The following is a 57,671-nucleotide window of genomic DNA, read 5'->3' as shown; positions in this document are numbered from 1 at the left end:
CATCATCAATTAATGAAAGAACAGAAGCGAGCAAAAAGCGCCAAAGAAATGGGTAAAAAATCCGTACAAAATCACAAATGGCCTACGATAGTATCTCATGCCAAAATGCATCGCGCTTCGATGACATCTGGCAAAAAAAGAAAGCAGGTTAAAGATAAGCGTGAAGATATCCTTGTGCAAATGAGTACATTGGATAGACCAGAAACCATTGAACCTAAATTCCATTTACTGTCGGGATTCATTTCTCATAAATCAGTGGTCATGATTAAAGACGGTATCGTGGGTTACCCGGAGAAAATGCTCAGTCATCGGATTAATATTCAATTGTGTGGTCAAGGACGTCTGGTGATTACTGGGGCAAATGGAAGCGGCAAGTCAACGCTGATTAAAGCCATAATGAATCAATCAGATGTGATTAGAAAAGGTGACTGGCAAGTACCTGAACCGCAGGATATTGGCTATTTAGATCAGCACTATCAACAACTTTCGCAATATGAGACAGTATTATCAACCCTCGAAACAACCCGGCCCGATTGGACGCACCAACAAATTCGCTCGCATTTAAATGATTTCCTCTTTAAATCAAATCATGTTGTCAATCAGTCTATTGATAGTTTGTCAGGCGGGGAAAAAGCGCGGTTATCTTTAGCTAAGATTGTTGCCAAGCCACCAAAATTACTCATTCTTGATGAGATGACGAATAATCTGGATGTAAGAACCCGAAATCATGTCATTCAATGCTTACAACAATATCCAGGTGCAATAATCGTCATTTCGCACGATGAAGATTTTCTTGAGCAAATTAATATTCAGGATTTTTTACATCTATGTACTCCCTGATGGCACAAAAAGTAGTGGCCTCCATGAATTTCCCTATAAAACTTATCGATAATATGAACTTGTGATGAGCTTAAAAGTTTTCTTTGTAAAAATATGAGTAGACTGCTCTATTCTCCAAAGGCTCTTCAAACCGAATTGATTCGAATGTTATAGGTTGATGAGAGGGAATTTTCCAGCCGACAAAGGCAAAAGGCGGGATAAGCATCTTCGTTTATGAAATTATTGTTGGGAAAGGTTTTTGTCAAAATAAAGTTGTATTTTGTTTATCAGCAAGACAGGATCTTCCTCAACCAACAACCTATCTTTGTAATTTGCATTTAAAAAACCCTCTTCAACGGCATGATCTAAAAATGTCAATAAAGGATTATAATAACCTTCTACATTAAATATAACCAAAGGCTTATTATGATATCCCAGATAAGCCCAGGTCATCATTTCAAAAAATTCATCCAGAGAGCCAATTCCTCCAGGCAGCAGGATAACCGCATCTGACAATTCTGCCATTAAAGCCTTACGCTCATGCATATTTTCTACTACATGTAATTTGGTCAATTTTTCATGAGCCAGTTCAACATTGACCAAAGAAATAGGCATCACTCCAATAACCTCACCGCCTGCTTTCAGATATGCATCAGCCAATATACCCATCAGCCCAACTTTAGCCCCCCCGTATACCAGGCCCAGCTTCGATTCTGCCAAAATGCCAGCTAATTTATGAACGGCCTTTGCATAACAATCTTTTTTACCCGCCCTTGAACCACAAAAAGCACTGATGTATCGCATTTTAAAATAAAATAGTTAAAAATATGATTATATACTAAATACACAGCTAAATTAAAAGTCCAATGGCAGGATGATTTAAAAATGAAAAAAAGCGCTATTCTTTTTCTACTTATTATTTTCGTTATCAGTGTAACTTTTTTCAGTTTACCTTACATGGGTATCAATGTTTCAATTGCTGAATTACTGGGAAGAACCGTTCCATTATTAAAAGCGGAAATCCCAAAAAATCTCCATCCACAAAGTGCCTTAAAACTGGAAAAATACATCCAGGGCCTCGATACACCAAGATTCATGTACATTACAAATGAGGGTGATTTGCTGGTTGCGGAACCGAATGAAGGTGAAATTTTATTTATCCCTTATAATCTACCTAAGCAACAGCAAACACTTGTCGATGGGTTGATAAAACCTCACAGCATGGATGTTCATCAAGGTTATCTGTATGTTGCAGAAGAAAATGCCATTGGACGAATTAAATTCAATGCACAGAGCAAATCAACAGAAGGTGCATATGAGAGAATAATAAAAAACCTCCCTGACGATGGAGGACACTGGACAAGAACGATTAAATTTGGGCCAGATGGTTTCGCCTATGTGTCCATTGGTTCTTCCTGCAATGCATGTCTTGAAAAAAATCCACTCAGAGCAACCATAAGCCGTTTTAAACCAGGTGATAAACAATTGACAATTTATGCAAAGGGACTGCGAAATTCCGTTGGTTTTGATTGGTCGCCAGAAAACGGTCAGCTGTATGCAACGGATAATGGGAGAGATTGGTTAGGTGATCATTTCCCTCCTGATGAACTTAATATCATTGAAAAAGATCAATTTTACGGTTGGCCTTATGCCAATGGCGATCGCGTGCCAGATCCTAAATTCGGCAAAGGGCATGAAGATTTAATCCAAAAATCTTTGCCTCCTGTGTTTAAGTTTGATGCTCACGTGGCGCCGCTGGGAATAACCTTTATCAAAAATCCAAAGTCCAGATTTTACAATAAAGCACTTGTCGCTTTGCATGGTTCATGGAACAGTTCTGTCAAGGTCGGTTATAAAGTGGTCGTTCTAGATTTTACCAATGGGCATATCAAGGAAGAAGATTTTATTACCGGTTTTCTGCAAAATGGCAAGGTTCGTGGTCGACCTGTTCATCTTGTGGAAGGAAAGAACAATGAGATTTATTTATCAGATGATTATAATGGTGTGATTTATCGTATTTTACCTCAGCAGTAAAGAATATAGGATGGCAAACCAGCTTTTAGATGTGGAGAGGCCTTAGGCATAAAGTGCTCATCTATGATCTGCTTCAATTTTTCAGCCGCACCGCTTTGAAAGATGCGACCGGTCTGTTCATAAAAAAAAGGTAGATATCTCCTGCGAAATTGATCACTTACAAATTCAGATCGTTCAGGAGTGATTAATTCTTGATAATCGACCATTGTTGAGTCTAGTTCCTGTGCAGCAGTTTCTAAAGCCTTGGCTTCAAACTGCTCCATGATGCTTACCCAGGTTGTTGTTGCTCCGTATTGGCCAAATGCTTTCATGAAGCCACCACGTTCTGATTTCAAGAATTTTTCATTGTTTTTAATGCTGTGGAATATTTTTTGCAGATCCTGATAATTTTTTACTTCTTCAAGGCGTTAAAGGCGACTATTTCATCGAGAGTTTTGCATTTGTCTATTTTTTTAATAACTTATCTTTTTCAGGATGTCCATTATTTTGCAAATTTGTTGCATTGGATAGAAACAAATCGAATTGTTGTTTCATAAACATCTTCTGGCGTTCGCACTTTATCACCGGGAACTCCCCAAACCTGCAGTAAACTAATCGCTGCCGCATAAATATCCATTCCCCTTTTATCTGCATCGTATTCTATCTTAGGATAGGTATATTGAGGTGTTTTCTCCATTAAAACGCCTTTATTTTCCATAGCAGCGGTATCAAGATCGATGATCTTCAGAGATTTTACCGTGTGCGTTTGAAAGTCCAGATCAACAATGATATTTTGCGATTTGATGTCTGTGTGAATAATGCCGCGATCATGCAGTTCCTTAGTGGCTTCCAGCAATTTTCTTGAAATAGCAAAGCGCATCGCTGTTGTGAGTTTCTTTTTATCCTTTATGACATCAGCCAGCGTTTTGCCTGCAATTAAGTGCATGATATTGTTGTAAAAATAATCTTTACTATTTGAGAGCTGTTCATAGACAACGCTTCCTTTAGTGTGTAAGGGATTATAAACAGCGCTAATCTCAGCAATGCTCTTAAATTTACTTTCCGCAGTATTTTCTGTGGCTTTTTCTATTGTTTCACCGAGGGTAAGTATATATTCTGGTCGGTGAATCTTAACCACGCGCTGATGTTGCGAATCTTCTTTGAAAATCGCTTTTTCTTCGTTAAGAATAACGGTTTCAGCCAGATAAACCTTCCCTTCGCCACCGCTGCCAATTTCCTTGATTAAAATTCGGCTGTTTTTTTCATTTTCTTTATAAATGGGATATTTCAGCTTAACCTGATATTCAATCTCATCAATGATCACAGGATAAGCATTGGACGTGGAAAAGTATTGTTCTTTCTCGGCTTTGCTTAGCAATTTGCCGAGAAGGATTGAATGTTCTTCAGATAATTTGGTAGGGTCTATCTTTATATTAGGCATAAGTAATTTTTTTAATTAAATATGCCCAATTATAGATCATTTTTATTAATTTAATATGATGTCAGTTTATTTTTAGACATCAATGTTTTCAGCTTCCAAAGCATTGCTTTCGATAAAATCCCTTCGTGGTTCGACGTGATCGCCCATTAGGGTAGTAAAAATTTCATCGGCGGCAACAGCATCCTCAATGCTGACTTGTAACATTCTTCTTGTTTCAGGGTCCATGGTGGTTTCCCATAATTGCTCAGGATTCATCTCACCCAAACCTTTATACCGCTGAATGCTCTGTCCACGTTTGGCTTCTTCCATCAACCAATCCAGCGCCTCTTCAAAGGCTTCTACTGACTGACTTTTCCCCCCACGTTTAACAACTGCACCTTCATCAACAAGATGAATCAATTTAACACCAAGATTAACCATTTCCTTGTAATCTTTAGACAAGAAGAATTCAGCATTAAATTTAATGATGTTTTCTGTCCCGTGTTGAGTCAGCGTTATCTGTGGTAAATAATGATTGTTTTCCTGATGATGATACACTTCCACACTGTATTTTTTTGACTTATGGCCTAATTGTTGCAAACTCTGATGAAGTTGATTAACCCAGTTAGCCATTTTTTCCTTATCATTGATGTCATCATTATACACTCCTGGCAAATAGCTTATCCTTTTAAGGACTTCTGCTGGGTATTTTCTTTTATATTTGCTAATGATTTTTTCAACGCGTCTGTATTGCATAACCAATTCTTCCAAAGCAGAAGAAGCAATAGGTGGGGCATCCGCAGCCGGATAAAACTCGGCACCTTCAATGGCATTTTTTGATAAATAATCATAAAGTGCTTCATCGTCTTTGATGTAATGCTCCTGCTTGCCTCGTTTTATCTTATAAAGTGGCGGTTGAGCTATATAAATATAACCTCGTTCAATTAGTTCAGGCATCTGACGGTAAAAGAAAGTCAATAATAAGGTTCGAATATGTGAGCCGTCGACGTCAGCATCGGTCATAATGATAATTCGATGATAGCGTGTTTTATCCGGATCATATTCATCGGGACCGATGCCACAACCAAGAGCAGTAATTAACGTAGCCACTTCCTGAGATGAGAGCATTTTGTCAAAGCGTGCTTTTTCCACATTCAGTATTTTTCCCTTAAGGGGCAAAATAGCTTGAAACTTGCGATCACGTCCTTGCTTGGCAGAACCGCCAGCCGAATCTCCCTCGACCAGATATAATTCGGATAATGCCGGATCTTTTTCCTGACAGTCTGCAAGCTTTCCAGGTAGACCAGCAACATCAAGCGCTCCCTTTCGTCGAGTCATCTCACGTGCTCGCCGCGCAGCTTCGCGAGCTCTGGCCGCTTCAATGATTTTACTGACAATGGCTTTGGCAATGGCAGGATTTTCCAAAAGAAAATCATTAAATTTTTCTGCCACAAGCGATTCAACCACTGATTTAACTTCGGATGAAACCAGTTTATCCTTTGTCTGGGAAGAAAATTTTGGATCAGGTACTTTGACGGATAAAACTGCTGTGAGCCCTTCCCGAGCATCATCTCCAGTCGTTGCTACCTTGGCTTTTTTGGCAAAGCCTTCCTTTTCAATGTAATTATTCAATGTGCGAGTCAAAGCCGCTCTGAAACCGGCCAAATGTGTTCCACCATCTTTTTGCGGGATGTTATTGGTAAAACAGAAAATGGTTTCCTGATAAGAATCATTCCATTGCATGGATAATTCAACAACAATATTATCCTTTTCACTGGACATTGCAAACACCATAGGCATAATGGCGTTTTTTTTGCGGTTGAGGTGTTCAACAAAAGCCCTGATCCCTCCTTCATAGCGAAAAGTATCCTGTTTTTCTGATCTTTCATCATGCAAATGAACACAAACCCCGGAATTTAAAAAGGACAATTCCCGCAGCCTTTTAGCAAGGATATCGTAATGAAATTCGATATTGGAAAAAGTTACAGGACTGGGCTTAAACCAAATCTGTGTGCCGGTGGTTTTAGATTCGCCAGTGATGGATAAAGGCGATTCAGGTATGCCATTATGATAATGTTGCTCATAGACATTGCCGTGTCGTCGTATAAGCAAATGTAGCTCTTCAGACAGGGCATTCACCACTGAAACCCCAACACCATGCAGACCGCCTGAAACTTTATAGGAGTTGTCATCAAATTTTCCGCCAGCATGAAGAACAGTCATGATCACTTCCGCAGCAGAGCGTCCTTCTTCTTTATGGATATCCACTGGTATGCCACGACCGTCATCTTTAACAGTTATCGATTCATCCGCGTGAATGGTGACAAATATCTCCTTACAATAACCTGCAAGTGCTTCATCAATGGAATTATCAACGACTTCAAAGACCATATGATGTAGCCCTGTACCATCGTCAGTATCGCCGATGTACATTCCCGGACGTTTTCGAACAGCGTCCAATCCTTTAAGAACTTTAATATTGGATGAATCATAACTGGCATCAACGCTCATTACCATTTTTCCCCGCTGCATAATATCCAGATAAACACCACATTCAACTTTTCCGCCCCATCTCGGACTCTTGAGACTGAATTAAGACGGGCTCACAATGTAGACCAAAAATAGATATTGTGGTCAATCACGATTTAAGAAAAGTCGGACGTTTAGTTTATACGATTTAAACCTATATTATATCATGATTTAGTTGGCTTTAATATTGAAAACAAACAAAGAACAAGAATTCTGATGATATATAATCCATTGATTTTCTTCTAACTGAAATCCATGACCACGGTATTTTTTAGATTAAAATCAAGTTACGCAGCTTCATCTTTTTTGCCTCTTTGGACGCATTTTGCAATTTCAAATGCTCATTTACTCTATGTAAACTGCGCTGTTAAATTCCAAAATGCGTCCAAATGTTCTAAAAATACAGCTATGTAAGATGAGTTAAAAATTGAGTAAATTGCAGAGGAAAACACAGTTTACAGGCAAGCGAGGTTCATTCAATTTGTTTCACGTGAAACATTTACTTTTTATTTTTCCTGACTCCATGTAAAAAGAGGAACATTTTGTGTTTAAACGCCCTTTAACTGAACTCAGCGAATCGATGGAGGTTAATATGACTTGTGCATCTAATGAAATCAGATAATCTATTATACCTTGTTGATGCTGCACGTCTAATTCAGCAGAAAAATCATCAAACAGATATAAACAGGATTTATTAATCAATTCAGCTTGAGACAATTTAAGAGCAATTAAGATCATTTTTTGCTGTCCTCTGGACAGAACCTGTTTTGCCGTATGTTCATTTATTTCAAAATAAATTTCCGCTTGATGTGCCCCATATTGGGTATACAAGCGTTGTTTATCACTGATAAAGTTTTTCTCTAACACCGTTTGCAAATCTGTCCCAGCTTCTTTTTTATCCCAGCCTTTATAATATCTGATCTCACAATGCACATTGGTTAAGCAGGACAAAACATCTATAAATCTGGCCTGCCATTTTTCAAAAAAGGATAAACGTCTGCTATGAAGCTGTTCAGCAAGCTCAGATAATTGTTTATCCCAAACCATAAAATCGCGATAGGAAGTGCTTGATTGCTTCAATAAAGCATTACGTTGTTTTAACACACGTTTATATTGATTCAGCAAATGAAGATAACTTTGTTTCACGTGAAACAGTCCCCAATCCAGTAAACGGCGACGAATAGATGGACCCGTGTCTATAATTTGAAAAATATCCTGATAAAAAACCTGGATAGGCAAGACATAGGCCAATTGGCTGCTTGAAGAGCAATAAGTATTATTAAATTTAACTAAAGTGGGCTTGGACAAGTTTTTCTGCACACTGATGGTATCGTTTTGAGTGGAGCGTGCAAATACTGTCAATGATTGTTCACCATAACGAATGATGGAAGAAATATCCTTGGAGCGAAAGGAATGCCCTGTTCCCAAGGTATATAATGCTTCAAGAAAGCTTGTCTTACCACTTCCATTGATTCCCTCTATAAAATTAATTTTTGGGTTTAAATGCATTCGCTGAGAGGAAATATTTCGCAAATTATGAATATGCAGCTCTGCAAGAATCATATTTTCATGGGCATTAGGATATATTGATAATGTTCATTATCAACAGACTCAATAAGAATACTGCTTTCAGTTGACAACATGGACAAACGAATTTGTCCTTCACCAAAATGATTCAATACGTCAAGAACATAACTGGCATTAAAACCAATCTTAATTTCATCTCCCTCGGTAAAGGCTTCCAGAGACTCAACAGCTTCTTCCTGCTCCTGGTTATTGGCAATTAAAGTTAACAATGAAGGTTGTAAATGAAGCATGACGGCTTTTGATTTTTCATGAGCAAGAATTACGATGCGAGACAAGGCTTTTTTAAAGCTCACACAATCAAGAACGATGCATTTGTCGTTGTTTTTAGGTACAGCTTTATTGTATGGAGGAAAACGGGCATCAATAAGCTTGGTTACAAAGGTAAATTGTTCAGTTTCAACACTAAAATGAGATTTTCCAGCAGAAATGGAAATACTTTCATCCGGGATAGAATGAAGCAAGCGCAGAAGCTCCTGAACCCCCTTGCGAGGGAGCAAAAAACGTTGATAGCTGTTATTTTCACAAATATATCTATTAATGGCCATTCGATGGCCGTCAGTGGCTACAGCGGAAATCATTTTTGCTTCAAATTCCAATAACAAGCCATTTAAAAAGATCCTGACATCCTGTTGAGACATGGCAAAATGGGTAGATTGTAATAATTGAAGCATGTTCTGCCGAGGAAGCGATAACTTTATGTCATTACACTCGTTTTCATTGGCAGGATAGTTGTCGGCAGGCAAAGTCGTCAGACGAAAACTACTACGACCTTCTTTAATGGTTAAAATATTATTATGTAAAGATAATATTGGTGTAGCATGCTCATCTAAAGAACGGATGATATCAATGAATTTTTTTGCCGGCACAGTAATGGTGCCGGAAGTTTGAGTAGATTCACAACAAACAGCGGCGCATATTTCAATTTCAAGATCGGTCGCTGTGATAAAAAGTTGCTTATCTTTAAGCTTCAGTAAAAAATGAGTCAATATGGTGAGGGATTGCTTTTTATCAACGGCACCTGCAACGGTCAAAAGTGGAGCAAGAAGATCAGCTTTTTTTATTGACAACTCAAACACGATTCTTTCTCACTAAGATGATAGTATTCTCATTAAATTTTTATAATCTTCTGCAAAATCATTTTCATCTTGAACCAGTTCCTTGACTTTACGACAGGCATGAATCACTGTCGTGTGATCCCTTCCACCAAAATGATCACCAATCTCAGGCAGGCTGTGATTGGTTAATTCTTTTGCCAGAGCCATTGCCATTTGTCTTGGTCTGGCAATGGAACGACTGCGTCGTTTGGATAAAATATCTGCGACTTTGACTTTATAATATTCTGCAACGGTTTTTTGAATATTTTCAATGGTCACTAATTTATCTTGAAGCGCCAGTAAATCCCGTAAGGCTTCATGGACAAATTCAATGGTAATAAGTTTACCTGTAAAATGAGCATTGGCAATCACCCTTCTTAATGCCCCTTCAAGCTCCCGCACATTAGACCTTATCCGTTTCGCTATAAAAAAAGCCACTTCATAAGGGAGCTCAATTCCTGATTGTTCTGCTTTGGAAATAAGAATGGCCACTCTCGTTTCCAGTTCAGGAGGTTCTACAGCAACCGTCAATCCCCAACCAAAACGTGATTTCAAGCGTTCTTCCATTCCCTCAATTTCTTTGGGATAGCGATCACTGGTTAATATAATTTGCTGCTGTCCTTCCAGCAATGCATTGAAAGTATGGAAAAATTCTTCCTGAGAGCGATCTTTTCCGGCAAAAAACTGAATATCATCAATCAGCAAGGCATTAAGTGAACGATAATAGCGTTTGAATTCATTGATAGCATTGGTTTGTAAGGCTTTAACCATATCAGCCACGAAACGCTCCGAATGCAAATAAAGAACTTTCGCTTCAGGATTATTCTTTAAAATGGCATTGCCAATCGCATGCATTAAATGTGTCTTACCTAATCCAACCCCCCCATAAATAAACAAAGGGTTGTAAGCATCACCCGGTCGCTCGGCAACCTGCATGGAAGCAGCCCGAGCCAGCTGATTGGAGTTGCCTTCAACAAAGCTTTCAAAAACAAATTTACGATTTAAATGAGAACTCTTATAGTCAGATGCCTTTTTAATCAACGGCTTAGCGGCAGAATCAGAACTTAAAGGTTCAGTTTTATCTTTAATCGTTTCAGATATTTTTGTGCTACCAATTTCAATGGCAACGGTTTTAATATTCTCACCACTGATTTGGTAAATGATTTCCTCAATCCGGGGGAAAAAGTTTTTTTTAACCCAGTCAACAACAAATCGATTTGGTGCAAGCAGAAGTAAACGCTGCTCTTCTGTTTGAGCCTGCAGTGGGCGTAACCAGGTATTAAATTGTTGTGCAGGATACTCTTCTTGCAACAGACTCAAGCACTTCTGCCAAACATTCGCAGACACAAAAAAGCTCCTCAATAAAAAGCGGAAAATCAAAAATACTAATTCATTATTTTATAGATAATGCCACCGAAGAACACTTCCGGCAAGTCATGTTTAAAATGGATTACCCATAATCTTATAAAACATCCATTAGAACATGTCATCCATTTCAGGCAGCTTATTCGTTTAATTTGTACAAATATCAGACTGAACTTATTAAATAAGGTCGGTTATTCATCTCAGAAATGGTATGGATAACACATCCTAATGTTAAAGATAAAATCATCAATATTTTCCCAAAAGCGATCATTCCATATGAAGCAAATGTTAAATCATTGCTGATAAGAACAATAATAAAGTTCCTTTGAGATCCATTAATAATTTAAGTGGAAAATAAATCGTGGATAACTATGAAATAATATAAAGGATAACCTGCGTTTAACTCAAGCAATAAATAAGAATAAAAAAATCATTAAGAATTTAACCTTAGGATACCAAGGGATTACACACAAAATTCATTCTAAGTTAACCGCCATGAAATTCATTAAAAAAATAAAATTATCCACAAGGATAAACGACCTAATAATAAACGTGAATTCGATATAACTGGTCAAACGACAGCCACGAATGTTTTTTCAATATTCAAGGAAGGTTTCTTTGGCTTAAGTGCATAAGCTGCCAAACCAGCCAAGATATTGACCATAAAATTAAAGACAGAACGATGCCTTGAGTGTTCGATATTTGAAATATTTTTTAATTGGTCAATAACAGATTCAACAATGACTCTTTTTCTCAGCAGGACTTTGTCAAAGGCATCGAGCACTTTTTGCTTCATATTTTTTCTGACTTTGGTCAGTAGTTGCAAGCCTCTTTCAGCAAGTTTCTCGGTCAGATTTTGGGAAATATATCCCTTATCTCCAATCATTTTACCCAACAGATTTTTACTTAAATCGGGCACAACCGTTCGGTCATCTGTTCGGCTTGAGGTTATTTTAAAAGCCATTAGCTCACCTTTATCATTGGCCACCAAATGAAGTTTAAAACCAAAATACCATCCCATAGTTGATTTGGACTTCTCCGCTAACCCCTTAAATGTTTTATTCTGTTGCGCTCTTTTAACGTGGCAGACCTCAATAGGGGTTGAGTCTACGAAATAAATGCCAGTTAGAGTCTTTGATTGATTGTGGCAAAATGCCGTTAATGGCACTATACAAGATGGCATCAGCTCAGTCATTCTGCTATAGCTGACCAGTTTTGGGAAATAGGGACGTAAATCTTTCTGCAAAACATAAGAATAATAGCTTTTGAAGTTTCGATAATTGGATTGGTGGTAGTGTATCACTATCGTCATTATTTCGGACATAGACAGGCTACAGGGTTTCTTCCTGACTTTGCCTGAAATATTTATAAGTTGCTGCTCAAAGATTGGTAAAAACTTTTGACAAAAATCATCGACAATACAGAATAATTCGACTAACTTATCCATTCCAGGCCTCTTGTATCCTATTACTGTTCTTAGAAAAAACAAATAAGATCACAAAAGGTCTGGGTTTTCAATATATTTTCTCTTTGCAGGATAATCCTTAAACAGTTACATCGAATTCACGTTAATAATAAATAAAATATAAATTAATAAGTTTATATTTATGATAAGCGAATGATAATGCCATGGGTAACCTACATATTTAATTTTAGAGATTGAAATATAAATATGCATAGCTGAAATCTTTTATGATTGAGCAAAATCAAAGCGAGAGTTAAGTTTGCTGAGCCTTTCTTATTCACAACAAGGATGGATAAATCGTGAATAAGCTAAATAAATCATTGCTTGGAATAAGCCTAGGAACATTATCCACAATAACTAAGACAAAACATACAGTACTTGTTGACAACTTTGTTTTTAATATAAGTAATTGATAATTATTAAAAAAAACAACTTATCCCATTAAGTTTCATTGCTTATAATAAACATAAAGTTATTTAATTTATTTTATTATAATTACAGCACGAAGAACTTGAAAAACATCCGTTTTCCAGGAAGCCATTTGTATGTTTCTATTTGACAGCTTTAACAAAGTTAACTATCATTCCCTGCTTCTAAAATTTTTTACAGGTTTATCATGAAACGTACTTTTCAACCCAGTAATTTGAAACGCAAACGCGATCATGGATTTCGTCAGCGCATGTCTACTCGCGGCGGCCGCTTGGTTTTAAAGCGTCGACGAGCAAAAGGACGAAAGCGTCTGTCAGCCTAAGTGTACGAATTTAAAAAATCCGACCGGTTGTTAAAAAAATCGCAATACGATTATGTTTTTGCAAATGCAAAAAAAATAGTGACCTCAAATTTTATTGTTCTTTACAGAGAAAATACAATTGGTCATGCAAGGCTGGGACTCGCCTTATCTAAAAAAGCGGTCCCGAAAGCGCATGACAGGAACAGAATTAAACGATTGTTAAGAGAAGCTTTTCGCAAGACAGATTTACCGGCAGTAGATATGATTTTTTTAGCGAAGCCTAGGGTTTCCAAAGTTAGCAACTCAGAGGTTCTGAGCAATTTAGGTAAGATATGGCCTCAATTAATACAATGTTAAGACGAGTTATTTGCTTGCCCATTCGATTATACCGTTATTTTTTCAGTCCTTTCGTTGCAGCCAGCTGTCGTTTCTACCCCAGTTGTTCGGAATATGCATTAACTGCTATTCAGAGGTATGGCGTACTTCGAGGCGGATGGAAAACCATTCAACGTCTGGCAAGATGTCATCCCTGGTCAAAAGGCGGTTACGATCCTGTTTTACCCAATGATGAGAGTTATTAATGGATATACGACGCGTTATTTTATATGCTGCACTAGCCATTACCGTGTATTCACTATGGAATGCCTGGCAAATAGATTATCCTAAGGCTCCAACCCCTGAAGTAAAGCCTGAAGTGAATATCAGTTCTGATGGTCATCTGCTGCCGCAGGAAACCACTGGCGAACATCAGCATCTTCTTTCTGATGTTCCTGTGAAAACGTCTGAAAAAAGTACAGAGGAGATGAGTGGGAGACAGGTGGTTTCAGTTGAAACAGATGTACTGAATTTAAAAATAAACCTGACTCACGGTGATATTGTCTTTGCTCAGCTGTTGGATTATCCGGTCAGTGTTGAGGAGAAAGACAAGCCCATTACTTTATTAAAAGACAAGGCGCAAGAACGTTATGTGGCGAATAGCGGGCTTCTGGTTTCTCAAAACCAGACGATTAAAACGGTTAAAATTAACTATAATACGGCTAAAGAGGAATATCGCCTGTCTCCGGGACAAAAACAACTGACCGTGATCTTGCAGGGAACAACTGAGAATGGATTGCAGGTTAAAAAGGAATTTATCTTAACTCGTGGCAGTTATCTCATAAAAGTCAGATACACTATCGCTAATGAGGGTGAGGAAACATGGAAAGGATACATGAACACTCAGCTTCTGAGAAGCTCACCTAAAGAAGATAAATCAAGTATTTTTCATATCGGTTCATACACAGGAGCCTCTTACTCCAACCCAGGGGAACAGAGATACCAGAAGGTCAGTTTCAGTGAAATGAGCAAAAAGAATCTGAATGTGGATGCTAAAGGCGGTTGGATTGCCATGCAGCAACATTATTTTCTCAGTGCCTGGGTCCCTGAGCCTAATCAGAAAAATAAATTTTATACACGCTCTGTGGATGATGACTATACCATTGGTGCCGTAACTCAACCGATTTCTGTTAAGCCTGGTGATGAGAAGGAAATTGCCTCGAGGCTCTATATTGGACCGGAAATTACCAGTGTATTAAATCAAATATCACCTACCCTGGATATGACCGTGGATTATGGCATTTTATGGTTTCTCTCATCGATATTATTTTCATTAATGAAAATGATTTATAACCTAGTGGGTAACTGGGGATGGTCCATTGTTCTTGTGACGGTTTTAATTAAACTGGCTTTTTATCGCCTGTCTGCCACGAGTTATCGTTCAATGGCCGGTATGCGTAAGTTGCAACCTAAACTTCAGTCCATTCGTGAGCGTTATGGTGATGATAAGGCTAAAATCAGCCAGGCTACCATGGAACTCTATCGCCAGGAGAAGGTGAATCCCTTGGGTGGATGTTTGCCTATTCTTATTCAAATACCTGTTTTCATTGCTCTATACTGGGTATTACTGGAAAGTGTGGAACTGCGCCAGGCACCTTTCATTTTATGGATAAATGATTTAGCAAGCCCTGATCCTTATCATGTCTTACCGATTATCATGGGCGCGACCATGCTTATTCAGCAAAAGCTTAATCCTGCACCGCCAGATCCCATGCAAGCAAAGGTCATGATGTTCCTGCCTATTCTTTTTACGGCATTGTTCTGGAATTTTCCTTCGGGTCTGGTGCTGTACTGGATCGTGAATAATACCTTATCCATTCTGCAGCAGTGGTACATTACCCGTAAATACAGCGATGACAAGCCACGGAAGAAGAAGCTGGTCGCTGCCAATAAATGATGGAAACGACCATTGTTGCAGTTGCTACACCGCCAGGGCGCGGTGGTGTGAGCATCCTTCGAATCTCCGGGCCTCAGGCGTTGGCTATCGCTGGTCAGATCTGTCAATTGAATAACATCCAACCAAGAACGGCTTATTTTACCGGTTTTTATCAACAGAACAGGCAGTTGATTGATCAAGGCATCGCTCTTTATTTTAAAGCCCCCCATTCTTTTACAGGTGAAGATGTTATTGAATTGCAGGCTCATGGTTCTCCTGTCATTATGGATATGTTGCTTAAGGAGTGTGTTCAGTTAGGCGCAGAATTGGCAAAGCCTGGTGAATTTTCCGAGCGTGCTTTTTTAAACGATAAAATGGATTTATCACAAGCCGAAGCCATTGCCGATTTGATTCATGCCAGCTCCGAAACAGCGGCAAGAATGGCACTGCGTTCCCTACAAGGTGATTTTTCCAAAAAAATTCATGCCTTAAATGAACAGCTTGTTCATCTTAGAATGTATGTAGAAGCCGCCATTGACTTTCCTGAAGAGGAAATTGATTTTTTAAACGATGGTAGAATCTCTTTAATGCTAGAGACTGTTTTAACTGAGCTGCAATCCATACGTGCCCAGGCACATCAAGGGACTCTTCTTAGAGAAGGTTTATCGGTCGTGATAGCCGGCCGCCCCAATGCAGGTAAATCGACCTTGATTAATCATCTTGCAGGAAAAGAGGTGGCGATTGTTACCGATGTGGCTGGTACCACTCGTGATGTGATGCGCGAGCACATTTTACTTGATGATATTCCCATACATATCATTGACACAGCCGGTATCCATGACAGTGCGGATCAAGTGGAAAAAGAAGGTATTCGGCGTGCCTGGCAGGAAGTCTCACGTGCCGATTGCGTTTTGCTGGTGATTGATCTTGCAGCTGATGAACCCTATGCCTTATTGACTAAAGAGGTAAAAGCAGCTTTACCTGAACATGTTCCTGTCATTACCGTTTTTAACAAAATTGATAAAATGAAACTTAATGCAAAAGTAGAAAGGAATCAGATTTATCTCAGCGCCAAATCCGGTGAAGGTTTAAATGCTTTAAAACAGAAAATAAAAGACATTGCCGGATATCAGCCAGAAGAAGGCCAGTTTTTGGCAAGGCGGCGTCACCTGCAGGCTTTGGATGAAGCTAAACAGTTGCTGATGAATGGACAAAGGCAGCTTAGTGAGCATAAGGCCGGCGAATTGCTGGCAGAAGATTTACGCCTGGCTCACCAGGCATTGGGAGAAATTACCGGAGAATTCACTTCGGATGATTTATTAGGAAAAATATTTTCCAGTTTTTGCATTGGAAAATAAAAAATTTAAAGAGTGCTGAGTTTATACTAATTTCTCCATCGTCTGATCAAATCCAATCAACCTGAAAAAAATAGAAACAAAAAGTATTGTGCTTTATTTTCTTTCATGTTAGTTTTAAATTTGACTTTATGCGCTATTTGTGGGTTTGATTATGGGAAATTATAAAGCTACTGACTTTGTAAGGCATAGATCAGAATTTTTTCAAGCCTATCGTAAACCTGTCAAGCCAGAGTTAGACAGCCATCAAGAAGATATTCATATCGATTGGGAGCAAACTGTTGAAACTTGGGCGAGCAGAAGAGATTATTCTTATTTACATAAACATCGTCATCAAATTATCCAGGAATTCAACGATCTTTATGCCAGCCTTGAAAAAAAGAAAAATGCAGGCTTAGCATTTTGGTATTATTGTATTTATTGTTCCCATCTTCTGGAAAACTATTACTTAGCCTATGGTCAAAAAGGAAAAGCAGAGGATCAAAAAAAATTAAGAGCACAAATTCTTGCTCGTCTTCATCCAAGCGAGGAGTCAGGCAGTGAAAAGGAAGGTTTCTTCCATTCTTTGCGCAAGCAATTTACTTCTGGTTTCCGTGATTTAGTGAGCACCCCGGTTCATGCTTCCAAAATAAGAGACAAGGCCGGAGAGGCGAACATTTGGAGGATATACTGGGTTTTTTGCCGTTTTATGCTTAAAACCGGTTTAACCATGAGTCGTGATGCCCAGTTACTGGATAAACTCGATGAACTTTTAGGCTCTCACACCGATCTTGACGGTATCTTTGCTGCATTTGATAAACCGGCGATGGTATTAAATGTCTTAAGTGTCGGGTTTTTTGCCGCCCGCTTTATGATCAACGCGGCTCAAATTGTCAAACATACTTTTTTCCCTTCAAAAGAAGAAAAAAAAACCAGTGCATGGAGACGTTTTAAGGCCGAACTGGATAAAAGACATGCCGATATGGTAAACCATGGGGTTTGGGCTGCGGTAAATTTTGTAACCAATTTCAATACCCTTTGTCATATCTCAGCACCTGTGGCAGGTTGGATCACAGCCGGCTTTCTAGTGTTTGATATTGCCACCTTACTTTATGTTCGAGAACGTGCCAAAAAACAATATTTACAGAAACGTGCTGATTATAATCATTTAATTAAAGATTATAATGTTAAAATTATAGAGCTTGAGAACATCGATAAAGAGACTTTGAGTAAAGAAGAGCTAAAAAGAACACTTGATTCACTCAATTACTATCATTCACAAAAAAAGATGCTGGAACAGCAAATTGAAGCGTTGGACATCAGCTGGAAAACAAAAAGTGCCACTTTACATTTCTTGGCTGTGGCAACGGTCCTTTTAGCGACAGGATTTGCCTTATCGATGCTGCTCAGTCCACCGGCTGCGGTCCTTGCCTGTTATTTTGTATGCATAGTGGGTATTGCCATGTACCTTTCGGAAAAATCTTATTCCGCTTATAAGGAAAAAAGCCTTGCTCTGGAATATGCTAAAAAACGAGGCGATCCGGAGATCAAAGAACTGGAAAAAGCCTGTAAGGCTGCAAGAAATGAGTTTATCTTCTCCTTGGTGAAAAATACCGTTGTACCTTCTTTACTGATTGCCACTTATGCCGTTTGCTGGCCTGCTGCTGTGGCATTGACGGTCTTATTTGTCGGCTATGAACTCTTTCAGGCTTATCGAAGGCATCGTCAGTCACAAAATAAAGCCATGGAAAAGCCTCTTTTAGAGGATACTGATAATAAAATGCTGGAAAACAGCGAAAAAGGAAAGGAAATAGAGGATGAAGACTTGGATAATCAATGGCGAGTTGTGTAGGCATAAAGAATGAATGTTATTTTGCGAAAAATAAATCCATTCTGATAGATGCTATTTTAAAATGGTTTTATATTGATCATTATTTGTCAGGCCATTATAATCTGCACCTTCTTAAAAAATAGAGATGCAGAACCATGAAATTAGAACGCATGATTGAATTAATTGAAAAGAATGGATTTGAGGAAGTAATAAAAAGTAAAAAAGGAATGGGTATATTTGAAGGCAGAGAGGTTCTTCATTTTCAAAAAAACTCAAGCCGATACCTTTCACCGGAAGTCATACAGCTAGGTGTATCTCCAGCAGATAAAGAGGATGTCCTTCCTGTTTTCACAAAGAATGTGTCGCAAAAACTGCGTGACGATATATATAACCTCATGAAAAATCCAAGTGCAGAACTGGAGCATTCCGCTTTAAACCCTGCTTGTTTATAAAAAGACCTAACAACCCCGGCTTATTATTCACTGTGCTGCGTAACATGAGTTATCCAACAAATATCCTTGTGGAATAATAAGCCCAATTTTACGCTTGCATTTTCAAGGCTGTTTTATAGATCTCATTTTTATTGACTAGTGTAATTTGGCTGGTGAGGTCAACGGCTTTTCTAAGCGGTAACTCGTTCATTAAACGTCGTAAGATCGTTTCATATTCCCTGGCTTTCTCTTCCCGGGGAGCGATGATGATGACAAATTCACCTTTTTGATGAGCTGGATCAGCTTCTAACCAGCAAAGGATATCTTTACTTTGACCATCCACAAACCGCTCATGGGTTTTAGTTAATTCTTTAGCCAATACCATTTCACAATTTTCACCAAACACCTCGCCCATGTCTTTGACAGAAGCTTTGATCCGATGGCTGGACTCATAAAATATCAGGGTGTGGTTGATGGAACTTAACTGTTTAAGTTTTTCTATCCTTGCTGTCTGCTTTGCCGGCAAGAAACCGGTGAAGGTAAAGCTGTCACAAGGAATGCCTGCAGCAGATAAGGCGCTAATCAAAGCACAAGGACCAGGTATAGGTGTAACCAGGATATGGTGTTTTTTTGCCAATCTAACCAAAGGAAACCCTGGGTCGGAAATTAAGGGAGTTCCGGCATCGCTGATAAGGGCAGCGGACTGGCCTTTTTCCAGTGAAATTAAAAGTTGCTGGCTTTTCTGTGTTTCATTAAAAGCGTGCAACGAGGTTAATGGTTTTTTGATGCCGAAATGTTGGAGCAGTGTTTGTGAATGGCGGGTATCTTCGGCAATAATAAAATCCACCGACTTTAAAACGCTTAATGCACGCAGGCTGATGTCATCAAGATTGCCAATCGGTGTTGCAACAATGTAGAGCGAACCTGAATTTATTGATTGAAGGTTTGTCATGGTTTATCCTCTTTCGTTGTTGCCTTAGTGAGCGTGCCTTCATGTTAACTGATTTTTTCAATTATCGTTTTTTGCTTTTATTATTTTTGTTTGCCCTTTGTCAATGTACAAAGGTTTCGGAAAGCCATTTGCAGGTGAACCAACAGTTAGCTTCACCGTATACCTTATCGGCGGTAACTTACCTGGATATGGCCAACCAACAGGAAGGTAACGATAAACAAAGCAGTTTAATCATGGCTGCCGGTCGCATGATCCATGATGGTCATTGGCGTAAGGGCCTGGATATTTTAACACAAACATCTTCCTTAACGATGGAGCAGACTAACGAAAAATATCTTTTGCAGGCAAAGGTGGATCTAATGCGTGAACGCCCGCAGGCAGCGATTCTTAAATTAGCCAGCATTCACAAACATCATCAACTTCCTCTATATCACCAAATTCAATACCATGAAATGCTTGCTCAAGCTTATCAGTCCTCAGGTAAGGAAATTGAATCAGTCAGCGAACGCATCAAGCTGGAACGTTTGCTGCCAGATGAAGCGAGTCGCGAAAATAATCGCAGAGCTTTATGGTTATCACTGAGCAGATTACCGATTGGTGAATTAAATGCGCTTGCTGCGGAAACCGTTGAGGATAATGAGCTTCAAGGATGGATACAGCTTGCTGTTATACCGCGACAATACAAGGATGATTCTGCATCGATGATGCGTGTTGTGCAGGAATGGCTGGAAGAACATCCCCAACATCCTGCCCATCAGATATTACCCGGTTCATTAAGCCAGCTCGCTCGCAGAATGTATACAAAACCCAAACAGGTGGCTTTATTGCTACCTCTGAGTAGCACTTTAGCAGGTCCTGGTAAAGCGGTAAATGATGGTTTTATGGCTGCTCGTAAAGCCAGTGATGATCCGATGAATGTTCGGCTATATGACACAGACAAAGCGCCGGTAGACCAAATTTATCAGCAAGCCTTAATGGAAGGTGCAGATTATGTGGTTGGGCCTTTAAGCAAATCAGACGTGGCCATCATTGCCGCTTTGAATCATCCAGTTCCCACTTTGTTGTTAAATGATCCGGATTCTTTTGTTAAGGAAAATGCTTATGTTTTTGGTTTATCACCTGTTAATGAGGCAAAACAGGTAGCTGCCAAAGCACGTCAGAACGGCAATACACAAGCTTTGATCATCTCACCATCCGGTCATTGGGGTAAGGAGGTTACCTCAGCTTTTACCCGTCAATGGGAAATGAATGGCGGGCGGATTGCTGATACCTTGTATTATGAGCAAAACGAGGATATGAACATTCCCATTCGCAATTTTTTACAGATTACTCAAAGCCAGGCACGTGGAAAGCAGTTAAAAAAATTATTCGGCAAGCGTTTGGAAATCGTTCCAAGACGCAGACAGGATTTTGATATGATTTTCCTGCTGGCTTATCCTGGAAAAGCCCGTCAAATTGTGCCTTTGCTTAAATATTACTATGCGGGTGATGTGCCTATATATGCTACTTCAAGTGTCTTTGCCGGTACTGCGGATACCATGAAAGATCGTGATTTAAACGGTGTGATTTTCTGTGATATGCCCTGGGTGTTTACACATCAGGCAGGACACAGAAACTGGCCTGAACAATTGAACAGTTATAATCGGCTCTATGCTTTGGGGATGGACAGTTATGCTTTGGCAACTCAGTTAAATCAGCTCATGCTCTTTCCGACAATGGGAGCCAGTGATAGCAGTGGTATATTGTATTTAAAAGGACCGCAACAGATTGCACGTATTCTTGAATGGGGGCAAATCAGACAAGGTTTAGCTGTGCCCTTGGAAAAAACAGCTTAAGGGAATTTACCTGGTGAAGAAAAACATAATAGCAAATACTAAAAAAGAAGGTGAAAGGGCAGAACGTCTGGCAGAACATTTTTTAACCACTAAAGGGCTCAGAAAGCTTGCACGCAATTACAGCTGTCGATTTGGGGAAATTGATCTGATTATGCAAGATGGAGACTCTATTGTATTTATTGAAGTCAGAGCCAGGAAGTCTTGTCAATATGGTGGGGCCATTGCGAGCATTACCTATGGCAAACAACAGAAAATTATCCATGCTGCCCGCCATTTTTTAATGGTAAAAAACATAGCTGAAAAGTATCCTTTACGTTTTGATGTCGTCAGTTTTGATGGCGAGCCACCGAAATTAAACTGGATTAAGGACGCATTTTCTGTGAATTAAATAACTGACTCGCAGCTTCGTCTTTTTTGCATTTTTGGACGCATTTTGAAATTTTAAATGCTCATTTACTCCATGTAAACTGCGCTTTAAAATTTCAAAATGCGTCCAAATCTTCTAAAAAATACTGTGCTGCGTAACATGAGTAACTGAGTAATGAAATAGATCGAAATGAGAGGTAAACAGTGAATATGGGGCAAACGGTAGAACGGGTTAAACATCTTTTTGGTGTCAGTATTGAAACAAAAATACTTGCGGCTGATCATTTGTCTGAATCCATTGGCAAGGCCGCTCAGAGACTGATTGATTGTCTTTTGAATGATGGTAAAATTTTAATTTGTGGTCATGGCGGTTCTACTGCAAACTGCATGCATTTTTCTGCTTCCATGCTGAATCATTTTGAAGTGGAGCGTCCTTCATTACCCGTGATTAATTTATGCTCTGAGTTATCGTCTTTGACTTCTTTTGCCAATGATAATAAATATGAGCAGGTTTTTGCCCGACAAATTCTTGCTTTTGGCCAGGAAAGCGACGTCCTTTTAATTTTAACGACCTCGGGTAATTCCAACACCATGCTCAACGCTCTTCATGCCGCTGATGAAAGAGGCATGGATACCATAGCTATGAGTGGTCGGGATGGTGGAGTCCTCGCCAATCATCTTGGACCGGAAGATATTGAATTACGTGTCAGTGCTGATAATCCGGCGAGAATTCGAGAAGTGCATTTATTTATATTGCATTGTTTTTGTAATCTTATCGATCAGGCATTGTTTGGTCAGGTATCAGGATAAACCGTGAAAATAAAACATTTGCTCTTGCTCTTTACCTGTGTGTTGCTCACAGGTTGCCTTGTTGCTGTCGTTGCCGGAGCAGCTGCCGGCATGATTGTCTACGATAGACGGGATGTTTCAACAATTGAACAGGACGCTCGTATTTTTCACCAAACGCGCACGGATATTGTAAAAGATCCGCAATTCGCCGACTCAAGGATACTGGTGACCAGTTTTAATCGCGTGGTTTTGCTCGTTGGGCAAACCCCTTCCGCCTCATTGCGCGTTAAGGCTGAAAAAATTGCCCGAAATGCACCGGATGTTTATCGTGTATATAATGAGATCAGCATCAATGAACCAGTTCCCTACTCTCAACGTACACTCGATAGTTGGATTACAGGTCAGATACGAAGCCAGATGCTGGTTAAAAAAGGATTGCGTTCGGGTTCAATTCGTATTGTAACGGAAAATGGAGTGGTTTATCTGATGGGCATCGTAACGCCACAACAGGCGAATCTTGCCGTTGACGTGGCCAGGCGCGTGGAAGGAGTTCGCAAGGTTGTTAAAATTTTCCAATATATTCGTTAATGCCTCGCCCTTTTACAGAAAGAGGTACTAGACACCTATGTATAAATATGGATGTTTTATTACCATGGTCATGGTTTGTGGAGTTTTAAATGGCTGTTTAGGCACTGTGTGGACCGGTGCCAACCTTATTTATGATCGACATAATATTTATAAAAAATTCAATGACTATCATTTGAGCACCAAAGTGAATCGTGCGCTTTTTCATGACAAGGCGTTCAAATCATCTGTCTGTTCTGTTGATGTGGCCGTCTTTAATGGTGATGTGTTACTGGCTGGACATGTTCCTACACAGAAGCTGCGTGAGGAAGCCCAGTTACGTGTTGAGCAGATCGGAGGATATCGACGCTTTTTTAATTTGCTCAGACTGGCCGACAGCTTACCTCAACGTGCCTATGACAGCTGGATAACGGCTAAAATCCGCAGTCAGATTATAGCCGACAGCGAGATTAATCCAAATGCATTTAAAATTGTGACTGCCGATGCGGTTGTCTTTATCATGGGGGATGTCAGGCCAAATCAGGCCCAAAAAGTAACCACTATTGCAAGACATACTTCCGGTGTCAAGAAGGTTGTAAGAATATTGAAATATTATACATACCAGGATAAGTTGGTGGCCTGATGAGCATCAGGCCGTTTTTCATCCGTCCGGACCAGGAAGTGGCTAACCTGGAGGATTAATTAATCTTATCAGTGGAAATGGCCTTTATCCAGTCGTTTTCGGATTTTTCGCAATTTATATTTTTTTAATAAACCAGTTGAGTTTGAAGAAGGAGCCATTTCATTCATATTCCTTGTACTATTGCAAGGATGGGAGGGATAATGTTTTCGATAAGGATGATGGCTTTTATCATGCTTGTGTTGATACCCATCTCCATAACGATGAAGCATTTTTTCTCGCAGACTTGCAACGGTTCGTTGAGCTTTTTCGGACATAAAACCTTCCTTATTTCGTAATTAATGGCAAATTAATATTTAATATGTGCAATTTATATTCTTTTTTAGTAATTATAGTTGGTTAAATAATATTCTGCCGTTGCTAATTGATAAGGATTAACTTATAATTCGCGCGTTAGAAATTAGGTGCAATGTGAGAAAACAATATCGTGCACAGATCGTAGTACGTGTATTTTTAATCCAAGCAGTACTTACTTTGATCATGGCTGCGATATGGTTTGTAACTGATGGATTGAATGCGGCCTACTCCTCAATGCTGGGCGGCTTGGTTTGTATTATTCCAAATGTCATCTTTGCGGGTCAGGCATTCAAGTATCAGGGGGCACGTGCAGCGAAAAAGATCGTTCATAGTTTCTATAAAGCTGAGGCACTAAAAATAGCAATGTCTATTGTTTTGTTTGCCACAGTGTTTATAATGTGCGATATCAAACCGTTAGCGTTTTTTATCACCTATATATTGGTGCAAATGTCACATTGGTTTGCGCCTTGGGTTGTCATTAACAAATACAATAGGCCAGAAAGTGACTGAAATGGTATCAAGCACAAATTATATTAAACATCACTTAACCTATCTGACATTCGATTTGAAGAATATGCAGCTGGGTGGTAATGGTGGATTCTGGACCCTTAATCTGGATACCCTCTTTTTTTCCTTTGTTCTGGGACTAATTGTCATTTTCTTAATGTATGCCGGTGCGCGCAGAGTATCTACCGGAGTTCCTGGTAAGTTACAGAATTTCGCTGAGTTGATGCTTGAGTTTGCTGATGGTCAGGTAAAGGATTGTTTTCATGGGCGTAACAAGTTAATAGGCCCGCTTGCGCTCACTATATTTATGTGGGTCTTTTTGATGAATTTTATGGATATCGTTCCTGTCGATTTATTATCTGATATCGCACAATTGATGGGATTGCATTATTTGAAAGTCGTACCTACAAACGATTTAAATCTGACATTTGCACTATCTTTGTCTGTTTTTTTACTTATTATCTTCTACAGTATAAAAATTAAAGGGATGAAAGGCTTTGTTAAAGAATTAACATTACAACCTTTTAATAACCCACTTTTTATACCTTTTAACCTTCTTCTTGAGCTTGTGGGCTTAATTGCAAAACCCATATCATTGGCTTTGCGTCTTTTTGGTAATTTATATGCTGGCGAATTGATATTTATTTTGATAGCCTTACTTACTTTAAACGCTGCATCTTCCTCACTGGTAGCGAATTTGACCTTAGGTACAGCTCAGTTTTTATTGGCTTTGGCTTGGTCAATCTTTCATATTCTGGTGATCACGTTACAGGCGTTTATTTTCATGGTGTTGACAATAGTTTATCTTAGTTTGGCCCACGAAGAGCATTAATAAAATTTCATTTTTATCATTTGTCCATAAAGGGGATATATATGCAAGCTGCAAATTTAATAGCACAAGTACAAGGTATGACCGTTATAGCGGTTGCTTTATTGATTGGATTAGGCGCATTGGGAACAGCCATTGGCTTTGGATTGCTTGGCGGTAAGTTTCTTGAAGGTTCCGCCCGTCAGCCCGAAATGGTACCCATGCTGCAGGTAAAAATGTTTATTGTTGCCGGCTTATTGGATGCCGTGACCATGATTGGTGTGGGTATTGCCTTGTTCTTTACCTTTGCAAATCCATTTTTAACAAATCTGGGTTCTTGATAACACTTGATCTGGGCGCTTGTCGCCCTAAATGTTACAGGAGATACTACCTTGGATATAAATCTGACATTGGTCGTTCAAATGCTGGTCTTTGCTGCATTTGTATGGTTCACCATGAAACTGGTTTGGCCTCCATTGGAAAAGGCTTTGCAAGAACGTCAGGATAAAATTGCGGATGGTTTATCGGCTGCCGAGCGTGGACGTAAAGAACTGGAACTAGCGCAACATCGTATCAATAACGATTTAAAGGAAGCTAAGGCACAGGCTGCAGAAATCATTGAAAAAGCAAACAAGCGCGCGTCACAGATTATTGAAGAAGCTAAAGAAGATGCAAAGCTTGAAGCACAGGCTCAGATGAAAATAGCTCATGAGCAATTGCTTCAGGAAATAAATCAGACAAAGGATAGTTTGCGAAAACAAGTGGCCAGTCTTGCTGTTGCCGGTGCTGAAAAAATTCTTAATAAACAAATTGATGCGAAAGCGAACAGTGCATTGCTGGATAACCTGATTGAAGAGATTTAATATGTCCGATAGCACGACGATAGCACGACCCTATGCAAAAGCCATTTTTGAGCATGCATTGGATAAAAATAAATTGCCTGAGTGGTCCAAAATATTACATGTTTTAGCAGAATCAGCCACACTGCAGGAAGCTGCTGACTTCATCTCAAATCCGGAAGCAACAGATGAGCAGCGGATTGAGTTATTAATGACAGTGGTGCGTGATAAATACTCCAATGAAAGCGACTTACAGGCTATCCACAATCTCCTTTGTCTTCTGGCGCATAATAAACGGCTGCTGCTATTACCTGATATTAAGGTTCTATATGAGATGTACAGAGCGGAGCAGGAAAAAACATTGTCAGTCGACATCGTCAGTTTTTCAAAACCGAGTGATAGCCAACTACAGCAATTGGGCAAATCATTGAGCCAGCGATTACAGCGTAAAGTCAGTTTAAATACTAAAATTGATCCATCCATTCTAGGTGGTGCGATAATTTATGCCGGTGATTTAGTTATAGATGGTTCAGTGCGGGGTAAGCTAAACAAGCTGAAAGCCGACTTGACCGCTTAATATAGAGGATAGAGTTCATGACAGACCAAGCATTAAATCCTTCTGAAATCAGCGAATTAATCAGAAAGAAAATTGAGGAATTTAAAGTTGTTTCTGAAGCAAGAAACGAGGGAACGATTGTAAGTCTTAAAGATGGTATCGTGCGTTTGCACGGTTTGGCCGACGTGATGCAGGGCGAGATGATAGAATTTCCTGGCGGTGTCTACGGTTTGGCTCTGAACCTTGAAAGAGATTCGGTAGGAGCGGTCATTCTTGGTGACTATTCAAATCTTTCAGAAGGACATAAAGGTAAATGCACTGGTCGCATTCTGGAAGTTCCTGTGGGTAGAGCGCTTCTGGGTAGAGTTGTAGATGCACTGGGTAATCCTATCGATGGAAAAGGCCCCATTAAGGCTGAAAAGATGTCTCCTATCGAAAAAGTGGCGCCTGGCGTCATTAGCCGAAAATCCGTCGATCAACCAGTGCAGACTGGCTTAAAAGCCGTGGATGCCATGATACCTATCGGCCGTGGTCAGCGAGAGTTAATCATCGGTGATAGACAAACAGGAAAAACAGCCATTGCAGTCGATGCCATTATTAACCAAAAAGGCACAGGTGTGACCTGCATTTACGTGGCTATCGGACAGAAAGCTTCTTCAATTGCGGCAATCGTACGAAAGCTTGAAGAGCATGGTGCTATGGAGCATACGATTGTAGTAGTAGCCGGTGCTTCCGATTCTGCTGCTCTGCAGTTTATTGCCCCCTATGCCGGCTGCTCCATGGGTGAGTATTTTATGGAGCGTGGCGAAGATGCCTTGATCGTTTATGATGATCTGACCAAGCAAGCCTGGGCTTATCGACAAATCTCATTATTACTGCGACGTCCGCCAGGTCGTGAAGCTTACCCTGGTGATATCTTTTATTTGCATTCCCGTTTGCTTGAGCGTGCTGCACGAATCAATGCACAAGAGGTGGAAAAATTAACGAACGGCGAAGTTGTCGGCAAGACAGGCTCTTTGACTGCACTGCCCATCATCGAAACACAGGCCGGAGACGTCTCCGCTTTCGTACCTACCAACGTCATTTCCATTACCGATGGACAGATTTTCTTGGATGTTGATTTATTTAACTCTGGTATTCGTCCAGCGATTAATTCCGGCTTATCCGTCTCGCGTGTGGGAGGGGCTGCCCAAACAAAAATCATGAAAAAACTCGGTGGTGGTACACGTCTTGCTTTGGCTCAGTTCAGAGAGTTGGAGGCCTTTGCCCAGTTTGCCTCAGATCTGGACGAGACAACCCGCAAACAATTAGAACGCGGACAGCGAATCACTGAATTGATGAAACAAAAACAGTATGCTCCATTGTCGGTAGCTGAAATGGCCGTTTCCTTGTTCATCGTTGAAAAGGGATACCTGGATGATGTGCCGGTGGCAGAAATCAGTGCTTTTGAAAAGGCTCTGCATGATTATATGCACAACACTCATGCCTCATTGCTGGAGAAAATAAATGAGTCAGGGGACTATAACACTGACATTGAGAACGAACTGAAAACGGTGGTTGAAGAGTTCAAACGCACTGGAAGCTGGTAATCAGCATTCAGGGTTCGATTTAACCTTTAAATCAAGCGCTCTCTGTTATAAGCAGACAGGGAATACATAACAGGCGAAATATAAATATGGCTGGAGCAAAAGAAATTCGTTCGAAAATTGCGAGTATAAAGAACACGCAAAAAATAACTCGAGCAATGGAAATGGTAGCTGCAAGCAAAATGCGCAAGACACAAGACAGAATGCGCGCATCCAAGCCTTATGCTACGAAAATTTATGATGTGGTGAAACACATTGCCCGAGCAGCTTCCGAATATCGTCACCCATTTATGATGGAACGTGAAATCAAACGAGTAGGACTCATTGTAATTACTTCCGATCGGGGATTATGTGGTGGGTTAAATTCAAATCTGCTGCGAGAGACTATTCGTACTATGCATACATGGCAGAGCAGCGGAAAGGAAATTGATCTTTGCGTGATAGGCCGCAAAGGACAAGCCTATTTTAAACGCGTCGGCGGACATGTTGTTGCTTCAGCGGACCAGCTCGGCGACAATCCAGGTGTGAAAGATTTGATTGGCATTATTCGTGTAATGCTGGATGCTTTTTACCAAGGTACAATCGATTCCTTACACATTATATATAATGAGTTTGTTAACACAATGACGCAAAAGCCATTGGTTAAGCAGTTATTGCCGTTACCTGTTGCCGAAGAAGAAAAGAAAACACTTGGGCATTATTGGGATTACATTTATGAACCCGATGCCAAGGAACTTTTGGATGCATTACTGGAGCGCTATATTGAATTACAGGTTTATCAGGCTGTAGTCGAAAATATTGCCTGTGAGCAAGCCGCGAAAATGATTGCAATGAAAAGTGCAACCGATAATGCCGGTGAACTAATTAATGAATTTCAATTGGCTTATAATAAAGCCCGACAGGCTGCTATTACTCAGGAATTGGCAGAAATTGTCGGTGGTGCAGAAGCTTTATAAGAGGGTTAAACATGAGTAGTCTAGGAACAGTGGTAGAAGTAATTGGTCCTGTTGTTGACGTGGAGTTCCCCCGTGATAACGTTCCCAAAGTATATGATGCCTTAAAACTGGTGGATGGTGATTTGGTTTTTGAGGTTCAGCAACAATTAGGTGATGGAGTGGTAAGGACGATTGCCATGGGAACCACCGATGGTTTAAAACGCGGTGAACAGGCGAAAAACACCGGTGAACCTATTAAAGTGCCTGTAGGTACAAAAACGTTGGGCCGAATCATGGATGTTCTTGGACATCCTGTTGATGATGCCGGTCCTGTGGAATCAGAAGAACACTGGTCTATACACCGTGAGGCGCCAAGCTATGAAGAGCAAGCTGGCAGCCAGGAAATTCTTGAAACGGGAATTAAAGTGATTGACTTGCTCTGTCCTTTTGCTAAAGGCGGTAAGGTCGGGCTTTTTGGCGGTGCCGGTGTGGGCAAGACCGTGAACATGATGGAACTCATCCGTAACATCGCCATTGAACACAGCGGTTATTCTGTGTTTGCCGGTGTCGGTGAACGTACGCGTGAAGGTAATGACTTTTATCATGAAATGAAAGAGTCAAACGTACTGGATAAAGTATCACTGGTGTATGGCCAGATGAATGAACCACCTGGTAACCGTCTGCGTGTAGCGTTAACTGGTTTGACCATGGCGGAAAAATTCCGTGATGAAGGCCGTGATGTTTTGTTGTTCATTGACAATATTTATCGTTACACGCTCGCTGGAGTTGAGGTTTCTGCCTTATTGGGTCGTATGCCATCGGCTGTAGGTTATCAGCCAACACTTGCTGAAGAGATGGGCATGCTGCAGGAGCGTATTACTTCAACCAAAACTGGCTCGATTACTTCTATTCAGGCGGTGTACGTTCCTGCCGATGATTTGACCGATCCTTCGCCGGCAACGACTTTTGCTCACCTCGATGCGACCGTTGTACTGTCACGACAAATTGCTGAGCTTGGTATTTATCCTGCTGTGGATCCACTGGATTCAACCTCCCGTCAGCTGGACCCTCTGGTTGTCGGTGAGGAGCATTACAGTATAGCTCGTCGTGTGCAACAGACTTTACAGCGTTATAAAGAGTTGAAAGACATCATCGCCATTCTTGGTATGGATGAGTTATCCGAAGATGATAAACGTGTCGTTACTCGTGCCAGAAAAATACAGCGTTTTCTCTCACAGCCCTTCTTTGTTGCCGAAGTATTTACCGGAGCACCCGGTAAGTATGTGCCTTTAAAGGAAACCATCAAAGGCTTCCAGGCTATTCTCTCTGGTGAATACGATGATCTTCCTGAGCAAGCTTTTTACATGGTTGGCAGCATTGAGGAAGCCGTTGCAAAAGCCAAAACTTTATGAGGCAAGATGATATGGCAATAACTACACACCTGGATATTGTTAGTGCTGAAAAAGAGATTTTCTCCGGTGTTGTCGAAATGGTGGTGGCTACCGGTGAGCTGGGCGAGTTGGGCATAGCGCCTGGACATGCTCCATTGCTTGCTGTACTTAAACCCGGTGAAGTTCGGGTGACTCTCCCCGGAGGACAGCAGGAAGTGTATTATATTTCTGGCGGAATGCTTGAAGTACAACCTTTTTATGTCACGGTACTGGCCGACACTGCAGAAAGAGCTGCGGATCTCGATGAGGCAGCGGCCATTGCTGCCAAGAAACGCGCTGAAGAAGCCATCGCCAACAAAAATGCTGAAATTGATTATTCTACGGCTGCGGCAGAACTTACCCGCGCTGTGGCCCAGATACGCGCTATTCAAAAATTACGTAAAAAAATCAAATAGGGGGAAGAAAATTCTGTGGACGATATTCATCGTCTGCAGTGTTTTTTATCTATTCTCCTTGTCTTTGCTGAAATGCTGAATGATTTAAATTGATAGCCCAACCCCTATGTCGAAAATCTGACTTTGCCTGAGATTTTGAAATTGAGGTGAATAGATAGTAATCTGCATAACAATCAATAACCATTTGAAGTAAGATTCTAAAATGACAAACGTTCTATTGGAACAAAAACCTTTAACGGAATTTACAGAAAAGGCGTATCTGGATTATTCCATGTACGTGATTCTCGATCGCGCTTTGCCCCATATTGCTGATGGCTTGAAGCCTGTGCAGAGGCGGATCATTTACGCCATGTCCGAGCTCGGATTGAAAGCCACAGCAAAATATAAAAAATCAGCGCGCACCGTAGGTGATGTTTTAGGTAAGTTTCATCCACATGGCGATACGGCTTGTTATGAAGCCATGGTACTCATGGCTCAGCCTTTTTCTTATCGCCATCCCTTTGTAGATGGGCAGGGAAACTGGGGTTCTTCTGATGATCCGAAATCCTTTGCAGCCATGCGTTATACAGAAGCTCGCTTGTCAGCTTATGCTGATATGCTTTTAGCTGAGCTACAGCAAGGTACGGTAGATTGGGTTGATAATTTTGATGGCAGTTTGCTGGAGCCTTCATTGCTGCCGGCGCGCCTTCCTAATGTCCTTTTAAATGGAGCCACAGGAATTGCAGTGGGGATGTCTTCTGATATTTTACCTCATAATCTAAAAGAAGTGGTCAATGCCTGTATTCATCTACTGGATCACCCTGATGCAGATGTAGCTGCCCTGTGCTCTTACATTAAAGGCCCGGACTTTCCTACCAAAGCAGAAATAATAACGCCTGAAAGAACGATTCAATCGATGTATGAATCAGGCACGGGTTCTATCAAAATGCGGGCTGTTTACACGCAGGAAAAAAATAATATTGTGATTCACGCTCTTCCCTATCAAGTCTCAGGGGCCAAAATCATCGAGCAGATAGCTGCACAGATGCAGGCTAAAAAATTACCTATGATTGAAGATCTGCGTGATGAATCCGATCATGAACATCCTACTCGCCTGGTGATCATTCCTAAATCCAATCGAGTGGATACAGCAGCCATGATGTCACATTTGTTTGCAACGACCGATCTGGAAAAAAGCTATCGCGTTAACTTCAACATGATAGGTCTTGATGGCAAGCCGCAGGTGAAAAATTTATTAACCATTTTAAAGGAATGGTTACAGTTTCGCCTTACAACCGTAAAAAAACGTTTGCAACACCGCTTACAAAAGGTGTTGGAACGAATACATGTGCTTGAAGGTTTAATCATAGCTTACTTGAACATCGATGAAGTGATAGCCATTATACGCGAACATGATGAGGCAAAACCTGTGCTAATCTCTCGCTTCAATCTGAGCGAATGTCAGGCAGAAGCTATTCTTGAGATGAAATTAAGGCATTTGGCAAAACTTGAAGAATTCAAATTAAAAGCGGAGCTTGATGATTTATCCAGTGAGCGCGACAGGCTACAGGCGACGCTTGCTTCTGAGCAAAAACTTAAGCAACTGCTCAAGAAAGAAATTATCGAGGATCGCGAGCGTTTTGGCGATGACAGGCGCTCACCTCTGATTGCACGAGAGGAGTCCCAGGCTTTACGAGAAGAGGACATCCTGCCGAATGAGACCATTACCGTTGTTTTATCGCAAAAAGGCTGGGTACGCGCCGCAAAAGGCCACGACATCGATGGTCGAGAGTTAAGTTATAAAGCAGGTGATGAATTTAAAACACAAACTCCAGCCCGCACCAATCAGCCCATTTTGTTTTTTGATAGCGAGGGCAAAGTGTATTCCTTGCCAGGACACGCGCTACCTTCCGCTCGTGGTCAGGGAGAGCCGCTAACCGGTAAGCTTAATCCTTCCGACGGTATGTTGTTTGAAGCTTTAATCAGCGGTCAGCCTGGAAGAAGAATTTTGTTGGCCAGTGATGCAGGCTATGGCTTTGTTGCTCGGACAGAGGATTTATATGTAAAAAATCGTAATGGCAAATCTTGCATCAAATTGCCGGAAAACAGCCGAATTTTAATGCCCCGATTGGTGCCTGAAAATGATGAGGTATGGATTGCCTGTGTGAGCAATGTAGGCCGGCTGCTGGTATTTTCGCTAACGGAATTGCCAGAACTTTCCAGGGGAAAGGGAAATAAACTGATCAATATCATTTCGGCAAAAGCCCGTTTAAGAGAAGAATATGTCGTGGATGTTCAGTTAATGAGTCTAAAGGATACGCTAACAGTCCATGCCGGCAAGCGCCACTTCAGTCTTAAGGAGTCGGACTTACGACATTATCGCGGAGAAAGGGGACGGCGGGGAAACAGGCTTCCACGCGGATTGCAAAACGTAACGTCTTTGCAAGTGAGCACTAAGGAATAACCCTTCCCACAGTGCTGTGAGGGAGTTTATACGCTTTCAAGCAACTTAAGGAATTCTTCCTTCTGCTCGGGAAGCAATTTTGCAAGCGGCAAGGTGGCCTGAGCTCCTGCACGATAAAGATTTGTGATATCGGGCTCCATTAAAGCCTGCAAATGCAATTTAACGGTTTGAATATCGCCGCGCGAAATGGGTCCTGTCAAGGCATCTTGAGCGCACTCGCTTTGTGTAAGATTATGCAGACTGCTTTGCATCAAACGGCAAATCATGGCATAAGCCTGATTTTGCTGAATTCCCGTTTGTTGCATGAGCCGTGTAGCCATCTCAGCCAAAGTTACCATGTAATTGGAAGATAAAACAGCTGCTGCATGGTAAACGGTTTTGCCTTCTGCAGAAATAAAATGAATACGGGCGTTAAGTTGTTGCAGACAAGTCGTTAACCAGTCCAAGGGCTTAGCGTCTCCTTCCAACACGCAATCCACCTGATAAAAACTGTCTGATTTCAATTCTCCCTTTTTAAAGGCTTTCAAGGGGTGCAGGCTGGCTACAGAGCAGCCTGTCGACTTGAAAGGAGATAAAATGCTTGAAGGCAGTACACCGCTACAATGGATGATAAAACCATGTTGAATTTGTGCGATATTGGCATCAATAAGTTGATTGACCATACTCGGCAGAACATCATCTGGAACCGTAAGAAAATAAGCATCGGCAGCTGGTAAGTCTTTTAAGCTCAAAACCGGTTGTCCTTCCCCCAACATTTCAACGGTTTGTCGTGTGCTTTCAGGATGCTGGTTATATAGGCCGCCAATCTCGATGAGTTTGGCTGTCTTGAGTGCCAGGGCAAGGTTTTTACCCAAACGGCCAGCACCTATGAAGTTGCATTTTATCATTTTATTATCAGGCCGGAGCGGGTTACAAATGGATTTTCCACCAGTTTCATGGATTGTTTTTCTCGGAAATGGATTGTTTTTTTTTCCGTTTTGTTGCACGATGAAATTTCGTCTAACGATCAGGATGATACTATGAAAAAACAAATGGTTTCATTTTTTATCACATGGGCATCTGTTTCGACAACCTTCGCAGCTTCTGAAAGCATTGTTTGGGGAGAAGTGAGCCAGACTTTACCCCAGTTTAAGCAAGCCAGTCCTTCAGTCAAGCATGGTTTATTAAAAGCCGTGCCTAATATACAACAAAATGACTATCAATTAAAGCTTCAGCAAGCACATGAGAATAAAGGCAAGCATGCCAGGTATCAAATTTATTATAAAGGTATTCCGGTATGGGGCTATCAACTGATATTTCATTCCAAAGCAGGTCTTAAAGATACCGTTACAGGTACCAATATTACCGGTATAGAAAAGGATATTAAAAGCCTGGATCCAGCTTTATCAGAAGAAACCATTGAAAAAAAGATTCTCTCTTCAGTAAAAGAGCCGATTAAATATAAAACCATCGATAAAATTATTTTTATTGATAGAAGTGAAAAAGCGCATCTGGCTTATCACCTTTCCTTTTATACGCACAGTAAAACATTGCCTATAAAGGCTCCGAATTACATCATTGATGCCAACAATGGTGAGATTTTGAAACAATGGAATGCCATTCGTTATGAAAAGATAGGCCAGGGACTTGGCGGTAACGCATTTCCTCTCCCCTATCGTATGGGAATGTTTCAGCACGGGGACGCCCTTCCTGGCTTGCCCTCTTTAGGTAAATTTGATGTCATGCTTAAAGATGGCCGATGTATCGTTAAAACTCCGGACATCAAAGTCATTAACTTGCAAAACTTAGAACTCGGGTATGAAGCTTTCCCCATCAGCACAGCGGATGAAGAGATATATAAATTGCATGCTTTTTCCTATCCCTGTAATGAGGAAAGTTTATATTTAAATTATGCAGACGATACGTCGGGCCCCGTCAATTATTCCTTTTCTCCGGTGAATGATACCATGTATTTTGCAGCGCAAACCTTGGAGATGTATCAAACACTCTATGGTGTTGATAAACCGATAGGTGATGATTTGCCTTTAAGGGCGTACACCCATTTGGGAGGAATGGACAATGCTTTTGCCATACCTACCATTCGTTATAATGGCCAGCTGCTGGCTCATCAGCAAATTGTGATTGGTAATGGAGATATTTTTCTTACAGCTCCAGCACAAGCTGTTATCGCCCATGAATTATCGCATAACTTTACTGAAATTCACTCAGGTCTTTTTTATGAAGGTCAATCGGGAGGCATCAACGAATCATTTTCTGATATGGCAGCCATTGCACTACAGGATTATTTAAGTCGCAGTTACTCATGGTACTGGGATGGAGAAGACTGGACCATTGGTCGCGAAGCAGTGATAGGCGCTCAGCCTTTGCGTTATATGGATGATCCTACGAAAGATGGTATGTCTATAGCCCATGCCAGTGATTATACGGATGATTTGAATGTGCATTTCAGTAGTGGAGTATTTAACAAGGCCTTTTATCTGCTGGCACATAAACCAGGCTGGTCTGTCCAGCAGGCGTTTCAGGTGATGGTTGATGCCAACATGAATTATTGGTCCCCTATTGCCTATTATGATTTTGCCGCTTGTGGAGTGATACAGGCAGCAATCGATCGTGATTTGGATAAAACGGCGGTGATGGATGCTTTTGCAGAAGTGGGTGTCAATTGCCCTATGCATAAAAATTAAGCCCTGAGCCTGTCATCTTATAAGGAGCAAGATGACAGGTTAAAGATAATTCTTATCATTTGTGTATACACTTGAGTCTTTTTTGTAAATTTTTATGCCTTAGGCAAAAAAATGATATAATGAATTGTTTTGATTTTTCAAGGTAAATTCATTATGCCTTATTTTCTTGAAGGTAAAGCCCAAGAGCTCTTTTCCGCTTTTAATTTAGGCTGGCTCGTAAAACAAAGTGAAAAAAGTCCAGAAAAAATTGATGAGGATATCGAGAAGGATATTCCTCGCTCTGACTTGTTTGCCACCTCCGAAAATATAAAGACATTTGAAAAAACATGGAAAGATCAGTCAAATGAAGCTCGTCAATATTACTCGCAGGGAGATATGTATGGCGCTAATCTACGTCTGATTTTAGGTGAACATCCTTTTTTTCAGGAGAAAAAAGAAACAATAGAGGAATATCATCCGCAGCTCGTAAAGATTAATTTTGCTTATTTTGATGATGACAATGAATTAAAGAGCTTTGCTTTGGTTTATAGGAAGGATAAACCTCATGAGTGGTTAATGGCACTTGCCACAGATGTGACAAAAGCTCCAAATGAACGGAAGCTCTTTTTTTTAAAAAGTTCCGAGTTTAGCCCCAAGCATCCGGCATCGAAAAAAGTGAACGTCAAAAGCAATCCTTTGCTTAAGCATGTTCATTCAGATCTGATAAAAGGTTTTATATCTCGCCTGATTGATAAAAAAAATTGCATTAATTTAAATAGTGAACGCATACAGTTTTTTATAGCGACATCATCTTCAAATCGAGCAATAAGAGGTGAATATAATCAATATATCGAAGATTCTGAGTTAACGCTTGATATCATTTTTAAGCCTTCTCGCGCTTTGGATATTTTGCTCAATTTGCCTAGCAATGGCAGAGTATATCACCCTTCTTTGTTTGAAGACTGCCTTGATCAAAATTCTGCGATAGCACAACGATTAATAAAAGCGAAAGAAGAAAACCGCGATCACCATTACATGTTATTACTGATTGCCTTGTATGAATCAGGTACTCATGAGAGACACCAGGCGCTTCTGAAAGACAATGATTTTATTGCCAGGTTTAGCTCAGTCAGTTACAGCTATGAACACCTGCTGGAATGCCTTAAGGATGAAAGTAAGTTTGGCCTCTTGCGGTTTTTGATGCAGTCATCTTTATTTAATTCTATCTATAGTAAATGGGAAAAGAGAAGGGACGATAATGAGCTTTTTCATCGGCTGCAAACCATTTCAGAGTTGGAATGTGATAATCGATGGATTGTGGATGTCCTCTGTCTGTTAGCCTTCGAGGCTCCACTGGACAAAAATAAAATAATTTGGCTGCAGGAGATTTTTCTTTCTTATGCAGAAGATCTGGAGCGTATTTTTAAAGACAGTTCAGTCTTTGTTGATTTATTGTCAAAGCTGCCAGGTGAGGCAATCGAGGAAAAGATAAACTTCTGGACTCTTTTTTTTAAAGAAATTCTTAATTATGAAAAAAAACTCCTACAATATGGCAACCCGGAAATTATTTATCCAACCATTAGATTTTGTTTGGAACATAATTATGAAGATTTTGATCTTTTGATATTGTGTCAAGATGCGCAGAAACTGCGTGTTTTAGGCCTTTTGTTGGATTCCAAGGTTAAGCCTGATTTATATAAGCTTTGCCTGACCACAGAGGTATACAGAACCACTGTTCTGTTATTGAGCGATTTGGGTTATAAAGAGGCAATTGAAGGCATTGTCGAGTCTGATAGCAGTTTCTACACATTAGAGAAAATCCATCAGCTAAAAAATGAAAAAGCTAAAACAATATGCATGTATTTTTTCGTTAATGATTTGCTCGTCAAGAATTTTGATATCATTCTTAAGCGTTTGAATGAAGAACCTGAGCTTGCTGATACTGTGGTTAAGTTAATCAAAGCGAATAAGTATTTACCGAATGAATTGATAGATATCATAAACTCTCCATTAGAAGCAAAAAAAGAATGTTTACTTCATTTTTTTGATAAATTCGACTTAGCGGCCTATTTCGAGGAAGAAGATTTTTCCACCTTTAAAAATGCCGCTTTTTCAGTAGAGGATATAACGGCATTGAAGCAGTCCTTTGCTTATTTAAGTAACGTCGTCAATATTAAAGATAAAAACATTTATTCCAGATTACTAAAAATAGAAGAGGGTAGAGAGCTGCGTCTGCTCATCCCTTTAATGAAGGGAGTGCCCTGTCTTGAGGACTCAGGCAATACAGAAAAATTGCTTTCCGTTTTGTTGACATATTTGACGGGTGAGAAAACTTATCAAAACCTTTATGAGGAAATAAATAAGTTTCAAAATACGGACTTACAGAACGTAGCGCGCGAGTTTCTCTACCGCTTAAAAATAATAAAAATTTTAGAGGACCTTGAATTAAACAATGAGGTTGTGAAGCTTGCTGCTCAAAATACCCCAAAAGCAACTCTTCTTCGCGAGGTGATCACACGGGTCGAAGATGAATGGGAACAACTTAAAGAGCGGTCAAAAGATGATCCTCATAAAACTCAGGAGCTCGAAAAAGTTGAAGACGGCTACCGTAAAGATGTCTATCAAGCCGTTTATAATAAAACGATAGATAAAAAAGCAAACCTTGAAGAAGAGATTAAATCGGCTGAAGAAAAAGTCCAAGTGGCTGTCAATATCGACCGTCACCCGGATTTGAGAAAAACAATGAAAGTGATTGCCAATATATTAACCGTCGTATTTACGGCCTTTATTGCCAATGCCCTGCATAAACAAGAAACAGGTAGCTACTGGTTTTTCTCACGCCCTCAATCCGCTGAAGATATCCACGCTCTTGGCAAAGATATTCAAAAAATGGCGGCACCTGGCGCATGAAGCCGGCTGGTTTAATCCTGGCTTTAATGCTGGTTTTTCTGGAATGGATGGATTTCAGCCTTTATCTCTATCTGGCCAAATCAGTGTTTGCCGTACAATTTTTCCCTGCCAGCTCCCAAAGCTTAATGTTAAGCTTTGCTGTCTTTGCCGCCGCCTATCTTGCCCGTCCTTTGGGCGGCTGGATGTTTGGCCGAAGCGCCGATAGAAGCGGTAGGCGAAAACCCATGATGTATTCAGCGGCTTTAATGGGAGTATCCACCTTAGGGATTTGTTTTTTACCCGAGTATGCCACGATTGGCATCTGGGCGGCCTGGGGGCTGCTGTTGCTTCGAGTCGGGCAAGGGCTTGCTCTGGGAGGAGAAATGAACACTTCCGCCATGTTTCTCGTGGAACATTACCCTCAACATCGTTTGTTTGCCGGCTCCCTGATGGCCATAGCCGGTGCAATAGGCATGTTCGCAGGCGCAGCGCTTGCTGCTTTGCTGCAATGGCTTAATGTTCAGCAGATCTGGCGGCTAATGTTTGCTTTTCTGGGATTTCTCTCATTAATGACATGCTGTCTGCGTAAACAATTGGAGGAATCACCGGAATTTTTAGAGGATTCGTCCATTTTACACCAACACTGGGCTTTTTATTGGCAAGGCATCTTGAATATTGCGGTAGTCGCTGCTTTTGTCAGTGTTTTCGTCTATGTGTGCAATGTACTTTGGGTTTCCTTTGCTATCGATATGAAGTTGATGACGAAAAATCAATGCATCTGGGCTGGGGCTCTCGCCCAACTGACCTCAGCATTGCTGGCAATGCCGATCGCCTTTTTGAATAAAGACCAACAAGTCAGTCGACTGCTTAAGTTAGCTATGCTGCTGATGATTTTTGTCGCCCCTGCTTTGTTTTACAGCACGGCTTATGGCAATGTGTTTTTCGTGTTTGTCTTTTTAAGTAGTTATGCCTTGGTGAATGCGCTTGTCTGCGCTTCCATGTATTATTTTCTTTATTTACAGCTGCCTGTACATATTCGCTGTACCGGTGTCTCTTTAACCTGGGGGTTGGCCGCAAGCGTTGGTGCAGCCTCCTTGCCAATAGCTCAACAGGCCATCATGCAGGGAAAATACTGGTTTCCGCCTTTAATCGTCAGTGCAATCGCTTTTGCTGCATGGAGTGTGGTACAGCGAAATGAACTTCTTGTTCCCAGGGCCATGGAGAAAAAAATAACGGCTTAACCCCCTTTTGAAATTAAAGAGCATATTTTTTGCGCATTGTTGGTAAAAAGCCAGTTTATCTCTCTTTTAACCTCCCGATACAATGAAAAGCGAGAGTCAATCATCCCGACTCCTACATGTTGATTTGCCGATTGCACTTGCCGGATTAATTTATTGGTTAACAACAGATAATGCCCGGCAACACCTCCATAGCCTCTGTCAATGCTTAGCTGGCAAAATTCTTTGGTGTTGTTGCTCATGGGCACTAAAATCATGGCTTTTCTGGGAATGGTTTGCAGGGAAGAAAAAACGGCCTCATCCAATGACAGCAGATGATAATGTTTACAGGGGGTAAGTGGCTTTAATGCTTCAACCAGCTCTTTTTCTGCATTAAACGGAGTTTTTAGCTCAATAAAGAGATGAAGCGATTGGCCATAGCGAGCAATAACCTCGGACAATAAAGGAATAGAAGGTTCCAGCTGACGGAGTTCATTAAATAATAGATCTTTGATAGCGATATTATGCTTCCAAAGGCGCTTGAGTGTGGAGTCATGATTTATCACCAGTTTTTCATCCGCAGTAGCGCGAATGTCGAATTCTATGCCCCAACAGCCCAGGAGTTCTGCTTGTTTAAACGCTGCATCGGTATTTTCAACAATGCCTGAAAGCTTGTGATGAGCGCCTCGATGAGCAATGATTTTGCTTTTTTTTAAAGCGTCTATGTCAGGTTTTGCTCTCGGAATAGTGGCATACCAGTAATCAACCATTTTTTCAGCACAGGAAAGCAGAACATTCATTCCATAACACATGTTTTGATGTGAGCGTAGTTTCATCTTAATGAATGAAGGAAGATTAGTCCATCATGCTCGACAAAAAGAGAATAAAGAGCCTTAGCTGATGATTTTTAATGAGCTTATCTGCTTATCTTTAAATCAAATTTCGCCGCTCCAGACTTGGGGTTTTGTTGAAGTCTTGCTATAGTCAAGTCGTTTTTCTTATTGAGATATCCAATGACCATTATTACGACCAATCTGCAATATGCCATTGATGATTTGCAACGTGGAAAGCCGGTTGCCATTCCTACTGAAACGGTTTATGGACTTGCTGCCTTAATCAATAATGAAACCGGAATTTCTTCAGTATTTGCGATGAAAAAACGGCCATTGAATCATCCCTTAATTGTACATGTGGAAAAAAATGAGGATTTAAGCAAGTGGGTGGCTTATCTGCCCGATTATGCTAAAACATTGATGCAAGTCTTTTGGCCAGGTCCTTTAACATTGGTCTTTCGTGCTAAGGAGGATCGCTTTCACCCTTTAATTACTGCAGGACAAAATACAGTTGCTATTCGCAGTCCAGACCACCCGCTGACTCAGGAATTACTCAAATTGCTGGAAGTGCCTCTGGTGGCTCCTTCTGCCAATCCTTTTGGTAAAGTCAGTCCGACCACAGCCGCCCATGTCCAGCAGTCTTTTCCAGATCAGTCACTGACCATTTTAAACGGTGGGCGTTGTCAGGTGGGGATTGAATCCACCATTATTGACGCTACGAGCGAAGAAGGTTATGCGATTTTAAGGCATGGTATTATTAACGAAAAGGAATTGATGAAGGTATCGTCAAAGCTTATCGATCAACCCGACAATACGATACGGGTTCCAGGGAAACTGGCGAGTCATTATCAACCGGAAAAAACCTTATATTATTTCAGCAATAAAGAAACGCTGAATGCTTTTTGTCAGCAGCATTCTGAACAGGTCTTTGTTATTGCCCAATCTAAGCCTTCCACGGTGAGTCATGCACATTTTTCCTCTTTTCCTCATGCACCGCAAAAAGCCGCATATGAGCTATATTATCAATTAAGAGAAGCAGATTTATCCGACACATCATGTATAGCGATCGAGCTCCCTCCAGACTCAGTAGAATGGAAAGGGGTCGTTGAGCGCATCAGGAAAGCAGGTGTTCCATTTTCTGTGGAGGAGGGTTAAACAGTGAGTCAAAATCATTCCTGTCATCATCATTCAAAGACTGAAGTCAAGCACTCTAAATCAGAGCACAAGGAAAATACAGTTTATATCTGCCCCATGCATCCTGAGGTACGGCAATCCTCTCCAGGGCTTTGCCCCATTTGCGGCATGGCTTTGGAACCTGAAATCATTACCGCAGAGATGGAAGTGGATCCGGAATATCTTGATATGAGACGACGGTTTTGGCTGGCTCTGGTTTTAAGTTTACCGGTTCTTATTCTGGCCATGTTTGAAGAAACGGTCTCAGGCATTGTTTCACCCCAGTTATCCGTTTGGATTCAATTGATTCTGGCGACTCCCGTGGTTTTATGGTGCGGATTTCCCTTTTTGCAACGTGGATTTAATTCCTTTAAAAGCATGCAGTTGAACATGTTTACTCTCATTGCCATTGGAATTATTGTGGCCTGGGGATACAGTATGATTGCTGCACTTTTTCCATATTGGTTTCCTCAGGCTTTTCAAAATGAGAATGGTCAGGTAGCCATTTATTTTGAGGTGGCCGCAGTAATTACAACATTGGTGTTGCTGGGACAAGTGCTTGAATTAAAAGCGCGTAATAAAACGGGAGGCGCGATTCGTGCTTTATTGAGTCTTGCTCCGGAAACAGCGCGTAAAATAGATGAGGAAGGAAACGAATTTGAAGTTCCATTGGATGAAATTGTCGGCGGTGATCGATTGCGGGTAAAACCTGGTGAGAAAATTCCTGTGGATGGTGAAATACTTGAAGGACAAAGTCATGTTGATGAGTCAATGATAACCGGTGAGCCGATGCCGGTGAGTAAACATAAGGGCGATACGGTCATCGGCGCGACCATGAATCAAAACGGCAGCTTTGTTATGCGGGCGGATCATGTCGGCAGCGAAACGATGTTGGCGCGCATAGTGAAAATGGTGGTGGAAGCACAACGTAGCCGTGCCTCGATACAAAGAATTGCTGATCAAGTATCAGGATGGTTTGTCCCAATTGTCCTGTTAATAGCGATCCTTGCCTTTATTCTCTGGGTTTTATGGGGTCCTCCACCTGCCTATGCTTTTGCTCTGGTTGCCGCTGTCTCTGTTCTGATCATTGCCTGTCCTTGTGCCTTGGGATTAGCGACCCCCATGTCCATCACGGTCGGTATTGGTAAAGGCGCGCAGTCAGGTGTTTTAATAAAAAATGCTCAGGCTTTGGAAACGATGGAGAAAATCACTACCCTTGTGCTGGATAAAACAGGAACATTAACGCAAGGTCGTCCGGCATTAACGAAAATTGAGCCGTTGCAAGATTTTTCTGAAATTGACGCATTGATGATTGCTGCCTCTCTGGAAAGGCAAAGTGAGCATCCTTTGGGATTAGCTATTGTTAATCAAGCCAAGCAAAGAAAACTTAAATTATCGGATGTTAGTGATTTTCAAGCACATACGGGCAGAGGAGTAACAGGGAAAATTGATTCACGTTCTGTGGTTTTAGGCAATGAGCGTTTAATGAACGAATATCACGTTGAAGCTGATAAAATGCTTGAGCGGGCGGGTTTACTCAGAGAGTCGGGTGCTACAGTCCTTTTTCTTGCTATTGATGGCAAAGCTGCAGCACTGTTTGTCATAGAGGATCCGATTAAAGAAAGCAGTCAGGCCGCTCTTGATTTTTTGCAAAAGCAAGGCATAGAAATCATTATGTTAACCGGAGATAACGTAAAAAGTGCCAAGGCAGTTGCATCTCGTCTGGGAATCAGGGAGGTGATTGCCGAGGTTTTACCGGAGGATAAGCAACGAATTGTGTCTGAATTACAACAAAAAAACAAATTGATTGCCATGGCCGGTGACGGAGTAAATGATGCTCCTGCTTTGGCAAAAGCAGATATTGGTATTGCTATGGGTACGGGAACCGATGTCGCTATTGAAAGCGCTGAAATGACATTGTTGCACGGAGATTTACAAGGTTTGGCTAAGGCTTATCGTTTGTCTGTTTTGACCATGCGTAATGTTCGTCAAAACCTCTTTTTTGCCTTTATATACAACACGCTGGGAATACCTCTTGCCGCAGGTTTGCTTTATCCTTTTTTTGGGGTGTTATTAAATCCGATGATAGCTGCAGCAGCGATGTCTTTGAGTTCTGTATCTGTTATTACGAATGCCTTGAGGTTAAATTGGCAGCGAATTGATTAAGCTTCTCAGTCTCTGCACATAGAACCTAACGGGAGCTATTTTTTTGGTTGGATACTTGCGGTTAAACTAAAATACTCATACCCCGCAGATGGAGTAAATGAGCATTTAAAATTGCAAAATGCATCCAGAGATGCAAAAAAGACGAAGCTGCTTAACATGAGTAAAATAGTCATTGACAGCTAACGAATTATTTCGTAACTTAGCGCATCATGCCGAGGTGGTGGAATTGGTAGACACGCTAGCTTCAGGTGCTAGTGGGGGAAACCCCGTGGAGGTTCGAGTCCTCTTCTCGGCACCATTTCTTTGATTGTCTTTTAGATTATGTTTTGGTACAGGCTCAACCTCAGCATTGACGCCAGCACAAACGGATCAAACATGGCTAATTGCCGAGCTCAACTAAGTTCTTACGTATATCTGACATAAAAAGCCAAAGCTTTTTATGTCAGCACGATACTTAATCTTCAACTTTGACTTTAATGGTTTTAGGTTTTGAAGCTTCTTTTTTAGGGATAGTAATTTCCAATACGCCATTTTTGCATTTTGCTTCAATGTTGTTGCTGTCAGCCGTATCGGGAAGACTAAATCGTCGATGAAACTTTCCTTGTAGCCTTTCCATGCGCGTATAACCTTTTTTTTCTTCTGTTTTCTCCAGTTCACGCTCACCTTTAATGGTCAGCATATTATTTTCCAACGATACCTGAATGTCTTCTTTTTTGACGCCAGGCACATCGGCTTTTACGATAAATTTGTCGGTTTCCTCCTTGATATCTACGGCAGGAGACCAAAGACTGGTTTCAATGTTGGAGGAATCATCTTCAAAAGGATGATAATATTGATCAAAAAAAGCGCTGAGCTCTCTTGGCCAGTTAAATGGACTACGTCGTATTATATTCATAACATCCTCCTTTAAGTTAAGATATAAAAATCTGATGCGTTTTATAATATGGTTTCTTTTTTCAAAAAAACAAGCTAAATTTGTCATGATTTCAACGAGGTTTTTTTAAATTTTTTACGGCAGTGACAGAGGTTACTGAAAAATACAGGCTTTAGGCACGGGTGGCGAAAAAAAGATAATTATCCAGAGTAAACGCATCTGATAGCACAGTATAAAATCAATGCGCCTACATTCGGCGCTTTATGTGCTGAATCCAACACAGCGCTTGATATGAGATCGCATGGATACTGTGCATAAAGCACAGAAAGCAGGCAAAAGAGGGGCTTTTGTGAACAAAAATTAGATGCGTTTGCCCTGGATAATTTGCTCTTTTTTGCGTCATAAGTATAAATTTGTTATTCTATTTCCTTTCTCAAAGAAAGGAAGATAAACTCATTCAACGTTTATGAAAAATACTAATCTTAACATCTGTGATGTGACCATCCATCCTGGCGAAACCGCCAATCTGGCCTTGCCGCTTCCTGAGTTTTATTCTTGTACATCCTTTTATATGCCGATAAAAGTGGTCCATGGTAAAGAAGCTGGCCCCTGCTTGTTGATTTTTTCTGCTGTGAAAGGTGATGAATTAAATGGTCTGGCCATCATTAATCGCTTACTTGAATCCGAACAGTTACGGCATATTAAGGGAACATTAATTGCCGTACCTGTTTTAAATATTTTTGGTTTAGTGGCTCCACCAAAGGTTTTATCACAGGAAACCAGCCTTGATCTGTGTTTTCCAGGTCAGGAACATGGCTCTTATGATGAACGCTTGGCTCATGTGTTTACTCAAGAAATATTATGTAAGGCGAATTATTGCATTGAATTACAGACCGGATCTCTGAACCATGATATTTTGCCGCAGGTGTATTGTAATTTTGATAATGCCGAAGGCAAGCGACTGGCTCAGCAGTTTGGTGCACCGGTGATTACTAATGTCAGTACAGACAATAATTCCTTACGGAAAACCACAGAGCAATTGAATATTCCTTTACTGGTTTATCAAGCGGGTGAAGCCATGCGTTTTGATGAGTCAGCCATTGCGCTGGGCCTATCAGGTATTCAGAATGTCATGCAATCATTGGATATGCTGGAAGAAAATGAAAATGATTCCGATTCCTTTACGTCTATTTTTTCCCAGGATCAAGATTGGATTCGTGCTCACCGAAGCGGCATTTTACTCAGTGATGTTGAATTGGGGCAGATGATTAAAAAAGGACAAAAAATTGCTCATATTAGCGATCCTTTCAGTGCTGATAAAGCTGAAACCGTCAAATCTCCACAAAATGGTGTGGTGGTAGGAATAAACCGTCATCCTTTAATTCATGAAGGTCAAACCATTTTTAAAGTAGCTTCCTTTATCGATAATGATCGCGCTGAAACCGCTTTGGAAGCCTGGGGTGACTCTCAAGTAGATGAGCCATGACTAATGTAAATAAAATCAGTTTAAAGGGTTTAATTGTCTGGTTAATCTGTGCTTCATTTTTTATGTATGAATTTTTGTTGCGCACTGTTTTAGGAACCTTTCAATATCCATTAATGCATGACTTGCAGTTAAGTCCAGTGCGGTTTGCCTTATTAAGTTCGACTGCTTATCAGCTGATCTATGGGATTATGCAGATTCCTGTAGGCATTCTCGCCGATCGCTTCGGTCTGAAAAAAACCCTGTTATCAGCGGTCTTTTTTTGCGCCATAGCCAACATAGGCTTTTCATTCAGTCATCATTTTGCAAGTGCGATTTTCTTTCGTGTCTTGATGGGCTTTGGTTCATCGTTTGGTTTTGTTTGCCTGCTGCTTGCTGTCTATGACTGGATGCCAAGGCGAAATATTGCCTTGTTCATTGGTATGTCGCAATTTATTGGCACAATGGGGCCCATGTTAGCCGCCGGTCCTTTTAACGCGCTTGCTCAGGCTTCAGTGGTTAGTTGGCGGGAAATTTTTATAGCTTTAGGTTTAATCGGCTTGACCATAGCCACTCTGGTTCTTTTGTTTGTAGATAAAAACCGGCAAAATCAAGGTAAATTTATCATTTTGTCACGTCCTTCGGCTATTTCCGAGAATTTGTCCCGTTTGTTAAGCCAGAAGCAAGTCTGGTTTATTGCGGTATTTTCCGCTTCGGCTTATTTCTCCATTGAGTATTTATCTGAAAATGAAGGCGTTGAGTTTTTAGTTAAAAAAGGATTTTCATCTACTTTTTCTTCCTACATGATCACGCTGGCCTGGTTGGGTTATGCTTTAGGTTGTCCTTTATTGGGTTTGATCTCTGATAAAATGCAACGGAGAAAACCTGTGATGTATATCAGTGCCTTAATGGCATTGACCGCATTAACAGGCATCATTTATTTTTCCTTGGGAAAATTAATGACAGCCGCATGCTTTATCCTTCTTGGGGCAGGAGCAAGCGGTCAGAGCGTGGGGTTTGCTATCATGGCCGAGCAGTGCAAGGAAGAATATTTAGCCGTGGGTCTAGCCATCAATAACGGCATGATCATGCTCTTTGCTGCCGTGAATGCGCCTTTGATTGGCAGTATATTGTCTCATCTGTCAGCAGCCTCTCCGATAACCATGGGAGATTATCAGACCGCATTCATGATAATGATAATGCTTGTATCTATTGCTATATTTTTTGCGGTTTTTGCCATTAAAGAAACCTTTTGTAAGTCTGTGCGAGAAAACACAACATTAAATCCGGGAGTCTAGTGCCTGTTGACAATTGCTCTATAGTCCCTACCTACCGTGGATAAACCGAGGCACGTAGGCATTTGAGCAAGATCACGAAAACGAATGGTCAACAGATACTAATCAATATATCGCGCTCTCAGCAAATTAAATCGCCTAAAGGCTCTCCAAATCGAAGGTTTTGACCAGCTTGCAGATTTTCACACCATTTCATTTTGGATTTGTCAGCAAACATCAGGATGACGGTTGAGCCCAGTTTGAAATAACCCATCTCTTCTCCGGCAAGAAAGCTTGTTTTATCCTGATTCAAAAGTTTGTAGTCAAAATGAACTGAACGCCGTGAGCGCTTAAGATCCCCGTGCCAACTCGTTCCAATCGCGCCAACAATGGTTGCACCAACCATAACCATGGCCATTAAACCGAGCTTTGTTTCAAAATAGATGGCTAATCGCTCATTACGGGCAAAAAGTCGTTTGATGACTCTTGTAGTCGCTGGTTGAACGGAAAACAATTTGCCTGGCAGATAACTCATTTCCTGTAAGGTGCATGCGATTGGAATATGGACACGATGATAATCTTTAGGTGAAAGATACAAGGTGGCAAAACGCCCTTGATGAAAAGATTTAGCCAGCGCCGTCTCAGAACCAAGCAATTCATCCACAGCGTAAAAACGCTTTTTAGCCTGTAGCAGTTGACCTTGTTCTATATTACCTATTTCACTAATCGTTCCATCTACAGGAGAAATGATAGCTGTACTGGCTAGAGGTCGGCATTCAGGCTTCAGGCGACGAATAAAAAAATCATTAAAGCTTTCATAAGCGCTTGGATCCGCGATAAGAGCCTCACTCATATCCACTTGATACTGGGCAATAAACTGACGAATTAAAAAATTTTTTATGGAAGGTTTTTTGACGTTGGCAAAACGGCCAGCCAGTGCGGTGATGCCGCTTTTAGGCAATAAATACTGAGGTAAAGTCTTTAGGTAGTCATGAACCATGATGTATGTTAAAAGCTAAAGAGAATAAAAGGGAAAATCATACAAGAAAAAATAAAGAAATGGCAGAAAAAATTGCTGGAAATACAAGGAAAAGTATTATACGCGAAGGCAATCATCAAAGTTTGCAGCACTTCTAAAATTAGGAAGCGACATCAACTTGTTTTGAAGCTGAAATGCTTGAATCCCTGCCACCGGTTTAAACAAAACTCTTTAAAACTACAGTCTCCTTGCTGGGATACTGGTGTAATTTCTCTTCAGCAATGGACTTTATAGAGGAAATAAAATGAGGGCGATACTCCTGGGTTAGCCTCATAACGAAATGATTATTTGCTTTTTGCAGTTGCTCTTTATCAAGAGGAATTTCTTTTTGCATGGTATCAAGAAGTGTATTAAATAAAATAGTATTTAAAGAGGTGGTTTCAAAACCTCCATTCATAAAAATACGAGCTAGAATATGCGCGTTGGAGGAAATAGAAAAATATTTTTCCACTTCACTGCGCCGGCTTGTTGTAAACCAAGATTTTGATTGTTCATATTTAGATAATGCCGATTTTGTTAAATCACTAAATCGTTTATGCTCAAGCTCTTCCACCCATGAATAAAGCGCATCATTAACTGCTCTTAAGGCATAATCTGAATAAATGTGTCGAAATCGGTTGTCATTTTTTGCATATTTAATGGCTGCTTCAGTGTAAAAATCCAGTGCAAAGGTTTTATCATCTATAGCTGAACGAACGCTTGGCAGACAAACGTTAAAATCATGTTGAGTGGCTTTCAGCATATCACGAATCAATTGGTCTATGAGACATGTATTGAGTGCGCCATTGCCTGTTTTATTTCCCGAAGAGAGAATGAAGGCCAGCCGATCATCACCAGACTCTTTCATGCTTTCCCGCAAATACGTTTTTACGGGCTCTGCGCGCATTCGATTGCTTAAAAGACCACCGGAGTAATCCTCATCAATTATTTTGCAGATTTTGTCGGATAATGTCATTGCATCAAGGCTTTTGGCCCAGTTAAACAAGGCATGCAAGCAATCATTTATCACTTTTTCATCAGTGTGTTTTGGCCAGATCTCCTTGACAGGAACCACTGACAAGCTGACTTTGTCGGTGGTATTCATGTGCGCGGAAAAATGTACCATACCGCAAAACCTCTCAAGCTCGGAGGCGAGATGGCCGCATTTATCTGCATAAGATGTATTTTCGCCTAATTTTGGGATAACTTCGTCAAAATATTTGGAGCTAATCTCTCTTAATTTTCTGATAAATTGTGAGTTCTTTAAATGTACCAACTCATTTAGATCCGTATGGTAATAATTGTTGGTCGCCACAAAAAGTTGATTGTTTAAATCGATCAAGGCCAACAATCCCTTACGCATATCACTGTTTTTATCGCAGTCAATATGTTCATCAATATCTGTTGAATTGATTTCTTTGAAAGCAGGTAATAATTGCCATGCAGCATGTATAGAAGAGTCTTCCGGCTTTATTTCAGAGTCTTCGCTGTCAGTCAATATAATTTCATGACCTTTTAATGAAAGTTCAAGCAATAGTTCATTCGACAGCTCCTTCGCTTTTTTTAATATATTTTTCATACATCCTAAATAAGAATCTCTCCATACTTGATGATAACGCAGCTTTAATTTATCTTCCTTTAGCTGTCGTTTATTGCAGACGTCTGTTTTTGTGGCTTTTTCCAAAGGAGGGGCGCAGGCTACCTCGCTCTTTAATTCAAGATTATCTTCATTAGAGAAACGACGAGTTTTATCCTCTTGTTCTTTACGTTTTTTATTTTGCGCAAGTCCCCATTTCTCTACGCTCTTGAAGGCGGAAGGATGCTGATACAGAAATTGAGCAAACCCTGGAACCGGAACATCAGAAATATTTTTTTCACAACCTTTAAAGAACACCACATTACGATAAAGCTCATCATAATATAGTTGATATAGTCCACACATGAAGCTGACAAAAGGCTGTTTGTCTGTTTCAGAAGTAAATAAAGTTGGAAATTTTTTTTCTAATTCTCCTTTCTTTTCTAAGGATAATTCAGTGTAATTGAGTGGCTCTTTACCAAGGGCGTCTCTTAGTTGCTTTTCAAGTACCTCAGGCTGAAAGATCACCAGCGCCTTAAGAGCTGCCGTAAACAGTTGTTCTTGTGCGGTGATTTGACCATTAGGTAAAGATTCATCCTTGAAAATAGGGTTTTTGGATAGTTCGATAAATTGGTCGTAATTACCATATCGCTTCGGGTAATAATAATTATGTGGATATTGATGAGTTGCCCAATGCGTTAATTTGGTTTCCTGTAAAACAGGGAAGTTGGCAAAGTCGCTCGAAGGCAATTCAATTTTTCCTTCCGGGCTGCTTCCGAATGCGCGTGGCCCTTTAATGATTTCAGTCAACGCATAAAAAAACATATCCCAGTCAATAAGACCTTTTAGTCCAATATTTTTGGGATGAAGATCATCATTGCCTAAAAACCAGGAAAAAAACAGCAACTCCATAACATTGTGCTGCATTAGAGTTTCGTAAGATGGGTTGACCTCTTCTTTTTTTTGAGGGTGTTCAGGGATGGGTTCGCTGCCGTAATTAAAAGGTTTAAATCCTTCAAGAGCGATGGACACGGTCCCTACGATTTTATCATCTTCATCATATACCAGTCGATCTTCTGCGGCACGTTCACCCAATAACATGCGTATAATAACAGAAGTGGCAACGGAAATTTTGGCAAGCAACTCGGGGTAAGTTTCATCAAGAGGTTTAAAAAAGCCCTTTTTTTTGCAACCGTCAAAATCAACGAATTCTACCTGAGTAACGACATGTCCAGACTTGGGAGCGGCAGGCCCTGCTGTCAAGTCCTTTAATTTATTTCTCCTTAAAGCTGTCTTAGGTAAAGAAGCCATAAGCAGTCCTTTTACTCACTAGTTCTAGTTATTGATCATATTAAGCAGAAACTGTCAATAATTTCAATAGATAAATATTTTTGAATTTAACTGATTGATAAAATATAAGGTTTTTTTGGATTTTCCTGCACAAAGGATATTAAAAAGAGGTTTTTTGCAGATATTGTGAGTTTTAATATTTGTTGAGAGGACGAATCCATAAGGATTCGTCCACAGCATTTTATTCAGTAAATTGATGTATCGTTTTGGTTAAGCGTTTGACCAGTTCATCCATTTCATTTTCATCCATGATTAGAGGCGGTAAAAGGCGGATGACCTTCTCCGCAGTGACATTAAATAATATGCCATTAGCCAATGCCAGGGGGCGAATATCCATTGCTGATCGGTCCAATTCTATACCAAGCATATATCCTTTACCTCGGACTTCTTTGACGGCTGGATTTCCTTCGAGATGAGTTCTGATTTTCTCTTTAAGCAAGCTTGCATTTGCGTTTACTTTTTCACAAATGTGTTCCCGTTCAATCACTTCCAGAACCGTCATGGCTGTGGCGCAGGCTAGCGGGTTTCCGCCAAAGGTGGAACCATGGTTTCCAGGCTGGAATAAATTACAAGCTCTTTTGCTCATTAAGCAGGCACCAATAGGCATCCCATTGCCCAAACCTTTGGCGGTAGTTAAAACGTCGGGTTGAATTCCATATTTCATGCAAGAATAGAGTTTGCCCGTACGAGCATTTCCCGTCTGAATTTCATCGAAAATGAGCATCCAATCATGTTCTTCACACAACTTGGCTAATTCTCGAAGATAACTTTCATCAGCGGGGTATATACCGGCTTCCCCCTGAATGGTTTCGAGCATAACGGCCACTACATCTTCTCGATGGGTTGCAATGGTTTTTATGGCCTCCAGGTCATTGAAGGGGGCGCGAATAAAACCAGGAACCAGGGGTTCGAACCCTGCTTGAACTTTGCGACTGCCTGATGCGGTTAAGGTGGCCATGGTTCGTCCGTGAAATGCTCTTTCCATGACAATAATGGAAGGTGTTTCTATGTTTTTTTGATGGCCGTAAAGCCGGGTGAGTTTAATGGCGGCCTCATTCGCCTCAGCGCCCGAGTTCGCAAAAAAAACCTGCTCCATTCCACTCATTGTGGTTAGCTTCTCAGCCAGTTTTTCCTGTTCCCTGATATGAAAGGCATTTGAGGTGTGTAGCAGTTTGGCTGCCTGCTCCTGAATTGTGCGGGTTACATCCGGATGAGCATGGCCCAAACCACAAACTGCAATCCCTGTTAATCCATCAAAATAAGCTTTTCCCTTCTCATCATACAACCATACACCTTCACCATGGGAAAAAGTGATGGGCATGGGGTTGTAACTTGTGATTAATGCCATGACCACTCCTGTAAATTAAAGCATGTTATCAGCAACAAAATCCCAGTTTACTATTTCCCAGAAAGACTTCACGTAATCGGGACGGGCATTACGATAATCGATGTAATAGGCATGTTCCCAGACATCACAGGTTAATAAGGCATTTTCTTCATTGGTCATGGGCGTTCCTGCATTGCTGGTACTGGTGATTTTCAGATGACCGTTTTTGTCCTGAACGAGCCATGCCCAACCAGAACCAAACTGGCTGATGGCCGCTTGACTGAATTGTTCTTTGAAGGCATCAAAAGAGCCGAAGGTTTTCTTAATTTCATCAGCCAGCTTTCCGGAAGGCTCTCCATCCCCATCAGGACTCATGCAGTTCCAATAAAAAGTATGGTTCCAGGTTTGCGCAGCGTTATTAAATACCCCCTCTTTTGATTTTTTTATGATATCTTCTAAAGACATTTGTTCGTATTCTGTATCCGCAATAAGTTTGTTCAGGTTGTTCACATAGGCCTGATGGTGCTTACCGTAGTGATATTCTAAGGTTTCCCTCGAAATGTGAGGCTCTAGTGCATCCAAGGCATAAGGGAGTTTAGGTAAACTAAATGACATAATGTGACCTCCTAAAATGTGAGAAGCGATTAGTGTAGCAGGATAAAAGATAGATTCAATCGTGAAAAAAATCCATAAAGGAAAGAATTTTTTAATTCGCCAATGAAATGAACAATTGTTATCTGGGTTTCCTTGCGAAATAAAGCTATTTTCGCCATAATTAGCAATATTTTTTAGCGAAATAAAGGTGTGCCGTGGATACTATCGAAAAAATAAAGCAGCAAATTGCAGAAAATGCTATTTTACTATACATGAAGGGCAGCCCGAAGATGCCTCAATGCGGATTTTCGGCTCGTGCCGTTCAATGCATCAATGCCTGTGGGGTGGATTTCGCCTATGTGGATGTTCTGGCTAATCCTGATATTCGACAGGCACTGCCCGAATATGCAAACTGGCCTACTTTTCCTCAGCTGTATGTAAAAGGTGAATTGGTCGGCGGCTCTGATATTATTCTTGAAATGTATCAGCAAGGCGAATTGGAGCCGATGCTGCGTGAGGCTTTGGCTGCATGATTTTTCAACCGATGTATAAAGCGAAGAACTGTTGACGTTTCGTGGTTGCAGTGAGGAAATGAAATGTCCACATATCCTGTTTATACATCCTCTGATATGGAGAAAATATGAGTATATTAGTTGGACGTAAGGCTCCTGATTTTACGGTGCCGGCTGTTCTGGGCTCTGGCGAAATCGTTGATAAATTTAATTTACATGAGTGTTTAAAAGGACAGCATGGAGTGGTTTTTTTCTATCCACTTGATTTTACGTTTGTGTGTCCTTCTGAGCTGATAGCTCTTGATAACCGCATGGATGAATTTAAAAAACGAAATGTTGAAGTGGTGGCGGTTTCTATCGACTCGCAATTCACCCACAATGCCTATCGAAAGACATCTCGCAAAGAAGGCGGTATCGGGCAGGTGAAATATACAATGGCTGCCGATACTACGCACAGTATTTGTCAGGCTTACGGAGTTGAGCATCCTGTAGCAGGTGTTGCGTTAAGAGCTGCTTTCATTATCAATAAGGATGGTATGGTTAGTTCACAAATTGTCAATGATTTACCCATTGGAAGAAACATTGATGAGATTCTTCGTATCATCGATGCCATTCAGTTTTTTGAAGAAAACGGCGAAGTCTGCCCTGCTGGTTGGCATAAAGGTGAAGCTGGTATGAAAGCCTCTCCTGAAGGTGTGGCTCACTATTTATCTGAGCACTCAGAATCCTTATAATGTTTTAAAGCATTTTTCACTTAATAATCCACAGGCCATTTATCAATGGCCTGTGCTGTCTATGTTAGCTTTTATCATGCAGACTTTTCCAATAATTCACTATGTTACAAAATAAGTCAGCTGTTTTTTCTGCATCATAGATGGCTGAGTGGGCTTCATGAGAATCAAAGGGCAAACCCGCAGCTTCTGCCGCTTTGGCGAGTACTGTTTGTCCATAAACCAAACCGGATAAAGTGGCTGTATCAAAACAAGTGAAGGCGTGAAAAGGCGATTTAATTTGTGTTCTTTTGCAGGCTTCTTTGAGAAAGAGTAAATCAAACCAGGCATTATGCCCGATCAGTACAGCACGTTGACACTGATGTTTTTTCAGCGCATGTTGAATGGGTTTGAATAATTTTTTCAAAGCTGTTTCTTCATCAAGGGCGAAGCGCAAAGGTTGGTAAGGATCAATTTTATTAAATTCAAGCGAGCGCTCATCAAGCTCAGCCCCATCGAAAGGAAGCACATGTTCAAAATAGGTTTTATGGCGAAAGAAATTGCCTTCATTGTCTATAGCCAATAATACAACGCATATTTCCAAAAGTGCATTTTTATGAGGTACGATGCCTGCTGTCTCGATGTCAACGACAACGGGTAAAAAACCGCGAAAGCGCTTGTTCATCTTATCAAGCAGAAATTCAGTGGGACTCATTAACACTCCAGGATATTTGCTCTCCGGCAGCTATGGGAACTACCCTGCTCTTGCCTAATGGTAAACTGTTGGGAATATATTGCGGTATTCGAACCAGCTCAATGGACTCGTTATTGATAGGCAACTGATAAAAATCAGCACCAAATTGACTCATAAAGGCATTGAGTTTATCCAGCTGATTTTGTTTTTCGAAAAATTGAGCATACAGCGGTAAAGCGTAAGGAGCAGAGTAAATGCCAGCGCAACCGCATGTGTTTTCTTTATTTTCCTGAGCATGCGGTGCACTGTCCGTGCCTGCAAAAAACTTAAGATTTCCGCTGCAGGCCGCTTCCTGCAATGCTTTTTGATCCCGCTCATGTTTTAGAACAGGCAGACAATAATAATGGGGTCTGATGCCACCGGCTAACAGTTGATTGCGGTTGTATAACAAATGGTGCGGTGTAATGGTTGAAGCAATATTAGATGAGGATTGCCGCACGAAATCGGCCGCCACTTTAGTGGAAATATGCTCTAGAACAACACGCAATTTCGGAAAATTTTTGACGAGCACGTCAAGTTCTTTTTCAATAAAGAGTGATTCTCTTGCAAATATATCGCCATAAGTCACTTCACCATGAATTTGCAAAACCATATTGTTGTCTTGCATGATTTCAAATAAGGGGTAAAGGGTCTGAAGAGAGCTCACTCCGGCTTCGGAGTTGGTTGTTGCACCAGCCGGATATAGCTTGCCTCCAAGGACAAAGTCGTTTGAAGCTGCTTCGCTCAAATCATCAGGGCTCACGGACTCGTTCAGATAATAAGTCATATAAGGAGTAAACTGACTGTTTTCAGGCAGGCTGGCAAGGATGTTTTCACGATATTGCCTTATGGCTTGCAAATGAGTTAAAGGTGGTTTAAGGTTTGGCATTGCTAATGCCCGGGCAAAATGCTTGGCTGTTGCAGGAACCGTATCTTTCAATAAGACTCCGTCACGAAAATGAACATGCCAGTCATCAGGACGATTGATAGTTATGGTATGCACTATAAGGTTTTCCTCAGACGATTGACTACGGCAAAGGATAACATTTTTTATCATGCATGTGACACAGTTAATGCTATTAAGTCGATGGTTTTACGGTACATCCTGTCTGACATCTATTATTAATTTTTTCTCAAAAAGGTTTATGTGGCCACGCACCCATTTTTTTCAATCCGAAAGTTAAATCTGAATGACTTTCCAGGCGAATAAAATGAATAAGTATTTACTGAGCGCTGCTTACAAGGCTCATTTTTCAAAGACCTATGTGCTCAAAAAAATTATCCACTGCTCAATAAAAGTATATCTTAATGATAAATATTAATTTTTTTCGCAATTTTCTTGACATTTCCAAAATCCATTAAGATACTCAATATCGTTGCATGCTTTCGGATTAGAGCGACGAACGCG

General features: G+C 40.7%; 53 protein-coding genes and 1 tRNA gene (1 of these 54 running past the window's edge). 35 read left to right on the top strand and 19 right to left on the bottom strand.

Annotated elements, in window-relative coordinates; all coding sequences use genetic code 11:
- Positions 1-840, top strand: partial view of an ATP-binding cassette domain-containing protein gene (locus E4T55_RS07465; protein ID WP_058501024.1) — the 3' portion only. The gene continues 573 nt to the left of window position 1, outside the view; the window shows 840 of its 1,413 coding nt (coding positions 574-1,413); its start codon lies off the left edge, out of view; the stop codon is at positions 838-840.
- Between the two features lie 219 nt (positions 841-1,059).
- Here the strand turns inward: E4T55_RS07465 and E4T55_RS07460 are convergent, their stop codons facing one another.
- Positions 1,060-1,623, bottom strand: coding sequence for an LOG family protein (locus E4T55_RS07460; protein WP_058501023.1), 564 nt, complete (start codon positions 1,621-1,623; stop codon positions 1,060-1,062).
- Positions 1,624-1,704: 81 nt separating this feature from the next.
- On the opposite strand from E4T55_RS07460, the gene E4T55_RS07455 reads away from it, so the two are divergent.
- Entirely contained in the window at positions 1,705-2,853 is a 1,149-nt protein-coding gene (locus E4T55_RS07455) for a PQQ-dependent sugar dehydrogenase (protein WP_058501022.1), read from the top strand.
- Here E4T55_RS07455 and E4T55_RS07450 read toward each other — a convergent pair.
- The 7 genes from E4T55_RS07450 to E4T55_RS07420 form a co-directional block, all read right to left on the bottom strand.
- Positions 2,844-3,188, bottom strand: coding sequence for a hypothetical protein (locus E4T55_RS07450; RefSeq protein ID WP_058501021.1), 345 nt, complete (start codon positions 3,186-3,188; stop codon positions 2,844-2,846). The genes E4T55_RS07455 and E4T55_RS07450 overlap by 10 nt on opposite strands.
- A 146-nt stretch (positions 3,189-3,334) precedes the next feature.
- A complete protein-coding gene (locus E4T55_RS07445; RefSeq protein ID WP_058501020.1) occupies positions 3,335-4,273 on the bottom strand; it encodes a protein kinase domain-containing protein in 939 nt (312 codons plus the stop codon).
- A gap of 72 nt (positions 4,274-4,345) precedes the next feature.
- Entirely contained in the window at positions 4,346-6,763 is a 2,418-nt protein-coding gene (gene gyrB, locus E4T55_RS07440; protein WP_058501054.1) for a DNA topoisomerase (ATP-hydrolyzing) subunit B, read from the bottom strand.
- A 504-nt stretch (positions 6,764-7,267) separates the two neighbouring features.
- Entirely contained in the window at positions 7,268-8,344 is a 1,077-nt protein-coding gene (gene recF, locus E4T55_RS07435) for a DNA replication/repair protein RecF (protein ID WP_058501019.1), read from the bottom strand.
- A complete protein-coding gene (gene dnaN / locus E4T55_RS07430; protein ID WP_058501018.1) occupies positions 8,341-9,444 on the bottom strand; it encodes a DNA polymerase III subunit beta in 1,104 nt (367 codons plus the stop codon). The genes recF and dnaN overlap by 4 nt, the downstream gene beginning before the upstream one ends.
- A 12-nt stretch (positions 9,445-9,456) precedes the next feature.
- Complete coding sequence (gene dnaA / locus E4T55_RS07425) at positions 9,457-10,809, bottom strand: chromosomal replication initiator protein DnaA (protein WP_058501017.1); 1,353 nt, start codon at positions 10,807-10,809, stop codon at positions 9,457-9,459.
- 589 nt (positions 10,810-11,398) lie between these two features.
- Positions 11,399-12,274: an IS982 family transposase gene (locus tag E4T55_RS07420; protein WP_135121922.1), complete on the bottom strand. Its 876-nt coding sequence runs from the start codon at positions 12,272-12,274 to the stop codon at positions 11,399-11,401.
- A gap of 634 nt (positions 12,275-12,908) precedes the next feature.
- Here E4T55_RS07420 and rpmH point away from each other — a divergent pair.
- The 7 genes from rpmH to E4T55_RS07385 all read left to right on the top strand — a co-directional run bounded on the left by rpmH (position 12,909) and on the right by E4T55_RS07385 (position 18,890).
- Positions 12,909-13,043 carry a 50S ribosomal protein L34 gene (rpmH, locus tag E4T55_RS07415; RefSeq protein WP_028372496.1) on the top strand — a complete coding sequence of 45 codons (135 nt, stop codon included), beginning with the start codon at positions 12,909-12,911 and terminating at the stop codon, positions 13,041-13,043.
- Positions 13,044-13,379 (top strand): ribonuclease P protein component, encoded by a 336-nt coding sequence (rnpA, locus tag E4T55_RS07410; protein ID WP_058503085.1) that lies wholly within the window; start codon positions 13,044-13,046, stop codon positions 13,377-13,379.
- The gene (gene yidD, locus E4T55_RS07405; protein ID WP_058503084.1) at positions 13,355-13,603 is read left to right on the top strand and encodes a membrane protein insertion efficiency factor YidD; all 249 of its coding nucleotides are present in this window, start codon (positions 13,355-13,357) and stop codon (positions 13,601-13,603) included. Before rnpA ends, yidD begins: the two co-directional genes overlap by 25 nt.
- Complete coding sequence (yidC, locus tag E4T55_RS07400; RefSeq protein WP_058503083.1) at positions 13,603-15,294, top strand: membrane protein insertase YidC; 1,692 nt, start codon at positions 13,603-13,605, stop codon at positions 15,292-15,294. Before yidD ends, yidC begins: the two co-directional genes overlap by 1 nt.
- Positions 15,291-16,631 carry a tRNA uridine-5-carboxymethylaminomethyl(34) synthesis GTPase MnmE gene (mnmE, locus tag E4T55_RS07395; RefSeq protein ID WP_058503082.1) on the top strand — a complete coding sequence of 447 codons (1,341 nt, stop codon included), beginning with the start codon at positions 15,291-15,293 and terminating at the stop codon, positions 16,629-16,631. The genes yidC and mnmE overlap by 4 nt, the downstream gene beginning before the upstream one ends.
- 151 nt (positions 16,632-16,782) lie before the next feature.
- Positions 16,783-18,459: a hypothetical protein gene (locus tag E4T55_RS07390; RefSeq protein WP_131780735.1), complete on the top strand. Its 1,677-nt coding sequence runs from the start codon at positions 16,783-16,785 to the stop codon at positions 18,457-18,459.
- Between the two features lie 134 nt (positions 18,460-18,593).
- Positions 18,594-18,890, top strand: a complete 297-nt coding sequence (locus tag E4T55_RS07385; protein WP_058503080.1) for a hypothetical protein — start codon at positions 18,594-18,596, stop codon at positions 18,888-18,890.
- Positions 18,891-18,978: 88 nt separating this feature from the next.
- Here E4T55_RS07385 and rsmI read toward each other — a convergent pair whose 3' ends face one another.
- A complete protein-coding gene (gene rsmI, locus E4T55_RS07380; RefSeq protein WP_058503079.1) occupies positions 18,979-19,821 on the bottom strand; it encodes a 16S rRNA (cytidine(1402)-2'-O)-methyltransferase in 843 nt (280 codons plus the stop codon).
- A 41-nt stretch (positions 19,822-19,862) separates the two neighbouring features.
- Between rsmI and E4T55_RS07375 the strand changes: the two genes are divergently transcribed.
- The 5 genes from E4T55_RS07375 to E4T55_RS07355 all read left to right on the top strand — a co-directional run bounded on the left by E4T55_RS07375 (position 19,863) and on the right by E4T55_RS07355 (position 24,018).
- Complete coding sequence (locus tag E4T55_RS07375; protein ID WP_058503078.1) at positions 19,863-21,656, top strand: penicillin-binding protein activator; 1,794 nt, start codon at positions 19,863-19,865, stop codon at positions 21,654-21,656.
- 13 nt (positions 21,657-21,669) lie between these two features.
- A complete protein-coding gene (locus E4T55_RS07370; RefSeq protein ID WP_223168272.1) occupies positions 21,670-22,044 on the top strand; it encodes a YraN family protein in 375 nt (124 codons plus the stop codon).
- 188 nt (positions 22,045-22,232) lie between these two features.
- Positions 22,233-22,832, top strand: a complete 600-nt coding sequence (locus tag E4T55_RS07365; RefSeq protein ID WP_058503077.1) for a D-sedoheptulose-7-phosphate isomerase — start codon at positions 22,233-22,235, stop codon at positions 22,830-22,832.
- Between the two features lie 3 nt (positions 22,833-22,835).
- Positions 22,836-23,399, top strand: coding sequence for a BON domain-containing protein (locus E4T55_RS07360; RefSeq protein WP_058503076.1), 564 nt, complete (start codon positions 22,836-22,838; stop codon positions 23,397-23,399).
- A gap of 37 nt (positions 23,400-23,436) precedes the next feature.
- Positions 23,437-24,018 (top strand): BON domain-containing protein, encoded by a 582-nt coding sequence (locus E4T55_RS07355; RefSeq protein ID WP_065236029.1) that lies wholly within the window; start codon positions 23,437-23,439, stop codon positions 24,016-24,018.
- A gap of 68 nt (positions 24,019-24,086) precedes the next feature.
- On the opposite strand, the gene E4T55_RS07350 is transcribed toward E4T55_RS07355, so the two are convergent.
- Complete coding sequence (locus tag E4T55_RS07350) at positions 24,087-24,332, bottom strand: hypothetical protein (protein WP_058503075.1); 246 nt, start codon at positions 24,330-24,332, stop codon at positions 24,087-24,089.
- A gap of 154 nt (positions 24,333-24,486) precedes the next feature.
- On the opposite strand from E4T55_RS07350, the gene E4T55_RS07345 reads away from it, so the two are divergent.
- The 10 genes from E4T55_RS07345 to parC all read left to right on the top strand — a co-directional run bounded on the left by E4T55_RS07345 (position 24,487) and on the right by parC (position 33,892).
- Positions 24,487-24,882, top strand: coding sequence for a F0F1 ATP synthase subunit I (locus E4T55_RS07345; RefSeq protein WP_058503074.1), 396 nt, complete (start codon positions 24,487-24,489; stop codon positions 24,880-24,882).
- Between the two features lies 1 nt (position 24,883).
- The gene (gene atpB, locus E4T55_RS07340) at positions 24,884-25,711 is read left to right on the top strand and encodes a F0F1 ATP synthase subunit A (protein ID WP_082636597.1); all 828 of its coding nucleotides are present in this window, start codon (positions 24,884-24,886) and stop codon (positions 25,709-25,711) included.
- A gap of 41 nt (positions 25,712-25,752) precedes the next feature.
- Positions 25,753-26,028 carry a F0F1 ATP synthase subunit C gene (gene atpE, locus E4T55_RS07335; RefSeq protein ID WP_058503073.1) on the top strand — a complete coding sequence of 92 codons (276 nt, stop codon included), beginning with the start codon at positions 25,753-25,755 and terminating at the stop codon, positions 26,026-26,028.
- Positions 26,029-26,079: 51 nt separating this feature from the next.
- Positions 26,080-26,550 (top strand): F0F1 ATP synthase subunit B, encoded by a 471-nt coding sequence (locus E4T55_RS07330; protein WP_058503072.1) that lies wholly within the window; start codon positions 26,080-26,082, stop codon positions 26,548-26,550.
- Between the two features lies 1 nt (position 26,551).
- Positions 26,552-27,103 carry a F0F1 ATP synthase subunit delta gene (locus tag E4T55_RS07325; RefSeq protein WP_058503071.1) on the top strand — a complete coding sequence of 184 codons (552 nt, stop codon included), beginning with the start codon at positions 26,552-26,554 and terminating at the stop codon, positions 27,101-27,103.
- A 17-nt stretch (positions 27,104-27,120) separates the two neighbouring features.
- On the top strand, positions 27,121-28,671 hold the full coding sequence (gene atpA, locus E4T55_RS07320; protein WP_058503070.1) for a F0F1 ATP synthase subunit alpha: 1,551 nt from the start codon (positions 27,121-27,123) through the stop codon (positions 28,669-28,671).
- Positions 28,672-28,757: 86 nt separating this feature from the next.
- Positions 28,758-29,624 carry a F0F1 ATP synthase subunit gamma gene (gene atpG, locus E4T55_RS07315; RefSeq protein WP_058503069.1) on the top strand — a complete coding sequence of 289 codons (867 nt, stop codon included), beginning with the start codon at positions 28,758-28,760 and terminating at the stop codon, positions 29,622-29,624.
- Between the two features lie 11 nt (positions 29,625-29,635).
- Entirely contained in the window at positions 29,636-31,015 is a 1,380-nt protein-coding gene (gene atpD / locus E4T55_RS07310) for a F0F1 ATP synthase subunit beta (RefSeq protein ID WP_058503068.1), read from the top strand.
- 11 nt (positions 31,016-31,026) lie between these two features.
- Positions 31,027-31,449, top strand: a complete 423-nt coding sequence (locus tag E4T55_RS07305) for a F0F1 ATP synthase subunit epsilon (protein WP_058503093.1) — start codon at positions 31,027-31,029, stop codon at positions 31,447-31,449.
- 202 nt (positions 31,450-31,651) lie between these two features.
- On the top strand, positions 31,652-33,892 hold the full coding sequence (parC, locus tag E4T55_RS07300; protein WP_058503067.1) for a DNA topoisomerase IV subunit A: 2,241 nt from the start codon (positions 31,652-31,654) through the stop codon (positions 33,890-33,892).
- A 26-nt stretch (positions 33,893-33,918) separates the two neighbouring features.
- Here the strand turns inward: parC and E4T55_RS07295 are convergent, their stop codons facing one another.
- Complete coding sequence (locus tag E4T55_RS07295; protein ID WP_058503092.1) at positions 33,919-34,779, bottom strand: Rossmann-like and DUF2520 domain-containing protein; 861 nt, start codon at positions 34,777-34,779, stop codon at positions 33,919-33,921.
- Between the two features lie 132 nt (positions 34,780-34,911).
- Here E4T55_RS07295 and E4T55_RS07290 point away from each other — a divergent pair, with 132 nt between their 5' ends.
- The 3 genes from E4T55_RS07290 (at position 34,912) to E4T55_RS07280 (ending at position 40,685) form a co-directional block, all read left to right on the top strand.
- On the top strand, positions 34,912-36,576 hold the full coding sequence (locus tag E4T55_RS07290) for a M4 family metallopeptidase (protein ID WP_058503066.1): 1,665 nt from the start codon (positions 34,912-34,914) through the stop codon (positions 36,574-36,576).
- 153 nt (positions 36,577-36,729) lie between these two features.
- Positions 36,730-39,465 (top strand): hypothetical protein, encoded by a 2,736-nt coding sequence (locus tag E4T55_RS07285; protein WP_131780734.1) that lies wholly within the window; start codon positions 36,730-36,732, stop codon positions 39,463-39,465.
- The gene (locus tag E4T55_RS07280; protein ID WP_058503064.1) at positions 39,462-40,685 is read left to right on the top strand and encodes an MFS transporter; all 1,224 of its coding nucleotides are present in this window, start codon (positions 39,462-39,464) and stop codon (positions 40,683-40,685) included. The genes E4T55_RS07285 and E4T55_RS07280 overlap by 4 nt, the downstream gene beginning before the upstream one ends.
- On the opposite strand, the gene E4T55_RS07275 is transcribed toward E4T55_RS07280, so the two are convergent.
- On the bottom strand, positions 40,682-41,461 hold the full coding sequence (locus tag E4T55_RS07275; protein ID WP_058503063.1) for a glycerophosphodiester phosphodiesterase: 780 nt from the start codon (positions 41,459-41,461) through the stop codon (positions 40,682-40,684). The genes E4T55_RS07280 and E4T55_RS07275 overlap by 4 nt on opposite strands.
- A gap of 213 nt (positions 41,462-41,674) precedes the next feature.
- Between E4T55_RS07275 and E4T55_RS15190 the strand changes: the two genes are divergently transcribed.
- From E4T55_RS15190 to E4T55_RS07265, 3 genes are all read left to right on the top strand, one after another.
- Positions 41,675-42,649, top strand: coding sequence for an L-threonylcarbamoyladenylate synthase (locus E4T55_RS15190; RefSeq protein WP_058503062.1), 975 nt, complete (start codon positions 41,675-41,677; stop codon positions 42,647-42,649).
- 3 nt (positions 42,650-42,652) lie between these two features.
- A complete protein-coding gene (locus tag E4T55_RS07270; RefSeq protein WP_058503061.1) occupies positions 42,653-44,833 on the top strand; it encodes a copper-transporting P-type ATPase in 2,181 nt (726 codons plus the stop codon).
- Between the two features lie 211 nt (positions 44,834-45,044).
- Positions 45,045-45,131: transfer RNA gene (locus E4T55_RS07265), tRNA-Leu, on the top strand.
- Between the two features lie 156 nt (positions 45,132-45,287).
- Here the strand turns inward: E4T55_RS07265 and E4T55_RS07260 are convergent.
- Positions 45,288-45,728, bottom strand: coding sequence for an Hsp20/alpha crystallin family protein (locus tag E4T55_RS07260; RefSeq protein ID WP_058503091.1), 441 nt, complete (start codon positions 45,726-45,728; stop codon positions 45,288-45,290).
- 445 nt (positions 45,729-46,173) lie between these two features.
- Between E4T55_RS07260 and E4T55_RS07255 the strand changes: the two genes are divergently transcribed.
- Both E4T55_RS07255 and E4T55_RS07250 read left to right on the top strand, forming a co-directional pair.
- Complete coding sequence (locus E4T55_RS07255; protein WP_058503060.1) at positions 46,174-47,193, top strand: succinylglutamate desuccinylase/aspartoacylase family protein; 1,020 nt, start codon at positions 46,174-46,176, stop codon at positions 47,191-47,193.
- Positions 47,190-48,467 (top strand): MFS transporter, encoded by a 1,278-nt coding sequence (locus E4T55_RS07250; RefSeq protein ID WP_058503059.1) that lies wholly within the window; start codon positions 47,190-47,192, stop codon positions 48,465-48,467. The genes E4T55_RS07255 and E4T55_RS07250 overlap by 4 nt, the downstream gene beginning before the upstream one ends.
- A 118-nt stretch (positions 48,468-48,585) precedes the next feature.
- Here E4T55_RS07250 and asd read toward each other — a convergent pair whose 3' ends face one another.
- Positions 48,586-49,443: an archaetidylserine decarboxylase gene (asd, locus tag E4T55_RS07245; RefSeq protein WP_058503058.1), complete on the bottom strand. Its 858-nt coding sequence runs from the start codon at positions 49,441-49,443 to the stop codon at positions 48,586-48,588.
- A 5-nt stretch (positions 49,444-49,448) separates the two neighbouring features.
- Between asd and E4T55_RS15535 the strand changes: the two genes are divergently transcribed.
- Positions 49,449-49,580 (top strand): hypothetical protein, encoded by a 132-nt coding sequence (locus E4T55_RS15535; RefSeq protein WP_256595123.1) that lies wholly within the window; start codon positions 49,449-49,451, stop codon positions 49,578-49,580.
- Positions 49,581-49,639: 59 nt separating this feature from the next.
- On the opposite strand, the gene E4T55_RS07240 is transcribed toward E4T55_RS15535, so the two are convergent.
- The 3 genes from E4T55_RS07240 to E4T55_RS07230 all read right to left on the bottom strand — a co-directional run bounded on the left by E4T55_RS07240 (position 49,640) and on the right by E4T55_RS07230 (position 54,329).
- A complete protein-coding gene (locus E4T55_RS07240) occupies positions 49,640-52,348 on the bottom strand; it encodes a hypothetical protein (RefSeq protein ID WP_058503057.1) in 2,709 nt (902 codons plus the stop codon).
- Positions 52,349-52,568: 220 nt separating this feature from the next.
- Complete coding sequence (locus E4T55_RS07235) at positions 52,569-53,735, bottom strand: aspartate aminotransferase family protein (protein WP_058503056.1); 1,167 nt, start codon at positions 53,733-53,735, stop codon at positions 52,569-52,571.
- A gap of 15 nt (positions 53,736-53,750) precedes the next feature.
- Complete coding sequence (locus E4T55_RS07230) at positions 53,751-54,329, bottom strand: superoxide dismutase (RefSeq protein WP_058503055.1); 579 nt, start codon at positions 54,327-54,329, stop codon at positions 53,751-53,753.
- Between the two features lie 194 nt (positions 54,330-54,523).
- Here E4T55_RS07230 and grxD point away from each other — a divergent pair, with 194 nt between their 5' ends.
- Positions 54,524-54,841 (top strand): Grx4 family monothiol glutaredoxin, encoded by a 318-nt coding sequence (gene grxD / locus E4T55_RS07225; RefSeq protein ID WP_058503054.1) that lies wholly within the window; start codon positions 54,524-54,526, stop codon positions 54,839-54,841.
- Between the two features lie 107 nt (positions 54,842-54,948).
- Entirely contained in the window at positions 54,949-55,554 is a 606-nt protein-coding gene (locus E4T55_RS07220; protein WP_058503053.1) for a peroxiredoxin, read from the top strand.
- Positions 55,555-55,618: 64 nt separating this feature from the next.
- Here E4T55_RS07220 and rnt read toward each other — a convergent pair whose 3' ends face one another.
- Positions 55,619-56,245, bottom strand: a complete 627-nt coding sequence (gene rnt, locus E4T55_RS07215) for a ribonuclease T (protein WP_058503052.1) — start codon at positions 56,243-56,245, stop codon at positions 55,619-55,621.
- Complete coding sequence (pyrC, locus tag E4T55_RS07210) at positions 56,232-57,266, bottom strand: dihydroorotase (RefSeq protein WP_172461018.1); 1,035 nt, start codon at positions 57,264-57,266, stop codon at positions 56,232-56,234. Before pyrC ends, rnt begins: the two co-directional genes overlap by 14 nt.
- Between the last annotated feature and the right edge of the window lie 405 nt (positions 57,267-57,671).

Source organism: Legionella israelensis, from assembly GCF_004571175.1.
GTDB classification, from domain to species: Bacteria; Pseudomonadota; Gammaproteobacteria; order Legionellales; family Legionellaceae; genus Legionella_D; species Legionella_D israelensis.
Note: the sequence above shows the minus strand (reverse complement) of the source record. Positions and strands in the feature narration are given on the sequence as shown.

Excerpts from the sequence above, each read along its gene's own strand:
- E4T55_RS07280 (WP_058503064.1), top strand. The coding sequence starts at position 39,462 with ATGAAGCCGGCTGGTTTAATCCTGGCTTTAATGCTGGTTTTTCTGGAA.
- E4T55_RS07240 (WP_058503057.1), bottom strand. The coding sequence starts at position 52,348 with ATGGCTTCTTTACCTAAGACAGCTTTAAGGAGAAATAAATTAAAGGAC.
- atpE (WP_058503073.1), top strand. The coding sequence starts at position 25,753 with ATGCAAGCTGCAAATTTAATAGCACAAGTACAAGGTATGACCGTTATA.
- E4T55_RS07305 (WP_058503093.1), top strand. The coding sequence starts at position 31,027 with ATGGCAATAACTACACACCTGGATATTGTTAGTGCTGAAAAAGAGATT.
- E4T55_RS07365 (WP_058503077.1), top strand. The coding sequence starts at position 22,233 with ATGGGGCAAACGGTAGAACGGGTTAAACATCTTTTTGGTGTCAGTATT.
- rpmH (WP_028372496.1), top strand. The coding sequence starts at position 12,909 with ATGAAACGTACTTTTCAACCCAGTAATTTGAAACGCAAACGCGATCAT.
- rnt (WP_058503052.1), bottom strand. The coding sequence starts at position 56,245 with ATGAGTCCCACTGAATTTCTGCTTGATAAGATGAACAAGCGCTTTCGC.
- mnmE (WP_058503082.1), top strand. The coding sequence starts at position 15,291 with ATGATGGAAACGACCATTGTTGCAGTTGCTACACCGCCAGGGCGCGGT.
- E4T55_RS07290 (WP_058503066.1), top strand. The coding sequence starts at position 34,912 with ATGAAAAAACAAATGGTTTCATTTTTTATCACATGGGCATCTGTTTCG.
- asd (WP_058503058.1), bottom strand. The coding sequence starts at position 49,443 with ATGGTTCATGACTACCTAAAGACTTTACCTCAGTATTTATTGCCTAAA.
- E4T55_RS07235 (WP_058503056.1), bottom strand. The coding sequence starts at position 53,735 with ATGGCATTAATCACAAGTTACAACCCCATGCCCATCACTTTTTCCCAT.
- atpB (WP_082636597.1), top strand. The coding sequence starts at position 24,884 with ATGGTATCAAGCACAAATTATATTAAACATCACTTAACCTATCTGACA.
- E4T55_RS07460 (WP_058501023.1), bottom strand. The coding sequence starts at position 1,623 with ATGCGATACATCAGTGCTTTTTGTGGTTCAAGGGCGGGTAAAAAAGAT.
- E4T55_RS07260 (WP_058503091.1), bottom strand. The coding sequence starts at position 45,728 with ATGAATATAATACGACGTAGTCCATTTAACTGGCCAAGAGAGCTCAGC.
- E4T55_RS07285 (WP_131780734.1), top strand. The coding sequence starts at position 36,730 with ATGCCTTATTTTCTTGAAGGTAAAGCCCAAGAGCTCTTTTCCGCTTTT.
- E4T55_RS07385 (WP_058503080.1), top strand. The coding sequence starts at position 18,594 with ATGAAATTAGAACGCATGATTGAATTAATTGAAAAGAATGGATTTGAG.
- E4T55_RS07255 (WP_058503060.1), top strand. The coding sequence starts at position 46,174 with ATGAAAAATACTAATCTTAACATCTGTGATGTGACCATCCATCCTGGC.
- parC (WP_058503067.1), top strand. The coding sequence starts at position 31,652 with ATGACAAACGTTCTATTGGAACAAAAACCTTTAACGGAATTTACAGAA.
- E4T55_RS07455 (WP_058501022.1), top strand. The coding sequence starts at position 1,705 with ATGAAAAAAAGCGCTATTCTTTTTCTACTTATTATTTTCGTTATCAGT.
- yidC (WP_058503083.1), top strand. The coding sequence starts at position 13,603 with ATGGATATACGACGCGTTATTTTATATGCTGCACTAGCCATTACCGTG.
- yidD (WP_058503084.1), top strand. The coding sequence starts at position 13,355 with ATGGCCTCAATTAATACAATGTTAAGACGAGTTATTTGCTTGCCCATT.
- recF (WP_058501019.1), bottom strand. The coding sequence starts at position 8,344 with ATGATTCTTGCAGAGCTGCATATTCATAATTTGCGAAATATTTCCTCT.
- E4T55_RS07325 (WP_058503071.1), top strand. The coding sequence starts at position 26,552 with ATGTCCGATAGCACGACGATAGCACGACCCTATGCAAAAGCCATTTTT.
- E4T55_RS07220 (WP_058503053.1), top strand. The coding sequence starts at position 54,949 with ATGAGTATATTAGTTGGACGTAAGGCTCCTGATTTTACGGTGCCGGCT.
- E4T55_RS15190 (WP_058503062.1), top strand. The coding sequence starts at position 41,675 with ATGACCATTATTACGACCAATCTGCAATATGCCATTGATGATTTGCAA.
- E4T55_RS07230 (WP_058503055.1), bottom strand. The coding sequence starts at position 54,329 with ATGTCATTTAGTTTACCTAAACTCCCTTATGCCTTGGATGCACTAGAG.
- E4T55_RS07390 (WP_131780735.1), top strand. The coding sequence starts at position 16,783 with ATGGGAAATTATAAAGCTACTGACTTTGTAAGGCATAGATCAGAATTT.
- E4T55_RS07350 (WP_058503075.1), bottom strand. The coding sequence starts at position 24,332 with ATGTCCGAAAAAGCTCAACGAACCGTTGCAAGTCTGCGAGAAAAAATG.
- atpD (WP_058503068.1), top strand. The coding sequence starts at position 29,636 with ATGAGTAGTCTAGGAACAGTGGTAGAAGTAATTGGTCCTGTTGTTGAC.
- atpG (WP_058503069.1), top strand. The coding sequence starts at position 28,758 with ATGGCTGGAGCAAAAGAAATTCGTTCGAAAATTGCGAGTATAAAGAAC.
- E4T55_RS07375 (WP_058503078.1), top strand. The coding sequence starts at position 19,863 with ATGTTAACTGATTTTTTCAATTATCGTTTTTTGCTTTTATTATTTTTG.
- E4T55_RS15535 (WP_256595123.1), top strand. The coding sequence starts at position 49,449 with ATGTTAAAAGCTAAAGAGAATAAAAGGGAAAATCATACAAGAAAAAAT.
- E4T55_RS07445 (WP_058501020.1), bottom strand. The coding sequence starts at position 4,273 with ATGCCTAATATAAAGATAGACCCTACCAAATTATCTGAAGAACATTCA.
- rsmI (WP_058503079.1), bottom strand. The coding sequence starts at position 19,821 with ATGACAAACCTTCAATCAATAAATTCAGGTTCGCTCTACATTGTTGCA.
- E4T55_RS07295 (WP_058503092.1), bottom strand. The coding sequence starts at position 34,779 with ATGATAAAATGCAACTTCATAGGTGCTGGCCGTTTGGGTAAAAACCTT.
- E4T55_RS07355 (WP_065236029.1), top strand. The coding sequence starts at position 23,437 with ATGTATAAATATGGATGTTTTATTACCATGGTCATGGTTTGTGGAGTT.
- E4T55_RS07275 (WP_058503063.1), bottom strand. The coding sequence starts at position 41,461 with ATGAATGTTCTGCTTTCCTGTGCTGAAAAAATGGTTGATTACTGGTAT.
- E4T55_RS07420 (WP_135121922.1), bottom strand. The coding sequence starts at position 12,274 with ATGGATAAGTTAGTCGAATTATTCTGTATTGTCGATGATTTTTGTCAA.
- gyrB (WP_058501054.1), bottom strand. The coding sequence starts at position 6,763 with ATGAGCGTTGATGCCAGTTATGATTCATCCAATATTAAAGTTCTTAAA.
- E4T55_RS07250 (WP_058503059.1), top strand. The coding sequence starts at position 47,190 with ATGACTAATGTAAATAAAATCAGTTTAAAGGGTTTAATTGTCTGGTTA.
- atpA (WP_058503070.1), top strand. The coding sequence starts at position 27,121 with ATGACAGACCAAGCATTAAATCCTTCTGAAATCAGCGAATTAATCAGA.